47 protein-coding genes, 2 pseudogenes, 1 CRISPR repeat array and 1 riboswitch (1 of these 51 running past the window's edge) are annotated in these 57,671 nt (G+C 73.2%); of the genes and pseudogenes, 17 read left to right on the top strand and 32 right to left on the bottom strand.

The window, feature by feature from the left end:
- On the bottom strand, window positions 1-200 hold a 200-nt coding region (locus tag LX83_RS32345), incomplete at its 3' end, for a transposase domain-containing protein (protein ID WP_253777129.1).
- A gap of 198 nt (window positions 201-398) precedes the next feature.
- Window positions 399-1,079, bottom strand: a complete 681-nt coding sequence (locus LX83_RS32350; RefSeq protein ID WP_253778346.1) for a DUF2848 domain-containing protein — start codon at window positions 1,077-1,079, stop codon at window positions 399-401.
- Window positions 1,080-1,201: 122 nt separating this feature from the next.
- On the opposite strand from LX83_RS32350, the gene LX83_RS32355 reads away from it, so the two are divergent.
- Window positions 1,202-2,560 (top strand): MFS transporter, encoded by a 1,359-nt coding sequence (locus tag LX83_RS32355; protein ID WP_253778348.1) that lies wholly within the window; start codon window positions 1,202-1,204, stop codon window positions 2,558-2,560.
- Between the two features lie 25 nt (window positions 2,561-2,585).
- Here the strand turns inward: LX83_RS32355 and LX83_RS32360 are convergent, their stop codons facing one another.
- Window positions 2,586-3,215 carry a GntR family transcriptional regulator gene (locus LX83_RS32360; protein ID WP_253778350.1) on the bottom strand — a complete coding sequence of 210 codons (630 nt, stop codon included), beginning with the start codon at window positions 3,213-3,215 and terminating at the stop codon, window positions 2,586-2,588.
- A 91-nt stretch (window positions 3,216-3,306) separates the two neighbouring features.
- Here LX83_RS32360 and LX83_RS32365 point away from each other — a divergent pair, with 91 nt between their 5' ends.
- Together LX83_RS32365 and LX83_RS32370 are read left to right on the top strand one after the other, a co-directional pair.
- A complete protein-coding gene (locus LX83_RS32365; protein ID WP_253778352.1) occupies window positions 3,307-4,104 on the top strand; it encodes a carbon-nitrogen hydrolase family protein in 798 nt (265 codons plus the stop codon).
- A gap of 96 nt (window positions 4,105-4,200) precedes the next feature.
- Window positions 4,201-4,900: a CRISPR direct-repeat array (repeat unit 29 nt; unit sequence GGGAACACCCCCGCGTGTGCGGGGACGAC).
- Between the two features lie 126 nt (window positions 4,901-5,026).
- On the top strand, window positions 5,027-5,425 hold the full coding sequence (locus LX83_RS32370; protein WP_308204095.1) for an NUDIX domain-containing protein: 399 nt from the start codon (window positions 5,027-5,029) through the stop codon (window positions 5,423-5,425).
- A 110-nt stretch (window positions 5,426-5,535) separates the two neighbouring features.
- On the opposite strand, the gene nadC is transcribed toward LX83_RS32370, so the two are convergent.
- From nadC to nadA, 3 genes are read right to left on the bottom strand one after another with little or no spacing between them, the layout of a single operon-like run.
- Window positions 5,536-6,417 carry a carboxylating nicotinate-nucleotide diphosphorylase gene (gene nadC, locus LX83_RS32375; RefSeq protein WP_253778761.1) on the bottom strand — a complete coding sequence of 294 codons (882 nt, stop codon included), beginning with the start codon at window positions 6,415-6,417 and terminating at the stop codon, window positions 5,536-5,538.
- A 41-nt stretch (window positions 6,418-6,458) separates the two neighbouring features.
- A complete protein-coding gene (locus tag LX83_RS32380) occupies window positions 6,459-8,108 on the bottom strand; it encodes an L-aspartate oxidase (RefSeq protein ID WP_253778354.1) in 1,650 nt (549 codons plus the stop codon).
- Window positions 8,109-8,113: 5 nt separating this feature from the next.
- Window positions 8,114-9,136, bottom strand: a complete 1,023-nt coding sequence (nadA, locus tag LX83_RS32385; protein WP_253778356.1) for a quinolinate synthase NadA — start codon at window positions 9,134-9,136, stop codon at window positions 8,114-8,116.
- 86 nt (window positions 9,137-9,222) lie between these two features.
- Here nadA and LX83_RS32390 point away from each other — a divergent pair, with 86 nt between their 5' ends.
- The 3 genes from LX83_RS32390 (at window position 9,223) to LX83_RS32400 (ending at window position 11,785) form a co-directional block, all read left to right on the top strand.
- The gene (locus LX83_RS32390) at window positions 9,223-9,930 is read left to right on the top strand and encodes an NUDIX hydrolase (RefSeq protein WP_253778358.1); all 708 of its coding nucleotides are present in this window, start codon (window positions 9,223-9,225) and stop codon (window positions 9,928-9,930) included.
- A gap of 130 nt (window positions 9,931-10,060) precedes the next feature.
- Window positions 10,061-11,047 carry a class I SAM-dependent methyltransferase gene (locus LX83_RS32395; protein ID WP_253778360.1) on the top strand — a complete coding sequence of 329 codons (987 nt, stop codon included), beginning with the start codon at window positions 10,061-10,063 and terminating at the stop codon, window positions 11,045-11,047.
- A 57-nt stretch (window positions 11,048-11,104) separates the two neighbouring features.
- On the top strand, window positions 11,105-11,785 hold the full coding sequence (locus tag LX83_RS32400) for an LON peptidase substrate-binding domain-containing protein (RefSeq protein ID WP_253778362.1): 681 nt from the start codon (window positions 11,105-11,107) through the stop codon (window positions 11,783-11,785).
- 30 nt (window positions 11,786-11,815) lie between these two features.
- Here LX83_RS32400 and LX83_RS32405 read toward each other — a convergent pair whose 3' ends face one another.
- Together LX83_RS32405 and bioD are read right to left on the bottom strand one after the other, a co-directional pair.
- Window positions 11,816-12,430, bottom strand: coding sequence for a DUF2567 domain-containing protein (locus LX83_RS32405; protein WP_308204096.1), 615 nt, complete (start codon window positions 12,428-12,430; stop codon window positions 11,816-11,818).
- A 106-nt stretch (window positions 12,431-12,536) separates the two neighbouring features.
- Window positions 12,537-13,268 carry an ATP-dependent dethiobiotin synthetase BioD gene (bioD, locus tag LX83_RS32410; RefSeq protein ID WP_253778364.1) on the bottom strand — a complete coding sequence of 244 codons (732 nt, stop codon included), beginning with the start codon at window positions 13,266-13,268 and terminating at the stop codon, window positions 12,537-12,539.
- 163 nt (window positions 13,269-13,431) lie between these two features.
- Between bioD and LX83_RS32415 the strand changes: the two genes are divergently transcribed.
- Window positions 13,432-13,716, top strand: coding sequence for a glutaredoxin family protein (locus LX83_RS32415; RefSeq protein ID WP_253778366.1), 285 nt, complete (start codon window positions 13,432-13,434; stop codon window positions 13,714-13,716).
- Window positions 13,717-13,746: 30 nt separating this feature from the next.
- Here the strand turns inward: LX83_RS32415 and LX83_RS32420 are convergent, their stop codons facing one another.
- The 5 genes from LX83_RS32420 to LX83_RS32440 are packed head-to-tail and all read right to left on the bottom strand — an operon-like array spanning window position 13,747 to window position 19,917.
- Window positions 13,747-14,436, bottom strand: coding sequence for a hypothetical protein (locus tag LX83_RS32420; protein WP_253778369.1), 690 nt, complete (start codon window positions 14,434-14,436; stop codon window positions 13,747-13,749).
- Entirely contained in the window at window positions 14,433-16,250 is a 1,818-nt protein-coding gene (locus tag LX83_RS32425; RefSeq protein WP_253778370.1) for a carbamoyltransferase family protein, read from the bottom strand. Before LX83_RS32425 ends, LX83_RS32420 begins: the two co-directional genes overlap by 4 nt.
- A 15-nt stretch (window positions 16,251-16,265) precedes the next feature.
- Window positions 16,266-17,564: a hypothetical protein gene (locus LX83_RS32430; RefSeq protein ID WP_308204097.1), complete on the bottom strand. Its 1,299-nt coding sequence runs from the start codon at window positions 17,562-17,564 to the stop codon at window positions 16,266-16,268.
- A complete protein-coding gene (locus tag LX83_RS32435; RefSeq protein WP_253778372.1) occupies window positions 17,561-18,778 on the bottom strand; it encodes an ATP-grasp domain-containing protein in 1,218 nt (405 codons plus the stop codon). The genes LX83_RS32430 and LX83_RS32435 overlap by 4 nt, the downstream gene beginning before the upstream one ends.
- Complete coding sequence (locus LX83_RS32440; RefSeq protein ID WP_253778376.1) at window positions 18,775-19,917, bottom strand: glycosyltransferase family 2 protein; 1,143 nt, start codon at window positions 19,915-19,917, stop codon at window positions 18,775-18,777. The genes LX83_RS32435 and LX83_RS32440 overlap by 4 nt, the downstream gene beginning before the upstream one ends.
- A gap of 249 nt (window positions 19,918-20,166) precedes the next feature.
- On the opposite strand from LX83_RS32440, the gene LX83_RS32445 reads away from it, so the two are divergent.
- Genes LX83_RS32445 through LX83_RS32465 form a run of 5 tightly spaced genes read left to right on the top strand, consistent with a single transcriptional unit; the run spans window position 20,167 to window position 25,177 of the window.
- A complete protein-coding gene (locus LX83_RS32445; protein WP_253778378.1) occupies window positions 20,167-20,955 on the top strand; it encodes a hypothetical protein in 789 nt (262 codons plus the stop codon).
- 34 nt (window positions 20,956-20,989) lie between these two features.
- The gene (locus tag LX83_RS32450; protein ID WP_308204098.1) at window positions 20,990-22,036 is read left to right on the top strand and encodes a GNAT family N-acetyltransferase; all 1,047 of its coding nucleotides are present in this window, start codon (window positions 20,990-20,992) and stop codon (window positions 22,034-22,036) included.
- Window positions 22,033-23,109 carry a hypothetical protein gene (locus LX83_RS32455; protein ID WP_253778380.1) on the top strand — a complete coding sequence of 359 codons (1,077 nt, stop codon included), beginning with the start codon at window positions 22,033-22,035 and terminating at the stop codon, window positions 23,107-23,109. The genes LX83_RS32450 and LX83_RS32455 overlap by 4 nt, the downstream gene beginning before the upstream one ends.
- Window positions 23,106-24,152, top strand: a complete 1,047-nt coding sequence (locus LX83_RS32460; RefSeq protein ID WP_253778382.1) for a GNAT family N-acetyltransferase — start codon at window positions 23,106-23,108, stop codon at window positions 24,150-24,152. The genes LX83_RS32455 and LX83_RS32460 overlap by 4 nt, the downstream gene beginning before the upstream one ends.
- A gap of 2 nt (window positions 24,153-24,154) precedes the next feature.
- Complete coding sequence (locus LX83_RS32465) at window positions 24,155-25,177, top strand: GNAT family N-acetyltransferase (RefSeq protein ID WP_253778773.1); 1,023 nt, start codon at window positions 24,155-24,157, stop codon at window positions 25,175-25,177.
- Between the two features lie 54 nt (window positions 25,178-25,231).
- On the opposite strand, the gene LX83_RS32470 is transcribed toward LX83_RS32465, so the two are convergent.
- A complete protein-coding gene (locus LX83_RS32470; protein ID WP_253778384.1) occupies window positions 25,232-26,449 on the bottom strand; it encodes a cytochrome P450 family protein in 1,218 nt (405 codons plus the stop codon).
- Window positions 26,450-26,820: 371 nt separating this feature from the next.
- Here LX83_RS32470 and dnaE point away from each other — a divergent pair, with 371 nt between their 5' ends.
- Both dnaE and LX83_RS32480 read left to right on the top strand, forming a co-directional pair.
- On the top strand, window positions 26,821-30,369 hold the full coding sequence (gene dnaE, locus LX83_RS32475; protein WP_253778386.1) for a DNA polymerase III subunit alpha: 3,549 nt from the start codon (window positions 26,821-26,823) through the stop codon (window positions 30,367-30,369).
- Between the two features lie 311 nt (window positions 30,370-30,680).
- A complete protein-coding gene (locus tag LX83_RS32480; protein ID WP_253778388.1) occupies window positions 30,681-31,496 on the top strand; it encodes a class I SAM-dependent methyltransferase in 816 nt (271 codons plus the stop codon).
- A gap of 271 nt (window positions 31,497-31,767) precedes the next feature.
- Here LX83_RS32480 and LX83_RS32485 read toward each other — a convergent pair whose 3' ends face one another.
- Window positions 31,768-34,296, bottom strand: coding sequence for a chondroitinase-B domain-containing protein (locus tag LX83_RS32485; protein WP_253778390.1), 2,529 nt, complete (start codon window positions 34,294-34,296; stop codon window positions 31,768-31,770).
- 243 nt (window positions 34,297-34,539) lie between these two features.
- Here LX83_RS32485 and LX83_RS32490 point away from each other — a divergent pair, with 243 nt between their 5' ends.
- From LX83_RS32490 to LX83_RS32500, 3 genes are all read left to right on the top strand, one after another.
- Complete coding sequence (locus LX83_RS32490) at window positions 34,540-36,312, top strand: serine/threonine-protein kinase (RefSeq protein ID WP_253778392.1); 1,773 nt, start codon at window positions 34,540-34,542, stop codon at window positions 36,310-36,312.
- 108 nt (window positions 36,313-36,420) lie between these two features.
- Window positions 36,421-37,176: an FHA domain-containing protein gene (locus LX83_RS32495; protein ID WP_253778394.1), complete on the top strand. Its 756-nt coding sequence runs from the start codon at window positions 36,421-36,423 to the stop codon at window positions 37,174-37,176.
- Between the two features lie 238 nt (window positions 37,177-37,414).
- Window positions 37,415-38,473: an AsnC family protein gene (locus tag LX83_RS32500; protein ID WP_253778396.1), complete on the top strand. Its 1,059-nt coding sequence runs from the start codon at window positions 37,415-37,417 to the stop codon at window positions 38,471-38,473.
- 22 nt (window positions 38,474-38,495) lie between these two features.
- Here LX83_RS32500 and LX83_RS32505 read toward each other — a convergent pair whose 3' ends face one another.
- The 17 genes and pseudogenes from LX83_RS32505 to murG form a co-directional block, all read right to left on the bottom strand.
- A complete protein-coding gene (locus LX83_RS32505; protein WP_253778398.1) occupies window positions 38,496-38,897 on the bottom strand; it encodes a type II toxin-antitoxin system VapC family toxin in 402 nt (133 codons plus the stop codon).
- Window positions 38,894-39,130, bottom strand: a complete 237-nt coding sequence (locus tag LX83_RS32510) for a BrnA antitoxin family protein (protein WP_253778400.1) — start codon at window positions 39,128-39,130, stop codon at window positions 38,894-38,896. The genes LX83_RS32505 and LX83_RS32510 overlap by 4 nt, the downstream gene beginning before the upstream one ends.
- A 76-nt stretch (window positions 39,131-39,206) precedes the next feature.
- The gene (locus LX83_RS32515) at window positions 39,207-40,136 is read right to left on the bottom strand and encodes an RluA family pseudouridine synthase (RefSeq protein ID WP_253778402.1); all 930 of its coding nucleotides are present in this window, start codon (window positions 40,134-40,136) and stop codon (window positions 39,207-39,209) included.
- A 43-nt stretch (window positions 40,137-40,179) separates the two neighbouring features.
- Window positions 40,180-40,842 carry a signal peptidase II gene (gene lspA, locus LX83_RS32520; protein WP_253778412.1) on the bottom strand — a complete coding sequence of 221 codons (663 nt, stop codon included), beginning with the start codon at window positions 40,840-40,842 and terminating at the stop codon, window positions 40,180-40,182.
- Window positions 40,843-40,906: 64 nt separating this feature from the next.
- Window positions 40,907-42,268, bottom strand: a complete 1,362-nt coding sequence (locus LX83_RS32525; protein WP_253778414.1) for an aminotransferase class V-fold PLP-dependent enzyme — start codon at window positions 42,266-42,268, stop codon at window positions 40,907-40,909.
- 34 nt (window positions 42,269-42,302) lie between these two features.
- Window positions 42,303-42,416, bottom strand: a riboswitch (SAM riboswitch).
- Between the two features lie 105 nt (window positions 42,417-42,521).
- Window positions 42,522-44,000: a potassium/proton antiporter gene (locus LX83_RS32530; protein ID WP_253778416.1), complete on the bottom strand. Its 1,479-nt coding sequence runs from the start codon at window positions 43,998-44,000 to the stop codon at window positions 42,522-42,524.
- A 302-nt stretch (window positions 44,001-44,302) separates the two neighbouring features.
- The gene (gene ileS, locus LX83_RS32535) at window positions 44,303-47,476 is read right to left on the bottom strand and encodes an isoleucine--tRNA ligase (RefSeq protein WP_253778418.1); all 3,174 of its coding nucleotides are present in this window, start codon (window positions 47,474-47,476) and stop codon (window positions 44,303-44,305) included.
- Window positions 47,477-47,801: 325 nt separating this feature from the next.
- Window positions 47,802-48,530, bottom strand: a complete 729-nt coding sequence (locus LX83_RS32540; protein ID WP_253778420.1) for a hypothetical protein — start codon at window positions 48,528-48,530, stop codon at window positions 47,802-47,804.
- A gap of 14 nt (window positions 48,531-48,544) precedes the next feature.
- Complete coding sequence (gene wag31 / locus LX83_RS32545; RefSeq protein WP_253778421.1) at window positions 48,545-49,369, bottom strand: DivIVA-like cell division protein Wag31; 825 nt, start codon at window positions 49,367-49,369, stop codon at window positions 48,545-48,547.
- A gap of 45 nt (window positions 49,370-49,414) precedes the next feature.
- The gene (locus LX83_RS32550) at window positions 49,415-49,699 is read right to left on the bottom strand and encodes a YggT family protein (protein ID WP_253778423.1); all 285 of its coding nucleotides are present in this window, start codon (window positions 49,697-49,699) and stop codon (window positions 49,415-49,417) included.
- Window positions 49,700-49,718: 19 nt separating this feature from the next.
- On the bottom strand, window positions 49,719-50,354 hold the full coding sequence (locus LX83_RS32555) for a cell division protein SepF (RefSeq protein ID WP_253778425.1): 636 nt from the start codon (window positions 50,352-50,354) through the stop codon (window positions 49,719-49,721).
- Between the two features lie 70 nt (window positions 50,355-50,424).
- Complete coding sequence (locus LX83_RS32560) at window positions 50,425-51,198, bottom strand: YggS family pyridoxal phosphate-dependent enzyme (protein ID WP_253778427.1); 774 nt, start codon at window positions 51,196-51,198, stop codon at window positions 50,425-50,427.
- A 125-nt stretch (window positions 51,199-51,323) separates the two neighbouring features.
- Window positions 51,324-52,022 (bottom strand): annotated as a pseudogene (pgeF, locus tag LX83_RS32565) (peptidoglycan editing factor PgeF); the annotation flags it as partial.
- Window positions 52,023-52,270: 248 nt separating this feature from the next.
- Window positions 52,271-53,614 carry a cell division protein FtsZ gene (ftsZ, locus tag LX83_RS32570; protein ID WP_253778429.1) on the bottom strand — a complete coding sequence of 448 codons (1,344 nt, stop codon included), beginning with the start codon at window positions 53,612-53,614 and terminating at the stop codon, window positions 52,271-52,273.
- Window positions 53,615-54,448: 834 nt separating this feature from the next.
- A complete protein-coding gene (locus LX83_RS32575; protein WP_253778431.1) occupies window positions 54,449-55,267 on the bottom strand; it encodes a cell division protein FtsQ/DivIB in 819 nt (272 codons plus the stop codon).
- 92 nt (window positions 55,268-55,359) lie between these two features.
- Window positions 55,360-56,751, bottom strand: a pseudogene (gene murC / locus LX83_RS32580) (UDP-N-acetylmuramate--L-alanine ligase); the annotation flags it as partial.
- A 58-nt stretch (window positions 56,752-56,809) separates the two neighbouring features.
- On the bottom strand, window positions 56,810-57,671 hold the 3' portion of the coding sequence (gene murG, locus LX83_RS32585; RefSeq protein ID WP_253778433.1) for an undecaprenyldiphospho-muramoylpentapeptide beta-N-acetylglucosaminyltransferase. 242 nt of this gene lie beyond the right edge of the window; only the last 862 of its 1,104 coding nucleotides appear in the window; its start codon lies off the right edge, out of view — the gene reads right to left on this strand; it ends in the stop codon at window positions 56,810-56,812.

Raw genomic sequence — 57,671 nt, forward strand, 5'->3', positions numbered from 1 at the left:
CGGTAGCCCTGTCTGGGGAACAGGGCCATGGCCAGCACGAAGTACACCATGACCCGGGCGGGCAGCATGCGGACGCGCTGTTGGGTTCGGCGGGTCAGCGACAGTACCTGGTCGACCAGGGCGGGAGTGACGAGCTGGGTGAGTTCACCCAGGTGTCCCGGGGCGAACACCCCGGCGCTGTCCGGTGGGGTGTGGGGCATGACAGACTGGTATGGCAACGGAGTTCCCGAACAGAGTGATCTTGGTCGACACTCGTTCTACAGGAACTCCGTTGTCTGCTTTTCAACCCCCTCAGACGCACCTCGCCCACCACCTCTTGACGCCGGCCACCAACCCCTAACTTCCCGGCATTGGTTTGCAAAGTCGACTCGCGCGGCGGGGGTGGGTTGGCGGGGTGATCAGCCGATCGGGTCGGGCATGCGGGTGACCTGGTAGGCGCAGGTGATGGTGTCGCCGGTGGCCGGGTCGCCCAGCTCCACCCGCCAGGAGTCGGCGAACTGGTCCACGCCGGCGTGCATCGGGATGGTGCCGGACAGCAGCACCGTGCCCGGGGTGAGCAGGCCGCGCTCGCGCAGCAGGTCCAGCCAGAACGCCGGCGGGAGCAGTTCGGCCAGGGTGCCGCGCTGGATCTCGGTGTCACCGGCCCACGCGGTCAGGGTGATCTCGTCGATCCGGTCGGCCACGTCCACCAGGCGCCAGGCGCGCCGGCCGAGCACGTCCGGGCCGGCCTGCTTGCTCCAGGCGACGCCGTGCACCTCCAGCTCGCGGTCGGTGTGGTCGCAGGCCACCGTCAGCAGCACGTCCCGCTCGTCCGGGCCGGCGATCACCAGTGCCCACTCGGCCTCGCCCGAGGTGCGGCCGTGCTGCACGGGCACCTGGTCGGTCTGGGTGGCCAGGTAGGGCGCGACCGGGTACAGGCAGGGGGTGGTGGTCGGTGCCGGCACGCCCAGCTCGGCGAGTTCGGCCACGTGCGCGGCCACGTCGTCCTGGCTGCGCCCGGCGTAGCCGCCATTCAACAGGGTGGTCACGGTGAGTGACACCTGCTGGCCATCGGGCAGGTCAAAGCGGATTTCAGCCACGTAAAACTCCCTCGCGGACCAGGGCGCGCTATTGCGCATACGGGTTGTATACAGGCAGCATTACAGACATTGTCCCTGGCTGGCAACGTCATCGCCGGCCCAACAGAACCCAGGTACCAGGTATGTCCGACAACGCCGCGGTCCCCACGGCCGCCCCCGACCGGCGTGCGCTGGTGCGCGCGTTCCTGGCCAGCCTCTCCGGCACCTCGCTGGAGTGGTACGACTTCGCCGTCTACAACGCCGCCGCCGCACTGGTCTTCGGCCCGCTGTTCTTCCCGAGTGAGGACCCGCTGTCCGGCACGCTGCTGGCCTTCTCCACCTACGCCGTGGGCTACGTGTCCCGACCGCTGGGCGGGTTCGTGTTCGGCCGGCTCGGCGACGTGCTCGGCCGCAAGCGGGTGCTGGTGATCACGCTGCTGATCACCGGCATCGCCACCCTGCTGATCGGTCTGCTGCCCACCTACGGCTCGGTCGGCGCCACCGCCGGCGTGCTGCTGGTGCTGCTGCGCTTCGCCCAGGGCGTCGGCCTCGGCGGCGAGTGGGGCGGCGCGGTGCTGCTGTCCAGCGAGTTCGGCAACCCCAAGCAGCGGGGCTTCTGGGCGTCGGCCGCCCAGGTCGGCCCGCCGGCCGGCAACCTGCTGGCCAACGGGGTGCTGGCGCTGGTCAGCGGGGTGCTGACCAACGAGCAGTTCCTCTCCTGGGGCTGGCGGGTGGCGTTCCTGCTGTCCGCGCTGCTGGTCGTCTTCGGCCTGTGGATCCGGGTCCGCCTGGAGGAGACCCCGGTGTTCCGCGCCCTGTCCGAGCACCACGACCGGCCCACCGCGCCGATCCGCGAGGTGTGGACGACCCAGCGCCGCGAACTGGTCGCCTCGGTGCTGTCCCGGGTGGCGCCGGACGTGCTCTACGCGCTGTTCACCGTGTTCGTGCTGACCTACATCACCCAGGAACTGGGCCTGCCGCGCGGCTGGGGCGTGACCGCCGTGCTGATCGCCTCGGGGCTGCAGGTGGTGCTCATCCCGCTGGCCGGCGCGCTGTCCGACCGGTTCAACCGCCGGGGCGTGTACCTGGTCGGCGTGATCGGCACCGCGGTGTGGCCGTTCCTGGCCTTCCCGCTGATCAACACGAAGTCGCTGCCGCTGCTGGTGCTCGGCGTGGTCGTCGGCCTGGTCCTCCACTCGCTGATGTACGGCCCGCAGGCGGCGTTCATCAGCGAGCAGTTCACCCCCCGGCTGCGCTACACCGGCAGCTCGCTGGCCTACACCCTGGCCGGGGTGATCGGCGGTGCCGTGGCTCCGCTGCTGTTCACCCTGCTGCTGGCCGAGTTCGACAGCTGGGTCGGGCTGGCCTGCTACCTGCTGGTGGCCTCGGTGGTGACCGCCGTCGGGCTGGCGCTGGGCAAGGACCGCTCGCAGGCCGAGGACGAGGAGTTCCACGCGCTGCACGGCACGCCCGCGCTGGGCATCAGCGAGCCCGGCGCCTGACGGGCCGGCCGGACCGGTGGCGGGCTCAGGTGCCCAGCAGCACCGCCAGGGTGGCCTGGAGGTGCTCGGTGATGGCCGCGGTGGTCGCGGCCACGTCACCGGCGGCCAGGCCGTCCAGGATGGCCTGGTGCTCGCCGAGCACCTCCCGCTGCCGGTCCACCGCCCGGTCCAGGGCGATCACGCCGCAGCGCACCTGCCTGGCCCGCAGCCCCTCGTACATCCTGGTCATCATGCCGTTGCCGGCGGCGTGCACCAGGTGGGTGTGGAACACGCGGTCGACGTCGATGAACTCCCGCCTGGCCTCGGCCGCGCCGCCCAGTTCCCGCTGCCGGTCCAGGGCCTGGCGCATCTGCTCGACCGGCGCCTGCCCGGCCGCCAGCACCCGCTCGGCCGCGTACCGCTCGACCATGCCGCGCAGGTCCATCAGCTCGGCGATCTCGCGGCCGGTCATCGGTGCCACGTACGCGCCCTTCTTGGGCACCAGCTGCACCAGGTCCTCGGCGGCCAGCAGCAGCAGCGCCTCGCGGATCGGGGTGCGCGACACGCCGATCCGGTTGGCCACGTCCTGTTCGCTGATGAACCGGCCCCGCATGCTGGGATCGGCGAGCAGGGTGTCCTTGAGGTACTCGTAAGCCTTGTCCCGCCCCGAGATCACTGCTCGACCCCCTTGCATACCGCTGGTATACCGAAGCCTAACAGCGTGACCAAGGGGTGCCGAGTCCCGACAACTACCGGAGGATGAAGCCGTGCGCGTTGCTCTCTGCCAGATCACCTCGACCCCGGACCCGGACACCAACCTGGAGCTGGTGCGGGAGGCGGTGCGCGAGGCCGCCGCCGACGGCGCCCGCGTGGTGCTGCTGCCCGAGGCCACGATGGCCTGCTTCGGCGTGCCACTGGCGCCGATCGCCCAGCCGCTGGACGGGCCGTGGGCCAGCGCGGTGAGCGCCATCGCCGACGCGCACGGCGTGCTGGTGGTGGCCGGCATGTTCGAGCCGGCCCCGGACGGCCGGGTCTACAACACCCTGCTGGTCACCGGCGAGGGCGTGCACACCGGCTACCGCAAGATCCACCTCTACGACGCGTTCGGCTTCCAGGAGTCGCGCACGGTCGCGCCCGGCGAGCAGCCGCTCACCGTGACCGTGGACGGCCTCACCCTGGGCGTGGCCACCTGCTACGACGTGCGCTTCCCCGAGCTGTTCCGGGCGCTGGCCGACCAGGGCGCCATCGCGGTCCTGGTGGCCGCGTCCTGGGGCGCCGGGCCGGGCAAGCGCGAGCAGTGGGAGCTGCTGGTCCGCGCCAGGGCACTGGACAGCACCTCGTGGGTGCTGGCCTGCGGCCAGGCCGACCCGGCCGCGGCCGGGGTGACCCCGCCCAGCGACAGCGCGCCCACCGGCATCGGCTGCAGCATGGTGGCCGACCCGTTCGGCGACGTGCCCGCGCAGCTGGGCGAGGGCCCGGACATGCTGCTGGTGGACCTGGAGCCCGACCTGGTCGACCAGGCCCGCCAGACCATCCCGGTGCTGGCCAACCGCCGCCTGCGCTGACCCACCAGCTGGCCAGCCCGCCGGCCTGGTCACCCCCTGGAACCCCGGCACGCGCGGGGACGACGCATGATCCTGCCTGAAGTGCAACCGTAGCGTCGGAATACCCCCGCGTGTGCGGGGACGACGGATCTCTCCAAGGCCACGAATTTGGCTGCCCAGGAACACCCCCGCGTGTGCGGGGACGACCCCCTCGATGTCCTCGCTGACCTCGTACTCACGGGAACACCCCCGCGTGTGCGGGGACGACTCCCACAGTCGAATGCCTGTGTTCAGCGCCGAGGGAACACCCCCGCGCGTGCGGGGACGACGGTGGCACTACTCCGTCACCTGGAGAAGACCGCAGAACACCCCCGCGTGTGCGGGGACGACCGCCGGATCTCGCCCATCGTGTCCTGGTCGGCCGGAACACCCCCGCGTGTGCGGGGACGACATCAGGTCAACCGCCCGCCGGACGCGCGAGACCGGAACACCCCCGCGTGTGCGGGGACGACGGTGAGGGCGATGCAGAGTTGGACGGTGGTCTGGGAACACCCCCGCGTGTGCGGGGACGACTACAGGGACGCGCAGTTCTTGGAGTCCCGCCGGGGAACACCCCCGCGTGTGCGGGGACGACCGGCGGAGCGGCTACCCAAATCGCCACCGTCAGGGAACACCCCCGCGTGTGCGGGGACGACTTCGCGGTCAAGACCTGGCGATCCAACGACGGGGGAACACCCCCGCGTGTGCGGGGACGACGCGGTGGCCGACAGGAAGCCCCGGACGCCGACGGGAACACCCCCGCGTGTGCGGGGACGACACTTGTTGATCTGCGAGTTTACTGGCGGAGGCGGGCAAAGAGAACCACGTCGAAACGGCGCGCTGGTCCCCCGCCCGGCGCCGGGCGCGCCCCCGTCGGCGCTGCCGCGTCTTCTACGCTGACCGGGTGATCAGCGCCGCGTTCCTGGCCGACCTGGCCGCCACCGCCTCGGCCGAGGGCGTGCGCCAGGTGATCGTGCGCGCGGTGGTGCGGCGCGGCGGCCGCGTGCTGCTGCTGCGCCGCCCACCGGGCGCGTTCCGCGGCGGGGAGTTCGAGCTGCCCGGCGGCAAGGTGGATCCGGGCGAGACCCTGGACCAGGCTCTGGTGCGCGAGGTCCGGGAGGAGACCGGGCTGGCCGTCACCGGCATTGCCGACTACCTCGGCGCGGTCGACTACACCTCGGCGCTCAGCGGTGCGCACGTCCGCGAGTTCACCTTCGCCGTGACCACGACCACCACCGAGCCGATCACCCTCGACGAACACGACACCTACCGCTGGAGCCCCACCCCACCCCGCGCGAGTTGACTGTGCAAACCCCGCGAGTTGCACGTTCGCGCAGGGCCATTCGGGTGAACCGGGCGGCCGGACCGAGTCAGGGCGGGGCCGGCCCGGGGTGACGGGCCGGCCCACCTGCCTCAGTCCAGGTCCATGCCCAGGTCCAGCGCGGGCGAGGAGTGGGTGAGCCCGCCGACCGACAGGTAGTCCACGCCGGTGGCGGCGTACTCCCTGGCCACGGCCAGGGTCAGGCCGCCGGACGCCTCCAGCCGGGTGGCCGTGCCGGCCGCCCGCACCCGCCGGACCGCCTCGGCGCACTCGGCCGGGCTGAAGTTGTCCAGCAGCACCAGTTCCGCGCCGGCCGCGAGCACCTCGTCGAGCTGGTCGAGGGTGTCCACCTCCACCTCGCACGGCAGGTGCGGGGCGTGCGCCCGCACCGAGGCCAGCGCCGCGGTCACCGAGCCGGCGGCGCGCACGTGGTTGTCCTTGATCAGCACGGCGTCACCGAGGGCGAGCCGGTGGTTGACGCCGCCGCCGCAGCGCACCGCGTACTTCTGCAGGGCCCGCAGGCCGGGCAGGGTCTTGCGGGAGTCGCGCACGGCCGCGCCGGTGCCGGCGATCGCGTCCACCCAGGCGGCGGTGGCCGTGGCCACCCCGGACAGGTGGCAGACCAGGTTCAGCGCGGTGCGCTCCGCGGTCAGCAGCCCGCGGACCCGGCCGCGCACCACCACCGCCGGCTCGCCGGGGGCCAGCCGGTCGCCGTCGGCCCGGCGGGACAGCACCTCGTGGTCCGGGCCGAGCACGGCGTCGAACACGGCCAGCAGCACGGGCAGGCCGGCCAGCGTGCCCGGCTGGCGCGGGGTGATCCGCGCGGTGCCCACGGCGTCGGCCGGCACGGTGGCCTCGGTGGTGGCGTCCGGTCCGAAGCGCAGGTCCTCGCCCAGCGCGGTGCGCACCAGCCGGCCCACCTCGTCGGCGTCCAGTCCGGCCGAGGCGAGGTCGGCGCGCACGGCCGGGGACATCTCGAACAGCGCCGGCGACTCCGTCAGCGCGGGCAACTCGGTCATGCCGCCTCCCTGGTCAGGGCCGGGCCGGCCAGCACGGGCTGACCGGACGGGGTGAGCCGGACGGTCAGGCTGCGCCGCCAGGCGCGGTCGTCCACGTCCGGGTAGTCGGTGCGCACGTGGCAGCCGCGCGACTCGGTGCGCTCGGCGGCCGCGGCGATCAGCGCCCTGGCCGCCAGGGTCAGCGCCGCGTCCTCCACCAGCCGACGCGTCCGCAGTGGACTGTCCACTGCGGACAGGTCGAGCACCGAGCCGACCACGTCGAGCCCTTCGGCGTCCCGGCCGACCGCCGCGTAGCGGCTCATCACCCGCTGCAGGCTGTCCCGCTCGGCCACGGCCACCACCGGCGTCGGCGGCGCCACCGCGGCCGAACAGCTGACCAGCCGGCCGGCGGCCAGGTCGACCCGGGCCGCCTCGGCCGCCCTGGTGCCGACCACCAGCCCCTCCAGCAGGCTGTTGGAGGCGAGCCGGTTCGCGCCGTGCAGCCCGGTCCTGGCCACCTCGCCCGCCACGTACAGCCCGGTCACCCCGGTACGTCCGTCCACTGTGGACACGACACCGCCGCAGGAGAAGTGCGCGGCCGGCGCCACCGGGATGGGGTCGCGGCTCGGGTCGACGCCCTCGGCCAGGCAGGCCGCGTGCACCGTGGGGAAGCGCCGCCGGAAGGTGGCCGCGTCCAGGTGGGTGGCGTCCAGGAACACGTGGTCGTCCACGCCGCCGGGCGCCTCGGCCATCCGGCGGGTGATCGCGGCGGCCACCACGTCCCTGGGCGCCAGGTCGGCGAGCGGGTGCACACCGGCCATCACCCGCGCGCCGGTGGCGTCCACCAGCACCGCGCCCTCGCCCCGCACCGCCTCGGTGACCAGCGGGCACCGGCCGCGCGCGCCCCGCCCGGTGTAGAGCACGGTCGGGTGGAACTGGAAGAACTCCAGGTCGGCGGCGAGCGCGCCGGCCCGCAGCGCCACGGCCAGGCCGTCGCCGGTGGCCACCTCCGGGTTGGAGGTGGCCTGGTAGAGCTGGCCGAGCCCACCGGTGGCCAGCAGCACGGCCGGGGCGCGCAGCAGGCCGGGCACGCCGTCCGCGTCCAGCACCAGCAGCCCGCACACCGCGCCGGCCGGGGTGCGCAGCGCGTCCACGGCCACGTGCCGCTCCAGCACGGGCACCCGGCCGTCGCGGGCGCAGGCCAGCAGGGCCCGCTCCACCTCGGCGCCGGTGGCGTCGCCGCCGGCGTGCACCACGCGGAACGCGCTGTGCCCGCCCTCCCGGCCCCTGGCCAGCACGCCCTCGGCGGTCTGGTCGAACACCGCGCCCCAGCGGCGCAGCCGGGTCACCGCGGCCGGGCCGTCGGCGAGGATGGCGGCGACCGCGTCCTCCTCGCCCAGCCCGGCGCCGGCGACCAGGGTGTCGGTGACGTGCCTGGCCACCGAGTCGCCCGGCTCGTGCTCGCCGGGCAGCACCACGGCCACCCCGCCCTGGGCCCAGCGGGTGTTGCCGTCGTCGGCCTCGGCCTTGGTCACCACGAGCACCCGCAGGCCGCGGGACCGGGCGTGCAGCGCGGCGGTCAGGCCGGCCACCCCGCTGCCCACCACCACCAGATCGGCCCCGGCCTCCCAGCGCGGGTCGGTGGCCGCCCCCAGTTGGTCGTCCACCCGGATCACTCCCCGCCGCCGGGCTGGCCGATGGCGATCATCCGCTGCACGGCGTCGCGGGCGCGTGCGGCGGTGTCCGGGTCCACGTGCACCTCGTCGACGCCCTCGCGCAGGCTGCGCAGCAGCGCGGCCGGGGTGATCATCTTCATGTAGCGGCAGGACGCGCGGTCGTTGACGGCCTGGAAGTCCACCTCGGGGGCGGCCTTGCGCAGCTGGTGCAGCATGCCGACCTCGGTGGCCACCAGCACGGACCTGGCCCTGGTGGCCCTGGCCTCGTCCAGCATGCCGCCGGTGGACAGGATCTTCACCCGCTCGGCGGGCACCGCGCCCTCCCCGGCCAGGTACAGCGCGGAGGTGGCGCAGCCGCACTCCGGGTGGATGAACAGGTCGGCGTCCGGCCGCGCCGCGGCCCGCTCGGCCAGCTCGGGGCCGTTGATGCCGGCGTGCACGTGGCACTCGCCGGCCCAGACGTGGATGTTGTCCCGGCCGGTCACCCGGCGCACGTGCGCGCCGAGGAACTGGTCGGGGCAGAACAGCACCTCCCGGTCGGCCGGGATCGACTGGACCACCTCCACCGCGTTGGACGAGGTGCAGCAGATGTCGGTCTCGGCCTTCACCTCGGCGGTGGTGTTGACGTAGGACACCACGACCGCGCCGGGGTGCTCGGCCTTCCAGGCGCGCAGCTGCTCGGCGGTGATGGAGTCGGCCAGCGAGCAGCCGGCCCTGGCGTCCGGGATGAGCACGGTCTTGTCCGGGCTGAGGATCTTGGCCGTCTCGGCCATGAAGTGCACGCCGCAGAAGACGATGGTCGACGCGTCGCTGGCCGCGGCGATCCGGCTCAGAGCCAGGGAGTCACCGGTGTGGTCGGCGATGTCCTGGATCTCCGGCAGTTGGTAGTTGTGCGCGAGCAGCACGGCGTCGCGCTGCTTGGCCAGGCGCCGCACCTCCTCCCGCCACGCCGCGTCGGGCTCGACGCCACCGAACGCGACCGCACTGCTGGCCTGTCCCACAGAAGTTGTAGCGGCCATGGTTCCTCCTTGCGTCGTACCCCGCAGTCAGGGATGCCGTCCTGCGGATTTCCGCTCCCGAGGGTTTTCGCCTTAGGATCGAAAACATGGTCGATGCTATCACCCGATCGGGCCTACTCGGCCACGAGGTGCTGGCCGCGGTGCTCCAGGTGCGATGCGGATCACTCCAGGTGCTGCTGTGGCAGCGGGCCAGGGCACCGCAGGCCGGGCGGTGGGCGCTGCCCGGCGGGCGGCTCGGCGAGCACGAGGACGTGGAGGCCTCGATCCGCCGCCAGCTCGCCGTCAAGGTCGACGTCCGCCAGCTCGCCCACGTCGAACAGCTCGCCGTGTTCAGCGCCCCGGACCGGGTGCCCGGCCCCCGGGTCCTCGCCACCGCGTTCCTCGGCCTGGTGCCCAGCGACGTGGACCCGGAGGTGCCCGAGGACACCGCCTGGCACGCGGTGGACGCCCTGCCGCCGGCCGCCTTCGACCACGGGGCGATCGTGCTGCGCGCCCGCGACCGGCTGCGCGCCAAGCTCTCCTACACCAACGTGGGCTTCGCCCTGGCCCCGCCGGAGTTCACCGTGTCGGCGCTGCGCGAGCTGTACTCGGCCGCGCTCGGCTACCGGGTGTCCGCCACCAACCTGCAGCGCGTGCTGGCCCGGCGCGGCCTGCTGGAGCCCACCGGCGACACCGCCCCGCCCGGCCCCAGCGGCGGCCGGCCCGCCGCGCTGTTCCGGTTCACCCGGCGGGACATGCTGGTCACCGACCCGTTCGCGGTGCTGCGCCCGCCGGGCGGACGCGACCAGCGCTGAACGGGCCCGAGCCGGGCGCGAGTTTTTCGCGAAAACGGCAAACAAGTTTGCCTCACCGCCCAGCGGGGCCGCAGGCTTGCCCGCCGGGGCGGCCACCCGGCCGCGACCCACGCACGGGAGGACGGCAGCCATGAGCGACCAGCGCGAACACCAGCACCAGCACGAGCACGAGCACGAGCACGGTCACCACGACCACGGTCACCACGGGCACGGCGGCCACGGGCACGGCCACGGGCACGGCCACGGGCACGGCGACGACTTCGACTGGGCGGGGATGATCACGCACCTGGAGCGCGGCGCCACCCTGGACTCGGCGGCCATGACCGAGGCCGTGGACTGGCTGCGCGGGCTGCTCGCCGGGCCCGGCCGCGACCAGGCCGAGGTGCGCCGGGTGCTCGACGTGGGCAGCGGGCCAGGCGTGCTCACCTGCCTGCTCGCCCAGGCCTTCCCGCAGGCCGAGGTGGTGGCCGTGGACGGCGCCCCCGAGCTGCTGGAACGCGCCCGCGAGCGCGCCGCCGCCCAGGGCGTGGCCGACCGGGTCAGCACTCAGCGGGCCGAGTTCCCCGAGGGGTTCGCCGCGCTCGGCTCGGCCGATCTGATCTGGGTCAGCCGCGTCGTGCACCACCTCGGCGACCAGCAGGCCGCCCTGACCGCGCTGGCCGCCTCGGTACGGCCGGGCGGGCTGCTCGCCGTCGCCGAGGGCGGCCTGCCCGCGCGCTTCCTGCCCCGCGACATCGGCCTGGGCCGACCCGGCCTGCAGGCCAGGCTGGACGCGGCGAACGAGCACTGGTTCGCCGACATGCGCGCGGGCCTGCCCGGCTCCCGCGCCGTGGTGGAGGACTGGCCGGCCCTGCTCGCCGGCGCCGGGCTGGAGCCGGCCGGCACCCGCACCTTCCTCACCGACGTGCCCGCGCCGCTGCCCCGGCCGGCCCGCGAGTACCTGCGCGACCACCTCACCCGGCTGCTCACCGCGTCCGGCGACCAGCTCGCCGCCGACGACCGGGAGGTGCTGGAGCAACTGGTGGACGAGACCGCCGAGACCGGTGTGCTGCGCCGCCCCGACGCGTTCTACCTCAACGCCACCACCGTGCACACCGGCCGCGCGGTCACGTCCTGACCTGGGGCGGGGCTCGGTTGGAGGGAAGAATCGCCGCGCAGGCCGTACCGTGAACGGGTGGCCGAGACGCTTCCCCTGTTCCCACTGGGCACCGTGCTGCTGCCAGGGGCGTCGCTTCCGCTGCACATCTTCGAGCCCCGCTACCGGCAGCTGGTCGCGGACCTGGTGACGGGCACGGTGCCGGACCGCCGGTTCGGTGTGGTCGCCATCAGACAGGGCTGGGAGGTCGGGCCGGACAACGCCGAGTCCCTCTACGAGGTGGGCTGCTCCGCCCTGCTCCGCGAGGCCCGCCGGCTGCCCGACGCCCGGTTCGACGCCATCGCCGTGGGCGAGCGGCGCTTCCAGCTGCTGGACGTGGACCACGACGGCGCGCCGTACCTGATCGGCCGGGTGGAGTGGCTGCCCGACACCGACCCGCCCGAGGAGGAGGCCAGCACCATGCCCGGCTACGCCGAGGCCGTGCTGGCCGCCCACCGCCGCTACTGCGACCAGGCGTGGCACCGCGAGGACTGGACCGCGCCGCCCCCGGCCGCCGACCCCGACCTGCTGGCCTACCTGGTGGCCGCCGACTCGCTGCTGCCGGTGGAGGACCGCCAGCGCCTGCTGGCCGAGACCAGCCCGGCGCGGCGGCTGCGGATGATCCGCTCGCTGCTGTGCCGGGAGACCGAGTTTCTGCGGGTGCTGCACGCGGTGCCGCTGCCGCTGGCCGAGTACGCCACCGAGATCACCCCGAACTGACCAGCGGTTCCGCCGGGGCGGCCCGGGTTCTCACAGCCGGCGGCCCAGGTCGTCCATGCCGTTCCAGGCGGCCAGGCAGCCGTAGGCCAGCGCCGTGCCGAACGGCTGGGTCAGCACGGCCCAGCCGCTCTCCAGCCGGGGTGCCACCGCCAGCACCGAACCGACCTCGGGGCTGGCCGGCAGCGGGTAGTGGCCGGCGGCCAGCCACAGCCCGGTGCGCATGCCCAGCCAGGCGGCCAGCCCGGAGCCGAGCACCGCGGCGAGCACCACGACCGGGCCCCGGCGCCGGCGCAGCAGCCACACCGCCACCCCGGTGACCACCCCGACCGCCAGGCCCAGCAGCAGGTACAGCACCAGGTCGTCGAAGCGGTGGTAGCTCTCCAGGGTCAGCGGCAGCAGCTGCCCGTCCTGGTAGACCAGCACGTGCTCGGCGGGCGCCAGCCGCGACCACAGCCAGCCGAGCGGGACGCCCAGCAGCGCCACCACGGCCAGCACGCTCAGCCCGGGCAGCAGGTCGGCGCGGACCACCACCCGGGGCCGTCGCCTGGGCAGGGGCGCGAGAAAGACCGTCGACGCGACACCGGCCGGCGCGACGCGGACCGGGCCGACCCGGTCAACCGGTTGTCCCGTCGGTTGCTCCGCCACCCATGACCTCCCTGTGCTGCCTGCCTGGGGTTGCTGGCGCGACCATAACGCGTCGGCCGCGCCACCAGGCCGGCCCATGCCGCCGGCGGCGTGCCCGTGGCGGAGTTCACCGCCCGGGCTCGTGGTGCTTGGCGGCGAACACCTCCGGGTCGAACACGCCACCGAACCACGGCGACAGCGACTCGCGCGCCACCGCGCGGAACTCGGCCGGCGCCAGCCCGGCCATGCCCTCGGGCAGCACCCCGGCCAGCGGCGTTCCCGCGCACTCGGGCAGGTCCGCCAGGGCGCACCGGGCCGCCAGGTCGGGGTCGGCCGGCCACCGGCCGATCACCACCCCCAGCGGTTCCAGGCCGCGGTGGACCAGCACCTCGGTGGTCAGCGCGGTGGTGCTGAGCGCGTCCAGCCCGGTCCCGGTCACCACCAGCGCCGGCGCGCTCACCGCCCACGCCACGTCGGCCACGGTCATGCCGTCGGCGCGGAACCGCGACAGCAGCCCACCGGTTCCCTCGACCAGCACCAGGTCGTGCTCGGCGGCGAGCGCGCTGACCGCCGCGGCCACCTCGGCGTGGCCCGGCTCGGGCCACCCGGACCGGCGGGCCGCGGTCTGCGGCGCCAGCGGGTCGGGGTAGCGGTGCAGCTCCCGGACGGTGAGCGCGCCGGCCCCGACCAGCCGCCGCACCTCGTGCACGTCGCCCGGCGCGCCCTGGGGCAGGCCGGTCTGGGCGGGTTTGAGCACCGCGACCCGGCGGCCCTCGGCCACGGCCAGTGCCGCCACCCCGGCGACGACGACGGTCTTGCCAACGCCAGTACCGGTTCCGGTGACCACGAGCACACTCACGGCCTGCCAGACTACGACCTCGCCGCCCGTCCCGACCCGGTGACCGACCGATCACCTCGGGTCAACCCCATCACCACGCTCGAACACGGACACGGCGTCGTCGCGGCACGGCGGGCCGAGCAGCAGCGCCCTGAGGTCCCGTCCGGGCGTAGGCTCAGCGCTCATGGCGGGCGAACACACCGAACAGACCGAACAGACCGAGCGGATCGTGGTGTACGGGGCGGACTGGTGCGGCGACTGCCGGCGTGCCAAGGCCTGGCTGCGCCGCAACGAGGTGCCGTTCACCGACATCGACGTCGAACACGACGAGCAGGCGCGGCAGCGGGCCGTCGAGCTGGCCGGCGGCCGCACCAACATCCCGGTCGTGGTGCTGCCCGGCGGCGGTGTCCTGGTCGAGCCCACCGACCTCGACCTGGCCGCCGCCATCCCCCTGGACGCCCGCGGCTAGGCACGGGCGTTCCGGGGGACGGACCCGGCGCTAGGCGCCGGTGGCCAGGGCGCGGTCCACCCAGCGGGCCACCGGCAGGGCCAGGACCAGGCCGGCCAGGGCCAGGTGCACGACCATGAACACCACGGCGGCCGGCACGCTCGGCGGGCCGCCGAGGAACACGATGATGTGCGAGGCCCACCGCAGCTCGGTGGGCCGGCTGCCGGCCGACCACACCTCGTTGAGCGCCCAGAAGGTGAGGTCGTTGAGCCCGGAGACGACCACCAGCACCGCGGCCACCCCGGTCTTGAGCACGTTGGCCGTGCGCCCGCCGCCCAGCCGGTAGGCCAGCAGCGCGAGCAGCACGATGAACGTGGTGACGAACAGCTCGAACTGGTAGACCGGCTGGAACGCGTCGTCGTCGGTGGCGGCCGCCCGGCCGTAGTCCTGGATCCGGATCACCAGTTCGGTGTCCACATAGGACATGTAGCCGACCACGCCGAGCACGATCAGGGCCGGGCCGAACCGCCCCCGGGGGAACAGCGCGACCGCGGCCACCGCGAACAGGAACGGGCTCAGCTTGAACAGCCACTCGCCGACGTCGTCCAGGGTCTGGTCCGGCGGCAGCACGACCATGATCAGCAGCGCGGTGGCCGCCGCCGGCACGGCGGGCACCAGCCACAGCCACCGCCGCCACCGGTAGAGCGCGCCCACCCAGGTGCCCGCCGTTCGCGTGCTCACTCGGCGTCGCCCTCCTGGCGCGGCTTCTCCACCCAGAACGGGCCGAGCGCCAGCGCGTCCACATCGGTCTTGAGGTAGCAGGCGATCGCGTCCGCCGGGGTGGCCACGATGGGTTCGTCGTTGTCGTTGAACGACGTGTTCATCACCATCGGCACGCCGGTCAGCTCCGCGAACCTGCTGATCAGCTCCCAGTAGCGGGGGTTGTCCTTGCGGCTGACCGTCTGCACCCTGGCCGTGCCGTCCACGTGGGTGATCGCCGGCACCTTCTCCCGCTGGTGCTCCAGCACGTCGAAGACCAGCAGCATGACCGGCGAGGGGTAGTCGCTGGCGAAGTACTCCCCGGCGCGTTCGACCAAACAGGACGGTGCGAACGGGCGGAACGGCTCGCGGTGCTTGACCTTCTCGTTCATCCGCGCCTTGGACTCGGGATCGCGCGGGTCGGCCAGCAGCGACCGGTTGCCCAGCGCGCGGGGGCCGCACTCCATCCGCCCCTGGAACCAGCCGACGATCAGCCCGTCGGCGATCCTGGCCGCGGTGTGCGCGGCGATGTCGTCGACCCGCCGGTAGGCCACGCCGGCCTCGCGCAGCGCGGCCTCCAACTGCTCGTCGGTGAACTCCGGGCCGGTGTAGGTGAAGCCGTCCCTGGGCCGGGCGCGCCCGTACCGGCCGACGCTGACCTCCAGTGCCGCGCCCAGCGCCGAGCCGTCGTCGGCCGAGGCGGGCTGGGCGAAGAAGTCCTCGAACGGGGTCTCCAGCAGGATGCGGCCGTTCATCACGCTGTTCAGCGCCACGCCGCCGGCCACGCACAGCCGCGTCGACCCGGTGGTCCGCTGCAGCCAGCGGGCCAGGTGCAGGCCGGCCTCCTCCAGCGTCACCTGCAGCGCGTAGGCGATGTCCAGGTAGTGCTGGGGCACCGGGTTCTCGGCGGTCACCCGGGTGCGCGGGCGCGCCGGCCCGAAGGTGTCCAGGAACTTCCGCGACACCACGTGCTTGCCGGTGGTGTGGTGGCGGAACCAGCTCAGATCCAGCTCGAACCCGCCGTCCGGGTCGAGGTGGATGAGGTCCTTGAACGCCTCCACGTAGGTGTCCCTGCCGAACGGGGCCAGGCCCATCACCTTGCCCTCGTCGCGGGTCGGGTAGAAGCCGAGGTAGCCGGTGATGATCGCGTACATCGCGCCGAGCGAGTGCGGGAACTTGATCCGCCGCAGGTCGGTGATGCGGTTGCCGCGGCCGTGCGCCAGGTAGGTGCTGGTGCCGTCGCTGCCGATGCCGTCCATGGTGAGGATGGCCGCCTCGTCCCACGGGCTGATGTGGTAGGCGCTGGCCGCGTGCGCGCGGTGGTGGTCGACCAGGTGGACGGTGAACCTGGTGGGTCCGGTGTGGCCGACCGCCGCGCGCACGTCCCGCTCCAGCGTGTAGGAGCGCTTGACGTGGGCCAGCACCGCGCCGCCCACGTGGTAGTCGTCCACGCCCTTGCCGCCGCCGGTGCGCAGGGTGCGCAGCAGGCCCGCGGCCCGGCCGCCCTCGGCGCCGTTGTCGTTGCGGAACACCTCCAGGGTCCGCGGGAAGTAGCGGGCGAACACCGCGGCCGCGTGCAGCGGTTCCTTCCAGCGCTGCCAGTAGTAGGCCACGTGGTCGACCTCGCCCAGGGAGATGCCGGCCTGCTCCAGGCAGAACCGGATCGCCTTGGCCGGGAACCGGCCGTCGTGCTTGACCCGGGTGAACCGCTCCTCCTCGGCGAAGGCGACGATCTCGCCGTCCCGCACCAGTGCCGCGGCCGAGTCGTGCACCCGGCTGATGCCGAGAACGTACATCGTGTGCTCCAGTGATCAGTGGTGGATGGTGGCCGCTTGCCGGCCAGGGGTGGGCGCGGCGAGTTCGGGATGCTGGCGCAGCAGCATCCGCCGCAGCGCGTACGCCTCGACCGCCAGGGCGAGCAGCACGGTGGCGAACCCGCCGACCGCGCCGAGCGCGGGCACCAGGGCCACGGCGAGGACCAGGTTCGCCACGAACCGGATCACCGCGGCCGCGCTGGTGAGGGTGAGCACGCGGCTGTTGGTGTTCTCCAACAGGAAGCCCGCGTACATGAGCACGATGGCCATGGCCATCTCGGCCAGGGTGAGCGCGCCGAGCACGACCAGTCCGGCCGGCTGCCCGGCCGGGGCGAGCAGCACGGCCCTGGCGCCGGGCACGAGCAGCGCCCCGGCCAGGACCACCGCGAAACCCGTCCCGGCCCGCTCGGCCGCGCGCAGCCAGGCCAGTGCCCTGGCCCGGCCGCCGGCGGCGCCGGTGCCGCGCAGCCGCGCCGACACGGCCGGTTGGTGCAGTTTGAACTGGTACAGCAGGAACGAGCAGACAAAGCTGGACACCATCATCGCCAGGTAGAACGGGCCGCTGTCGGTCACCCGGCCGGCCCAGGCCAGCACCAGGTAGATCGCGGAGATGGTGGCCGCGTCCAGCAGTTCGGACAGGCCGAGCAGCCCGGTGCTGCGGCCGAACGCGGGCAGCAGCCGCCGCCCGGACCGGCCGGGCCGCACCCACCCGCGCGGCAGCGCGGCCACCGCGGTCGCGGTGACCAGCGCGATCCCGGCGAGCAGCAGCAGGACGTGGGTGCGCGGCGCCAGCCCGGCCAGCCAGGTGGCCGCGGTGCCGGCGACCACCACGGCCGCGGCCGCGGCGAACGCGACCGCGTCCAGCGCGGGCCGCCCGGCCAGCCGGTGCAGGCCGGAGACGGTCATCAGCAGCCCGGTGCAGGTCCACCAGCACGCGGTGGCCAGGTACAGCGACACCGCGCCGTCCGGCGCCACCAGCAGGGCCACCAGCAGGGCGCCGCCCAGGGCCAGCGCCGGCGCCGCGGCGATGCGCAGCGCCAGGCCGGCCACGCCGCCGGTGATCCGCCTGGTCCGCGGGATCACCTTCAGCGCGGCCTTCTCCGCGGCGGTCGGCACGAACACCAGCCAGCTGCACGCGCCCAGCGCGTTGGTGAACCGGCCGTAGCCGTCCGCGCCCCAGGTCGCGGCCAGCACCACGGCCATCACCTGCACGCCGAGCCGGAAACTGCCCCGGCCGGCGAGCAGCCGCACCATCAGCAGCGGTCGCGGTGTGCCGCTCACCCCGGTCCGCGTCACGGCAGCGGCACCGCCATGTCCTGGTCGCTCACCAGGAACCGCAGCGTGTCCCGCACCCGCTGGCGCGCCCGGTGCAGGCCGGCCGCGGTGTCGCTGGCCAGCACGGCGTAGCCCAGCTTGTAGCCGGCCTGCGCGTAGGGCCGCACGTAGCAGCCCGGTTCGGCGAACAGCCTGACCTCGACCACCTCGGGCAGCGCCCGCACCTCGGCCAGCCCGGTGATGCCGACCAGCTGCCCGCCCCGGTCGGCGGCGAACACGTGCACCATGGCCGGGCGCGGCCCGGTGGGTTCGAGGACCACGCCCTCGCCGACGGCCAACGCGATGCTGGCGGCCTCCAGGTCCACGCCGCAGCCGCTGTGCACCAGCTCGGCCAGGCCGTTGCCGCCCATCCGCGCGCCCATCTCGATCAGGTACAGCTCGCCGTCCCTGGCCAGCACGGCGTCCAGGGTGAGCGGACCGTCCCGGTAGCCGATGTCCGCGCAGATCGCCGCCAGCGCGGCGACCAGCCGGCGGTCCGCGCCGGCGGGCAGGGCGGCGGGCAGCAGGTGCGAGGTGGTCACGAAGAACGGCGGCGGGGTGATGGTGCGCTCGGTGACCGCGTGGAAGGCCACCGCGCCGTTGACCACCAGTGCCTCGATGGTCAGCGGGGTGCCGTCGAGGTGCTCCTCGACCACCACCCGACCGGTGGCCGAGAACGCCACCGACTCGGCCACGGCCGCGGCCAGCCGGCCGGGGCTGGCGCAGGACACCACCCCCCGGCTGCCGGACGCGTCCACCGGTTTGACCAGGGTGGGAAACCGCAGCCGGCTCGCGGCGGCCAGCAGGTCCGGTCCGGGCGTTCCGGCCGCGCTGCGGTAGCTGGGCAGTCCGAGCCGGGCGCAGACGGCCCGGAACGCGGCCTTGTCGATCGAGGCCGCCACCGCCGGCCCGGGCAGCCGGTTGGGCAGTTTCCAGTGCTGGCCGAGCCAGGCCAGGGCGGGCAGGCCCACGTCACTGGCCGGGCAGGTCACCCCGACGATGTCGGTGCGGCCCAGCAGTGCCGCCGCGACCCGCTCCGGCGCCCGCACGCTGGCCTGGAGGTACTCGTCGGCGACGGCCACACCGGGGGCGCCCGGCCGCACGTCCACGCAGATGGTCCGGTAGCCCAGTTCCCGGGCGCGCTGGTAGGTCCCGACGGAGCCGTCCGCCCCGCCGAGCACGACGAGCGTCTTCACCGCGCACGCTCCTCGACCAGCGCCCCGGCCGGACCGTGCTGGCCGGGACCGCGCGGCTGGGCGATCCGCGCGTCCCCCGCCCAGGACGCTCCCGCCCGAGCCCCACCTGGCCCGGACTCGTCTGCCCCTGCCCCTTCTGACCCGGACCCGCCTGGCCCGGACCCGCCTGGCCCGGGCTCAGCTGGCCGGGGATCACCGAACAGCAGCTCGGCCGGGTCCACCGGCAGGCTGGCCTCCCTGATGTAGTACAGCCGGGGCCTTGGCTGGCCCGCGCCGACCGCGACCAGGTAGCGCACGGTCATCGACAGCGCCACCAGCACCACGGCCAACAGCCCGAACACGGCCGCCGCCGCGGCGCGGCCGGTGAGCAGGCCCACCGCGGCGCCCAGCCCGGCCAGCGCGGCGCAGCCGGCCGCCAGCAGCGCGCCCACCGACGCCGCCGTGGTGAGCCGCCGGGTGTAGCCGACGAACAGCTCGATGGCGTGCCTGGCCAGGAACGCGTACCCGACCTTGGACCGGCCGCGCTGGCGCGCCCGGTGGCCGACCGCGACCGTGGTGTACCGGCTGGTCAGCCGGGGCACGGTGGCCAGGAAGTAGGGCGTGCCCAGGCGCAGGTCCACCACGGCGCGCGCCAGCGGCGCGCGCACCAGCCGGAACGCGGTGGCGCCCCGGGGCAGTTCGACGCGCAGCCACCGCGCGAGGACGTGGAACGCCGTCGTGCCCCAGCGGCGCGGCAACGGGTCCTTGCGGTTGGTGCGCACCCCGAACACCGCGTCGTAGCCCTGGTCGGCCGCGGCGATCAGCTTGCGCGCCTCGGCGGCGGGGAACTGCTGGTCGGCGTCGACGTGCAGCACCCAGGGCTGGCGGGCGTACCGGTAGCCCGCGGAGAACGCGGCCTCGAAGCCGAAGTTGCGGGTGAACGAGATGAACTGGACCCGCGAGTCGGTGCCGGCCAGTGCGCGCACCCTGGCCAGGGTCTCGTCGGTGCTGCCATCGTCCACATAGAGCAGTTCCAGGTCGTGGTCACCGAGTTCGGCGGTGATCTCCTGGTAGGACGGGATGATGTTGTCCGCCTCGTTGAAGCACGGGATCACCACGGTGAGCCCGGCGCGGGCGGGTGCGGCCGCGGTGTCGCTCATCGGCGGGCGCCGCGACGGGTGAGTCCGGCCACAGTCGATCTAGAGCATTCTGTTACCATTTCTGTCCCCCAGGCTGACAACGGTCAGTGAGTTATATGCGGGACAGGTCGCAAACGGGAGAAGTCCTCTCGGAATTGCTCCGCTCGGCCGCACACTTCCGACGAACACCCGCACCGCGCTGAACCGATCGGCCCATTGCCACAAGGAATCCTGGGTTGTCCGGCCGGGACTCATGCATACTCCGCTCCCATGTGGACATCCGGCGTCAACGCCCTGTGGCGCGCCGCCTACCGGCGGGCGGTGCGCTCGGCGTTCGCGACCGTGCCGCTCTACCGGGAGCGCTGGGCACTGGGCGGGCGGACCGATCCCGTTGTGGTGCCCGGCCGAACCGGCACGCACGGCGGTGCGATCACCGCCGAGGAGGCCGTGCGCAAGGTGGTCGACCTGGTCCCGCTCGCCGGCGGCGCGGCCAGTCCCGATCCCGCGCGCGGCCTGGGGCACGTGCTGCCGCTGGCCCGCCCGCCCCGGCCGGGAACCCTCGTGGTGGTGGTCGATCCGGCGATCCCCCGGCCGCCCACCGACCTGCCGAACACCCTGCGCGGCTGCGTGCTCGACCCGGCGTCGCTGACCGGCGGCACCCGGCCGGCCGCGCTCGACGAGGTGGTGACCGCGTTGCGGCGCAACGGCAACGTGACCGCGGTCGGGCCGGACGAGGCGATCGCCGCACTGGTCGCGGCGCTGCCCGAGGACCTCGCCCACCGCGTCGACCGGCTCCCGCACCGCGCCCTCGACCGGCTGGACGGCGGCCCGTTCGGGCTGATCCACGACCCCGTGCTCGGCTACCTCGGCGGGATCGGCCACTGTGGACGGTGGCATCTGGACTGGCCCCGGGTGTACGCCAGGCGCACCACCGGCGGCCTGGCCCTCACCCTGCTGCGGCAGTCCTCGCCGCGGCTGGTCGACATCCTGGTGGCCGGTGGGGTGCGCGGCGAGGTGGCGCCGTGTCCCCGGCACGGCACACCGGTGGTGCTGACGTGAGCCGGCCGGTCCCGCCGCGCGGTGGGCGGTCCCGGTGACGGCGGTGTGCGTGCTCGATCCCCGGGTGGACCCGCAGCCACCGGACTGGCCCGGTTTCCAGCGGGCGAGCCAACTGCACCCGGTGTGGGACTACGAGCTGATGGGTCTGGAGGCGTGGCTGGCGCGCAACCCGCCGCTGCTCGCCCTGGTGCGCCAGGCCGGCCGGATCGTGGCCGCGATGTCGGTCATGGTGTGCCGGTCGTGGCGGGCACCCCGGTACGCGCCGCCGCCCCGGCGGCGGCCCCACTGGCCCCGGCCGCTGTGGGCCGAGGTCTACCAGCCGTGGCTGAGCGGGTTCCCCGGCGTGGTGTTCGCGCCGGGGCTGGACCAGGACGGCCGGCGCGCGGCGGCCCGCGCGGTCGAGCGGGCGCTGCCGCGCCGGCTGGGCCCCGGCCTGCTCGGCCTGCTCTACCGGGCGATCGGCGCGGACCTGGTGCCGGTGCTGGCCGGGCGGGGCCGGCTGGTGCGCCGCACCGACCCGGCGGCGGTGCTGGACAACCGGTTCGCCACCGAGGAGGAGTGGCTGGCCTCGCTGTCCAAGAGCCGCCGAGGCGGCCTGCGCCGCCAGCAGCGGGCCCTGGCCGCGGACCCGACCCTGGTGATCCGGGGCGGCCCCGGCCGCGACGACCTGGACGCCGTGGCCATCGCGCACCTGATCAACCGGCACCGCGCCGGGTTCGGCCGGCTGCCGATGGACCCCCGCACCCCGGTCGCCGCCGCCTACCTGGACCGGTTCCTGCGCCGGCCGGACGTGCACACCCTGACCTACCACGACCAGGACGGCAGGTTGCTCGCCGTGCACACCATGCTCGACCACCCGCACACCCCGGTGTCCCAGCACTGGGCGGCACTGCGCGAGGCCGACGGCGGCCGCCCCAACCTGTACTTCGACAACTGCGTCCGGGCGGTGCGCTACACCGTGCGCCACGGCCGCGCCCGGCTGTCCTCCGGCCGTGGCCTGCTGGACGTGAAGCGCACCCTGGGGTTCGCCACCCGCGCCGTGTACTCGGTGGCCGTGCCAAGGCCGGTGATGGGCGGATGACCCTGTCCGTGTCCATTGTGGACCCACGAGTGGACGCCGAACCGTCCGGCTGGGCGGACTTCCGGCGCCGCGCCAACCTGCACCCGGTGTGGGACTACCCGCTGCTGCGCGCCGAGGCGTGGACCGCGCGCAACCCGCCGGTGCTTGCCGTGCTCCGGGACCGGACCCGGGTGGTGGCCGCGCTGTCGGTGATGGTGTGCCGGACCTGGCGGGAGCAGCGGTTCGCCCCGCCGCCGCGCGAGCGCACCCGGCGGCTGCGGCCCCGGTGGGCCGAGGTGTACCTGCCGCTGCTGAGCGGCTGCCCGGCCGCGGTGTTCCACGAGAGCCTCGACGTGGCCGCGCGCCGGGACGGGCTGCGCCTGTTCGAGCGGGAGCTGGCCCGACACCTGGGGCCCGGCCTGCTCGGGGTGGTGTACCGGGCGATGACCGACGACCTCGTGGCGGTGCTGGACGGTCCCGGCCGGATCAGCCGGCGCATCGACCCCACCGCGGTGCTGCGCAACCGGTGGACCCGGTTCGCCGACTGGCAGGACACGCTGTCCCCGGCGCTGCGGCGGCGCATGGCCGAGATCGCCGCCGACGACACCGTCGAGGTGAGCACCGCCACCGGCCGCACCGACCTGGACGCCCACGAACTGGCCGTGCTGCTCAACGCGCACCGGGCCCGCCAGGACCAGCGCGCCTGGCAGGAGGGGCAGCGATCCCGGCTCGCCGGCCTGCACCTGGACACCCGCAGCCCGGTCTCCGCCGCCTACCTGGACCTGCTCGTGCGTCGCCCGGACGTGACCACCCGCGTCTACCGGGACCGCGCCGGCCGGCTGCTCGCGCTGAACACGATGCTGGACAACCCGGTCAGCCCGGCCCTGGGCCACTGGGCCGACCTGCCGGTCGGCGCGGGCGGCCGGCCCGGCCTGTACCTGGACTGCTACGCGCACTGCGTGCGCCAGGTGATCGAGCGGGGCCGGCCGGAGCTGACCGCCGGCCGCACCCTGCTGGACAGCAAGGCCGCGCTCGGCTTCGGCCGGCGCGAGCTGTCCACCGTGGCCGTGCCGAGGCCGGTGATGGGCCGGTGAACCTCACCGTGACCGTGCACGACCCGCGCGTCGACCCGGAACCCGAGGGCTGGCCGGAGTTCCGCGCCGCCCAGCGGCTGCCCGTGCCCTGGGACTACGGCCTGATGGGGGTCGAGTCCGCGGCGGCGCGCAGCCCCAACCTGCTGGCCGTGGTCCGCCGGGGCGCGCGGGTGGTCACCGCGGTCGCCGCCACCATCGCCCGGCCCGGGCTGGGCCGGCCGGACGCGCCCGGCCCGGTCGGCGGGCCGGCCCGGTGGGGGCCGCGCTGGGTGGAGGTGCACCAGCCGTGGCTGTCCGGGTTCCCCGGCTGGGCCTGTGCCGAGGACCTGGCGCCGGCCGCGCGGCGGCAGGCGCTGCGCGCGGCCGAGCGGGCGGTGTGCCGGTTCGTCGGGGTGGGCTGCCTGGGGGTGCTGTACCGCTACGTCCCGCCGGCGGACGCGCCGCTGCTGGCCGGCGCCGGCCGGCTGGTCCGCCCGGCCGCCGGCACCGCCGTGCTGGACAACGCCTTCGGCAGCGTCGCCGAGTGGATCTCGTCGCTGTCCCGGGGCAGGCGGCACAGCATCCGCGGCCAGATCCGCAAGATCGCCGCCGATCCGGACCTGGTGGTGCGGTTCGCGCCGGAGCGCGACGACCTGTCCGGCGCCGAGCTGGCCGGGCTGCTGCGCCGGCACCGCGCCAAGTTCGGCAGGGTCCGCTTCGACTGGCGCAGCCCGGTCTGCCCCGACTACCTGCACGCGCTGGTCCGCCGGCCGGACGTGGTCACCGGCACCTACCACGACCGCGCCGGCCGGCTGCTGGCCTTCACCGTGATCCTCGACCACCCGGAGACCCCGCTGCACCAGCACTGGGCCGCGCTGGCCCCGCACGAGGGCGGGCGCCAGCACCTGTACTTCGACGCGTTCGCCCGGGTGGTCGGCCACATGGTCGAGCACGGCCGCCGGTCGGTCTCCTCCGGGCGGGGGCTGGGCGAGGTCAAGGCGTCCCTGGGGTTCACCCTGCGCCCGCTGTGCGTGGTCGCGGCACCGAGGCCGGTGTGCGGATGAGCGTGGACGTCGAGGTGCTCGACCCCCGGTTCGACCCGGAACCGGCGTACTGGTCGGCGCTGCGCGAGCGCGCCGGGCTGCGCGCGGACTGGGCCTGGGAGGTGCTGGTGACCCAGGCGTGGTGCGCGCGCACGCCGCAGCCGGTGGTGGTGCTGCGCGACGGCGGCGCGCCGGCCGCGGTGGTGGCCGCGGCCTGGATCAGCACGCACAGCCGCCGCCACCGGTTCGTGTCCTCGACGCGCGGCGGCCGGCTGGGTGGCCTGGACGTGCGCTCGCCGGGCAGCAGCGCGGTGCCCGGCTGGTGGTTCGCGGACGCCGACGGGGCCGACGCCGGGTGCGGGCGGCTGCTCACCCGGTACGTCCCGGTGATGCGCCGCGAGCTGGGCGCCGGCCTGCGCGGCCTGCTGGTCCGGCAGGTCCCCGAGGCCGGGGTGGCGCGGCTGGCCGGCCGGTTCCGGCTGGTCCGCCGGACCGAGGACGTGGGCGTGATCGACACGGCCGGCCTGGCCGGCACCGAGGACTGGCTGGCCGGGCTGGGCAAGAAGCGCCGGCACAACCTGCGCCGGATCGCCGAGGCGGTGCGCGCCGATCCGGCACTGGAGGTGGCGATGCTGCCCGGGGCCGAGGTGGACCCGGTGCGGCTGGCCGCGCTGCTGCGGCACAACGAGCGCAAGCACCACGACGTGCCGATCGTGCCGCTGCCCCAGTTCACCGGCTACCTGACCCGCCTGCTGCGCCAGCCCGACGTGCTCGTGCTGCGCTACCAGGAGCGCGCCACCGGCCGGCTGGTCGCCGCCGCCCTGGTCCTGGACCACCCGAACTGGCCGGTGGTGCGCGCCTGGTCGGCCCTGCCGGTCGACGACGGCGGCCGGGCCGACCTGTACTTCCACTTCTACGGCGAGACCGTGCGCTGGGCCGCCGAGTCCGGCCGGCACGGCGTGATCATGGGCAAGAAGCTGGCCCACCTGAAGAAGTCCCTGGGCGCGCGGCTGGTGCCGCAGTACGCCGCGGCCATCCCGCTGTAGCGGCCCGGGTGCGGCCGGCCGGTGGCGCCGACCGCACCCCTCGGCCGGACCGCCCTAGGCCAGGCCCACCGGCAGCGTGCGCAGGCCGTGCACGATCGTGCTGCCCCGCCAGCTCAGCTCGACCGGGTCGGCGGCCAGCCGGAGGTTGGGGAACCGCTCCAGCAGCCGCCTGATCGCGATCTCCCCCTCCAGCCTGGCCAGTGGCGCGCCCAGGCAGTAGTGGATGCCGTGGCCGAAGGCCACGTGCCCGCTGGTGGGGCGGGTGATGTCCAGTTTGTCCGGGTCGGCGAACCTGCCCGGGTCGCGGTTGGCCGAGGCCAGCGCCACCAGCACGATCTCCTCGGCCGGGATGACCACCTCGCCCAGCCGCAGCGGCTGGGTGGTGAACCGCAGGGTCGCGGTGTTCACCGGCCCCTCGTAGCGCAGGAACTCCTCGATGGCGTTGGGCAGCAGCCCGAAGTCGGCGCGCAGCGCGGCCAGCTGGTCGGGGTGGCGCAGCAGGGCGAGCACGCCGTTGCCGATCAGGTTCACCGTGGTCTCGTGCCCGGCGACCAGCAGCAGGAAGGCCATGGAGATCAGCTCGGCCTCGTTGAGCCGGTCGTCCTCGTCGCTGGCCTGGATCAGCGCGCTGAACATGTCGTCGCCCGGGTTGGCCCGCTTGTGCGCGATCAGCTGGGTGAGGTAGCCGGCCATGGCCATGGACGCGTCCCGCATCGCGTCGTCGCCCCTGCCGCTGATGATCGTGTTCGACCAGTCGCGGAACGCGTCGCGGTCGTCCATGGGCACGGCGAGCAGCTCGCAGATCACCGTGATGGGCAGCGGGAAGGCGAACGCGTCCAGCAGCTCGACCTCGTCCTTGCCGGCCATCTGGTCCAGCAGCTCCGCGGTGATCTCCTCGATCCTGGGCCGCAGCTGCTCGATCCGGCGCGCGGTGAACGCCTTGGTGACCAGCTTGCGCAGCCGGGTGTGGTCCGGCGGGTCGCTGTTGAGCATGTGCGCGCTGAGCACGTCGGCGAACTCGCCCCGCTCCGCCGGGTTGGTGACGTGCTTGTCGAACACCGCCTGGAACGCCCGGCCGTCCTTGCTCACACTGGGGTCGGCCAGCGCCGCCCTGGCCTCCTCGTAGCCGGTGATCAGCCAGACCTTGAGACCGCTGGGCAGCACCACCTGGTGGGCGGGCCCGGACTTCCTCAGCTCCGCGTAGAGCGCGTAGGGATCGTTCGTGAAGCTCTCATCGAGCCACCGGACCTCGGTGGTCGGCGTTCCCCGCATCAGGAATCTCCTCGTCGACAGTCGCACTGGGGTCCGGCCGGCGGGACAACCACCACCGGCCATCTTGGTTAACCCCGTTAACACCAACGTGCCGCCGCGCGGGTTGGTGCCCGCCGACACGAGCATTGCGCCAACCGGACCAGCCGGCGTCGGCCGGTGCGCCCGTTCGCCGCACACCCCGGTTCACCCGAGCGGCGGCCGGCCGGCGCCGAACCGGGACGAACCCGACCGGGCTGGCGCTCCCCCGGCGGGCCGGGCCGCTGCCGGCGTGGGGCCACGGGTGGCGGGCCGGCGGGGACTAGGCTCCTAGCCAGCACTCGTGGCCGGTGTCGCCACACCTGCTGTCCACAACGTCTGGGAGGTAGCTGCCGGTGTCTGACGGGTCCTTCGTCCACCTGCACGTGCACACCGAGTACTCGATGCTCGACGGGGCCGCCAAGATCGCCCCGTTGTTCGCCGAGGCGCAGCGGCTGGGGATGCCGGCGGTGGGCATGACCGACCACGGCAACATGTACGGCGCCGACGAGTTCTACCAGCAGGCCCGCAAGACCGGCATCAAGCCGATCATCGGCATCGAGGCCTACCTGGCCCCGACCAACCGGGCGCACAAGAAGCCGGTGTTCTGGGGCGACCCCAGCCAGCGCGGTGACGACATCTCCGGTAGCGGTGCGTACACGCACATGACCATGGTCGCCGCCAACGCCACCGGCCTGCGCAACCTGTTCAAGCTGTCCAGCCGGGCCAGCATCGAGGGCTACTACTACAAGCCGAGGATGGACCGGGAGCTGGTCGCCGAGCACGCCGAGGGCATCATCGCCACCACCGGCTGCCCGTCCGGCGAGGTGCAGACCAGGCTGCGGCTGGGCCAGGAGGCCGAGGCGATCCAGGCCGCCTCGGACTACCGGGACATCTTCGGCAAGGAGAACTTCTTCCTCGAACTGATGGACCACGGGCTGTCCATCGAGCGCCGGGTCCGCGAGGGGCTGCTGGAGATCGGCCGCAAGCTGGGCCTGCCGCCGCTGGCCACCAACGACAGCCACTACGTCACCAAGGACCAGGCCGACTCGCACGCGGCGCTGCTGTGCGTGCAGTCCGGCAAGACCCTGTCCGACCCGAACCGGTTCAAGTTCGACGGCGACGGCTACTACCTGAAGTCCGCGCAGGAGATGCGCGAGTACTGGGACGCCGAGGTGCCCGGCGCCACCGACAACACCCTGCTGATCGCCGAGCGCGTGGAGTCCTACGAGGACGTGTGGACGCTGCGCGACCGGATGCCGGTGTTCCCGGTGCCCGAGGGCGAGACCCCGGAGACCTGGCTGCACAAGGAGGTCATGGCCGGGCTGCACCGCCGCTTCCCGGACGGCATCCCGGACGGCTACGTCGAGCGGGCCGAGTACGAGCTGAACGTGATCGCCGGCAAGGGTTTCCCGTCCTACTTCCTGGTGGTCGGCGACCTGGTGCGGCACGCGCGCGAGGTGGGCATCCGGGTCGGCCCCGGCCGTGGCTCGGCCGCCGGCTCGCTGGTCGCCTACGCCCTGGGCATCACCAACCTGGACCCGATCCCGCACGGCCTGCTGTTCGAGCGGTTCCTCAACCCCGAGCGCGCGTCCATGCCGGACATCGACACCGACTTCGACGACCGCCGGCGCGGCGAGATGGTGCGCTACGCCACCGAGAAGTGGGGCCACGACAAGGTCGCCCAGGTGATCACCTTCGGCACCATCAAGACCAAGGCGGCGATCAAGGACTCCGCCCGGGTGCACTACGGCCAGCCCGGCTACTCCATCGCCGACCGGATCTCCAAGGCGCTGCCGCCGCCGATCATGGCCAAGGACATCCCGCTGTCCGGCATCGTCGACCCCACCCACGAGCGCTACGGCGAGGCCGCCGAGGTCCGCAACCTGATCGAGACCGACCAGGACGTGGCCCGGATCTTCGAGACCGCGCGCGGCCTGGAGGGCCTGATCCGCAACGCCGGCGTGCACGCCTGCGCGGTGATCATGTCCTCCGAGCCGCTGATGGACGCGATCCCGCTGTGGCAGCGCGACGACGGCTCGATCATCACCGGCTGGGACTACCCGTCGTGCGAGGCCATCGGTCTGTTGAAGATGGACTTCCTCGGCCTGCGCAACCTGACGATCATCGGCGACGCGATCGACAACATCAGGGCCAACCGGGGCGAGGACATCGACCTGGACACCCTGCAGACCAACGATCCGGCCACCTACCAGCTGCTCGGCCGCGGTGACACCCTGGGCGTGTTCCAGCTCGATGGTGGGGCCATGCGCGACCTGCTGCGCCGCATGCAGCCGACCAGCTTCGAGGACATCATCGCGGTCAACGCGCTGTACCGGCCCGGCCCGATGGGCATGAACGCGCACAACGACTACGCCGACCGCAAGAACGGCCGGCAGGAGGTCAAGCCGATCCACCCGGAGCTGGCCGAGCCGCTCAAGGACATCCTGGACGAGACCTACGGTCTGATCGTCTACCAAGAGCAGATCATGTTCATCGCGCAGAAGGTGGCCGGCTACTCCATGGGCCGCGCGGACGTGCTGCGCAAGGCGATGGGCAAGAAGAAGCAGGAGGTGCTGGAGAAGGAGTTCGAGGGCTTCCAGGCGGGCATGCGCGCCAACGGCTTCTCCGACGAGGCCATCAAGGCGCTGTGGGACACGATCCTGCCGTTCGCCGGCTACGCGTTCAACAAGTCGCACGCCGCCGCCTACGCCCTGATCTCCTACTGGACCGCCTACCTCAAGGCCAACTACCGCTCCGAGTACATGGCCGCGCTGCTCACCTCGGTGGGTGACAACAAGGACAAGTCCGCGGTCTACCTGTCGGAGTGCCGCCGGCTGGGCATCAAGGTGCTGCCGCCGGACGTCAACGAGTCGGCGCAGCGCTTCGCCGCGGTCGGCGAGGACATCCGCTTCGGGCTCGGCGCGATCCGCAACGTGGGCGCGAACGTCGTCGACTCGATCATCGCGACCAGGGAGAAGAAGGGCAAGTACACCTCCTTCGCCGACTTCCTGGACAAGTCCGAACTGGTCTGCTGCAACAAGCGGGTGCTGGAGTCGCTGGTCAAGGCCGGCGCGTTCGACTCGTTCGGGCACACCCGGTTGGCCCTGATGCAGGTGCACGAGGAGGCCGTGGACGCGGTGGTGCCGCTCAAGCGGCAGGAGGCCATGGGCCAGTTCGACCTGTTCGGCAGCGACGACTCGGCCGACGCCGCGGCCAACGCCTCTCCCCTGGCCCACCTCAAGCTCACCGACGAGGAGTGGCCGCGCAAGCAGATGCTCGGCTACGAGCGGGAGATGCTGGGCCTGTACGTGTCGGCCCACCCGCTCGACGGCGCCCAGCGCATCCTGCGCAAGCACGCCCCCCGGTCGATCGCCGAACTGCTGGCCGACCCGCCCAGCGAGGGCGAGGTGATCATCTCCGGGATGATCTCCTCGATGGAGCGCCGGGTGAACAAGAACGGCGAGCCGTGGGCCATCACCACCGTGGAGGACCTGGACGCCTCGGTCGAGGTGCTGTTCTTCCCCAAGGCCTACAGCGTGCTGGCCACCGACCTGGTCGAGGACGCGGCCGTGGCCATCAAGGGCCGGGTGAACTGGCGCGAGGACAAGATGTCCATCTTCGGCTCGGGCGTGGTGCCGCTGGACATCAGCGCCATCGAGGCCGGCGTGGACGCCGAGCCGCCCCTGGTGCTGCAGCTGGACGGCAGCAAGGTCAAGCGCCCGCTGCTCAACGACCTCAAGCGGGCCTTCCAGGCGCACCCCGGCAACACCCCGGTGCGGATCAAGCTCAAGATCGGCGCCAAGGACATCATGCTCGCCGTGGACGACTACTCGGTGGAGACCTCCGGCGGCTTCATCGGCGAACTCAAGGGCATCCTGGGCATCGGCTGCATCGTGGAGTGACCCGCACGGGCCGGGCGGGGCGGGGGCGCACCCCCCGCCCCGCGAGTCGACTTTGCAAACCCCCCGAGTTGACAGTTCACGCAGGCCCAAACGGGTGACAACGCCGGTGGGGTCCGCGGCGGCACTAGCGAGGATCCGGCCGACGGTGGGCGGTGCGGGTCGGGCAAGGGCACGGTCAGGAGATCGACGACCGAGCGCGCGCCACACGTTCAGGGGGTTTTCCGCCCGGGCTCGCCCCTCCCCGGTCTACTGGTGGTAGCAACACAGTGACGTGTTGTGCCTGTCAGCGAGACCAGCGGAGAGGGGACGACGTGGCGTTGCTGCCGGATGCCGCCGACTCGGTGCGCGTGCTGGACGTGACCGGGGCGGACTACCGCCGGGCCTTCGAGTTGTTCCTGGCCGGCACCGACGAGAAGGTGCGCACCCACGAGTACCTGAACCGGCTGGTCGAGCGGCTGCCCCGGCGGACGGTGTTCCTCGACGTCGGCGCCGGTGAGGGCGGGACCACCGGGCACCTCGCCCGGTACTTCGCCCGGACCGTCGCGGTCGAGCCGAGCGCGCCCATGCGGGAGGCGCTGCGCCGGGCCTGTCCCACCGCCGAGATCCACGCCGAACCGGTGCACCAGCTGGTCCTCGACGACGTCCAGGCCGACCTGGCGCTGTGCTCCCACGTGCTCTACTACCTGCCGGAATCCGACTGGGTTCCGCTGGTGCGCCGCGTCCTGACCTGGGTCAGCCCCGGCGGGACGCTCGTCCTCCTGCTGCAGGCCCCGGACAACGACTGCATGCGCATGGTGGCGCACTTCACCGGAGCCCGGTTCGACCTGCCCGGTCTGGCCGGGGCACTGGCCGAGCGGTGCGCTGACCTCGTCGCGGACACCACCCTGGACCGCATCACCAACCGCTACCGGACCACCAGCCTGGCCGACGCGGTCCAGGTGGCCGAGTTCATGCTCAACGTCCCCGCCCTCGCCGAGCAGCGCGACCTGCCCAGCCGCCAGGCCCTGCGCGACTACGTGACCAGCCACTTCACCGCACCGGACGGCACGGTCACGATCAACCACGCCCACGACATCCTGCTGGTCCACCGGTCCGGCGCGGCCACGACCCCCGGCTCCCCCGACTGACCGCCACCCGCAGCCCGGCCAGCACCGGGCGGCCAGCAGCACCACCAGCCCCAGGCCCGCCGCGGCGCGGCGTTCCCGTTGTCCGGCTTGTTCCGGCGCCGCCTCGACCAGCAGGTCGCGGTCGGGCGGGGTGACGACCGCGGCGGCCGCGCACAGCTGGCCGGTTCGTCCGCCGCCGGTCCGCCAAGCCGCAGTGAGGAACAGGGCCCGACACACGCCCGGGCGGTCAGGCGTCCCCGGGCCCCGTTCCGCTGCTCGGGTCGCCGCGTCGCTACGCGGCTGCCGGGCCGACGTCGGTCGCGCTCAGCGGACCCCGGGTGACCGCGGCCGAGGACAGCTCGTCCGCGCCGACGTCGGTGCCGCCGGCACGCGCCTGGCCGTCCATGTCGTCGGTCAGGAACGGGTGACCGCCGGTGCCGGCGTCGATCGCCGGGCTCCGCGGGCCGATCCGGTACACCGATCCCTCGCGGACCAGCAGCGGGTCCACGGTCCGGATCGCGCCGGTGGGCTTGCTGACGCCAACGGTCGCCGAGCCGGTCGGCCACGCGATGTTTCCAGCGTAGCCGAGGTTCACCGGTGCCTTGATCTCGTTGAACAGCTTGCCGCTCCCGCCGGTGACCACGTTGTCGGCGAGGACCGAGTCGACCGGCGCGAGCTTGTAGTTGGCCCCGATCTCGATGTTGGACACGTTGTTCACGAAGGTGTTGTTCACCACCGTCGCCCGGTAGACGCGCCAGTGCGCGCTGAGCGCGCCCGAGGTGTCCACGTCACCGCCGTCCAGTTGCAGTGCGGCGTCGTAGCCGGTGCCGGTCAGGCCCTCGAAGTAGTTGTTGTAGATCCTGTGGTCCTGGCCGTAGACCCGGATTCCCCCGGTGCCCGCCTTGCCGCCACCGAGGAAGAAGTTGCCGTGGAACGTGCCCCGGTTGCCGTGCCGGTGCGACAACGTGCCCTGTGAGGTGCGGAACGTGTTGTAGCGGACGGTGTTGTCGTTGCTCTTCACCGAGATGATCTCCGGGTCGCCGTCGCAGTTCTCGAACAGGTTGGACTCGATGACGGTGAACCCGCTGGACCGGGAGATCTCACTCCAGCCGACCCTGATGGCCTCCATCTCGTTCTCCGCGCGCGGACCGATGTCGCGGAAGTGGTTGTGGTCGATGAGGTCGTGCTGGGACTGCTGGGTGTCCGATCCGTCGATCGTGATGAAGTTCCCCAGCTGGTGCTTCTCCTCGAACAGGTTGTGGTCGATCCGGTTGTGGTGGCTGTTCGCCCCGCCGATGAGCACCCACTTCAGCGAGGAGTCCTCGGTGAGCCGGAAGTGGTTGCGGGTCAACCGGACGTTGTTCGAACTGGTGATCTTCACCGTGTCGCTGTTCGTCCACTTCAGACCTTCGAAGGTGACGTGCGAGGAGTTCGCCACCTCCAGCTGCCCGTCGGTGACCACGGCCCTGCCCCGGTTGGCCGCGACCACGGTGATGGGTTGGCTGGCGGTCCCGTTCTTGCCGGTCATCGTGCCGATCGTGTACTCGCCGTCGGCGAGCACGATCCGGTCCCCGGCCTGCGCGGCGCTGAACGCGCTCCGCAACTGGCTGGAGGTGGCGACGTTGACGACACGGCCAGGCCCAGGAGCGGGCCCCTGGTCACCGTCGTCGTGCGTCACGGTGAGGTCGTAGATCCGCACCTCGCCGTAGTTGCCCGCACTGCAGGGCGAGGAGTTCGAGCAGTTGGCCTGGGTGTAGACACCCGCCTTGAAATACCCACCCGAGAAGCTCTTCGAGATCGTGGTCTGCAACACCCCGTTGTAGTACGCCCGGATCTGCCCACCACTGACCTCGAACTTCGCCTGAAACCGCGTCCCCAACACGTAGTCATCGGTCACCAACCTGTACCGCGACGTGTCCCCGTTGGTCACGTAGAGCTTGCTGCCCTCCAACCGGAACACCGACACGTCATCACTGGCATCGTGGATCTGACCAGCCACCACCACCGACTGACCCGCCGGCAACGCCGTGATCGCCTGATCGATCACCATCGTGTGCACACCCGACGTCGACGACCAACTCGCCTTGCTGGCCCCCGAATCCGTCATCTCCCGCAACTCCGACCGCGGATACTTCGACCCACTGGTCGTCACCCCGTTCACCGCCGCCCGGAACTGCACCGCGGCACAATCCCCGGTCGCCCGAAACCACGGATCAACCGAAAACCGCGCCAACTCCGGCTGCTCCACATTGGTCGGACTCTCCTCCTCCCCGATCGGCAACCCCACATACCAGTTCGTCAGATCCACCACATCGCTGGGGTAGGTGCAGGTGCCGCCGTCCGCATCCCGGCCGTTGATCCTGGCCTCGGTGATGCTCGTCCAGTCGTTGGAGGTGTTGCCATAGCCCACGATCCGCACGTACCGCCCAGCGCGATCGGCGAAGTCGTAGTCCTGCAACCCCAAACTGCTCCCACTACTGGTCCGCCGCGACACCACCGTCACCCACGACGACCCGTCCTCGGACACCTGCACATCGAACGTGTCCCGCCGCGTGTCCCCCTTGTGCCACGCCACCGACACCGACCCCACCACCTGGGACGACCCCAGGTCATACCGAATCCACACCCCCTCCCCCTCCGCCGACCACCGAGTCCCGAAATCCCCATCCACGGTGTTGGCCGGGACGTTCCCGTCGTCCCCACTCGCCACCACACCCACCACCGGCAACGCAGCACCCACCGCCGACGCCACCGGGTGGTACGCACCTGAGACCGCGAACGCGAGCGCGGTCACCACAACGGCGCGATGAGACCGCCTCATCGAACCTCCTCCTCTGGTAGGGAGTGCCGGACCAATTCGGTGTGCCGACGCGGAACGGGGTCAGGCGGTCGCGGAACAACCCGGCAGAGCGCTCGTGACCAGGCGGCTCACCGGGAATGCCCGGCGGCGGACGTGGTCCCGATCCGCCACCACCCTCGGGTTCGGCTCCAGCACGCCGGCAGAATGGCAGGGGTCCGTTGGGACCGGTCCCAATACGCCACAGCGACGACTAGACTACGCAGAGTGCGCACGGGGGACGTGGTTGACGGGCGGTACCAGCTCGAAGACGCCCGAGGCTCGGGGTCCGGCGGTGTCGTCTGGACGGCGTTCGACAGGAAGCTGAAACGGACCGTGGCGCTCAAGCGCCCGCACGCGGTGGCCAGTCAGGCCGATCGGCTCCAGTTCCGCCGGGAGGCCCAGACCGCGGCGCAGGTGCACCACCCGAACGCGATCTCGGTCTTCGACGCGGTGGACGGCGACGAGTGCTGGCTCGTGATGGAGTACTCGCCGGCGGACAGCCTGGACAGGATTCTCGCCACCACCGGCCCGCTGCCACCGGAACGCGTGGCGCGGATCGGCATGCAGATCGCGGCGGCCCTGGACGCCATCCACGCCAAGAACATCGTGCACCGGGACGTGAAGCCGGGCAACATCCTGGTCAACGAGCACGACTTCGCGAAGCTGACCGACTTCGGCATCTCCATCTGGCGCGAGGTGACGCAGACCAGCGACGGGCAGTTCAGCGGCACCCCCGCCTACGCCGCGCCCGAGGTGGCCGCCGGGCGGCCGGCGACCGAGGCGTCCGACGTGTTCTCGCTCGGCGCGACGCTGTTCGCCGCGGTGGAGGGCGCCTCGCCGTTCGGCGCGGCCGAGCCGGAACAGGTGCTCGACCGGGCGCGCCGGGGTGAACTCCTCCCGACGCACCGGGCCGGCCCGCTGGCTCCGCTGCTGGCGGAGATGCTGGCGGCCCGGCCGAGCCGGCGGCCAACCGCCGCCCAGGTGCGGCAGCGGCTCGGGGAGATCGTCGGCGAGTGGGAGGCGCCCACCCCGGTGGTCCACTCCCGCGGCAGACGCACTCCGCTCTGGCGTCGTCCGCTGTACCAGGCGGTCGCGGTGGTGGTGCTGGCCGCCGCGGTGGGCGGCGTGGTCCTCATCTCGCTGGACCCGCCACCCGAACCCGGTGGGGCGGCCGCGCCCGGTTCCGCGCTCGTCGTGGACGAGCGCATGGCCAACCCCTGCGGGCTGCTCGACCGCAAGGCGTTGGAGCGGTTCGGCCCGGCGGAGGTGCACACCAGCTACGGCAACTTCAACCGCTGCGACGTGCTGGTCAACGTGGGCGCCCGCGAGCCGGTGGACGTCGAGGTGCAGCTGGTCACGCGCAAGTCGCACCCGGTTCGGGGCGAGCCGTTCGAGGTGGTGGAGGAGCCGTCGAACAGCGACGAGTGCGACCGCACCATGCCGGCGGACGACAAGTACGGCGTCCGGGTGAGCGCGAAGCTGCCCGCTCCTCCGGTGGACCTGTGCGCCATAGCGGACGTGGCACTGGACACCGTGGAGAGCACGCTGCGCCGGGGCCCCGTCCCGCGGCGCGCCGCGCCGTTCCCCGCCGAGTCACTGGCCAATGTGGACGCCTGCCAGCTGCTGGACGACAGCGCGCTGACCGTGCTGCCCGGCGTTGACAGCGGTTCCGCGGTGAACGCCTTCGGCAACTGGGCGTGCAAGTGGTACAGCCTGGTCAGCCGGACCGAGATCAACCTCCGCTACGACCAGCACGCGGCGCAGGAACCGATCAAGGGCGAGTCAACCCGACTGGGTGACCACGACGCGTTCGTCCGGCTGGACACCGACCTGAGCACCAGCTGCACCGTCAGCGTGCTGCACGAACCGGCGAACCTACCGCGGCGGACCACGGTCGAGCTGGTGGTGCTGACCGTGAAGGGCGACCGGCCCGGCACCGAGTACTGCGCCGCCGCGACCAGCCTGGCCGAGGCCGCCGCCGCCAAGCTGCCGCGCTGACCACCCGGCGACGGTGCCCGCGCCAGCGCCGGGGCAGCACCGGGAGGGGTCCCGGCGGGCTCCGGTGACACTGACCGCCATCAGCGAGTGGGAGTCGAGGAGGGTGCCATGACACGCGAAACCCTGGCCCGGGGCGTGCCCCACACCGCCCCTGGTGCGGTTGTCGCGCTCTCGCTCTCCGGGAAGCTCACCGTCGAGCCGGTGGAGGGGCGGACGATCCGGTTCGGCCGCAACCGCCCCGAGGTCGACGTCTGCGTGGGCGAGACCGACCTGCGGGTCAGCCGCACGCACGGTGTGCTGACCCACCGCGGCGGCCGCTGGTGGGTCAGCAACACCGGGCGGTTGCCCATCCGCCTGCCCAGGGCGCGGTGGCTGTTCCGGGACGAGGACCCCGTCCCGCTGCCGGAGGGCTACACCCCGCTGTTCATCCGAGGTTCCCGGGACCGGGAACACCTGCTGGAGATGTACGTGGTGGGCTGGGACGGCGGACGACCCGCGATCCAGCACGGCGCGCCGACCCAGCCGCCGAAGGCGTGGCGGCTGACCCCCGACGAACACCTGGTGCTGGTGGTGCTCGGGCAGCGCTACCTGCTGCACGAGGCGAACCCGCAGCCGCTGTCCCGCCAGCAGGCCGCGGAGATCCTGGCCGAGTTGCAGCCGGGCGCGAACTGGAGCGCCAAGCGGGTCGAGCACACGGTGGCCGCCGTGCGGGCACGGCTGTCCGCGCGCGGGGTGCACGGGCTGCGCCGGGAGGAGGTCGGTGAGCCGGTGGGCAACGCGCTCAACGACAACCTGCTGCGCGAACTGGTGCTGTCCGCCACCCTGGTTCCGCCCGACCTCACCCTGCTGGACGCCCTGTGCTGAGCGGGAGTCCCGACCTGGTTCGCGTCCGGGCGGCGGAGTAACGCGCGGCGGCCCAGGTCATGCCGGCGATCGACCGGCCGGCGTGACCTGGCGTGACCGGCGTCACCAGCGCGGTCGCGGTGGTGCTCACCCCCACGGCCGGGCCTGATGACCGGGCACCAGCGCGGTGATCTGGCCGGACCGGGTAGCGTGACCTGCTGTGGTCGCCCCCGATCCCACTGATGCCCGCCTGCTCGCCATGATCGCGGAAACAGGCCGCGCCGCCGTGCACGAGATCGCCGCGCGGCTGGGCCTGGACCCCCGCGAGGCGGCGGTGCGGCTGATCACGCTCTCCGCGAGTGGCCTGCCCCTGCTGGTGGGCGTGGAGTGCGACCCCAACGGCATCCGCACCGCGCTGGCCAACGCGGCGGCGTGGGGCAGCTACGGCGGCCCCAACCAGCCCGGGGCCGTGCCCATGCCGCCGATGAGCCCGCCCAGTGGCGCGCTGCCCGCGCAGGGCGGCCCGTCCGGCCCCCATCCGACGCACGGCACGCCCAGCGGCGCCTACACCGTGCACGGCACGCCCAGCGGCGCCTACCGGCAGCAGCCCGGCAGCCCGTCCGGCCCGTACAACGTGCACGGCACCCCGTCCGGCACCTACCCGGGCGCCCCCAACCAGGGCAGTCCGTCCGGCCCGTACGCCCCGCCAGCGGCCCCCCAGCCGGCACCGCAGTACCCGCCGGCGCAGCAGCACGTGGGCCCGGCCAGCACGCCGTTCCCGGCCGCCGACCCGATGGCCACCTGGGGACCGCCGCAGACCTCGGCGTGGGCCCGCGGCGACCAGCACGGCCGCCCGGCGGGCCCGCCGGCCGCGGCCGGTCCGCGCCCGGCCGGCCCGCGCACCGCGACGGTGGGCACCGCGCTGGAGACCGAGGGCCTGGAGGGCGAGCGGCTGTCCATCCTGCTGGTCGAGGTGGTGGACCCGGCCGACTTCCTGTTCACCGCCGCCGGCTACCGCCTGCAGGAGGGTGAGCGCGCGGTCGTGGTGCACACCGAGCTGACCAACCGGGGCAGCGTGCCGTTCTCGTCCCTGCCCGACCTGTACCTGGTGCTGCTCACCCCGGACGGGCGCACGGTGTCCAAGGCGCCGGTGTCGCTGTCCTCCCGGCCGCCGCACCGCATCGGCGTGCAGCCCGGCGAGACCGCTGGCGGCCACACCGTCTACGTGCTGCCCGAGGACCTCCAGATCAGCGCGGTCCGCTGGAGCCCCCGCCCGGACGCCGACCAGCACTCGCTGACCTGGACCATCGTCAACTGACCGACGGGTACCCCAGAGTGCCTCACCGAATGAGGTAGATCTGACAGGGTAGCGACGGCGCCTTGCTCAGTTTCACGTCTCCGGTCATCAGTGGGACATCCACGACAGTGGCCACAGCGACGTCCAGCCCATCGTGGCAACTGACCGTTCGCCGCAACTGCCATGCGAGGTCGGCCAGACGTCCGCCGTGTGGATAGCGTTCATCCACGATCTGTCGCAGTGCGGTGAGCCCGGTGGCCGCGACCTCTGCGGAAATCTGGCCCATGCGCTCCTTCCGGCGCAACACCTGGCCCACCTCGGCGTCGACGAGGTGGGGAGCGTGACAAACCGTGCTTGCCAACCGTTGCCTCAGGTCGTCCGTGTCCGGCTTGATGAGCACCGACGCCAGCGCTGACGCGTCAACGACGACTTCAGCGTCACTCACCACGCGACTCCCGGATGTCCGCGGCGATGTCCGTGATGGCCAAGGTCGGGGGAAGGGTACTTGGCAAGCGTGCTCTCGATGGCGGCCATGACTTCCGCCTTGTTTCGCCGCCGCGCCATCGCGATCACTTCGTCGCGCATGTAGGACTGGATCGACTTCCCGGCAGCCCGCGCCCGTTTGCGGATGATCTCGTAATCGTCTTCCGGGATGTCTCGAATCTGAATTGAGGCCATAGCGCCAGAGTGGCGCCGCAGCGCTATGGCACTCCAGTGCCGCCACCCGATGTGGTGATCTTCCCGCTCGGGCCGGTCAGCTCTCGGCGCGCAGCTTCTCCAGGGCGGCGGCCAGATCGGCCGGGTAGGCGCTGCTGAACTCCACCCACTGGCCGTCGGCCGGGTGGTGGAAGCCCAGGGTGTGCGCGTGCAGCCACTGCCGGGCCACACCCAGCCGCCGGGCCAGCTCCGGGTCGGCGCCGTAGGTCAGGTCGCCGACGCACGGGTGGCGCAGGGCGGCGAAGTGCACCCGGATCTGGTGGGTGCGCCCGGTCTCCAGCTTCACCTCGACCAGGGACGCGGCCCGGAACGCCTCGGTCACCTCGTAGTGGGTGACGCTGGGCTTGCCGCCGGCCACCACCGCGAACTTGTAGTCGTGCTTGGGGTGGCGGTCGATGGGCGCGTCGATGGTGCCCCTGGTCGGGTCGGGGTGGCCCTGCACCAGCGCGTGGTAGATCTTGTCCACGGTGCGTTCCTTGAACGCGCGCTTGAGCACCGAGTAGGCGTGCTCGCTCTTGGCGACCACCATCACCCCGGTGGTGCCCACGTCCAGCCGGTGCACCACGCCCTGCCGCTCGGCCGCGCCCGAGGTGGCCACGCGCACGCCCGCGGCGGCCAGCCCGCCCACCACGGTCGGCCCGGTCCAGCCCGGGCTGGGGTGCACGGCCACGCCGACCGGCTTGTCCACCACCACCACGTCGTCGTCCTCGTGCAGCACGGCCAGCCCCTCGACGGGCACGGCCTGCACCTGCACCGGCCGCTCCGGCTCGGGCAGGGTGACCTCCAGCACGCTGCCGGCGACCAGGCGGTCGGACTTGCCCACCGGCTGGCCGTCGACGAGCACGTCACCGGTCTCGGCCAGGGTCGCCACCACCGTGCGGGACAGGCCGAGCAGCTTGGCCAGGCCGGCGTCCACGCGCAGGCCGTCCAGCCCGTCCGGCACCGGCAGCGTTCGGTACCCGCTCATCGGGTGCGCATCCCCCTCGTGATCACCGGGGTCGGCGTGCGCCTCACGCCGTTGCCCCGCCCTCGCTCGCGTCGCCTGTCCTGCGGTCCCTGGCCGAGGTGCCGTCGTAGTCCCGCTGCAGCAGGGCCATCAGCACGATCAGCAGACAACCCACGGTCAGCCCGGAGTCCGCGACGTTGAACACCGGGAAGGTGTGGCCGTAGGGGCTGAACACGGAGATGAAGTCCACCACGTGGCCCTGCAGCGGGGCCGGCGCCCGGAACAGCCGGTCACTCAGGTTACCCATGGCGCCGCCCAGGATCAGACCCAGGCCCAGGGCCCAGCCGACCGAGCGCAGCCGGGGCGCCATCCAGATGATGAAGCCCACCACGGCCAGGCCGACCACCGCGAGCACCAGGGTCATGCCCGAGGCCAGGCCCCAGGCCGCCCCCGGGTTGCGCAGCACCGACAGGTAGACCAGGCCGCCCAGCAGCTTCGGCGGGGCCGCGCCGGCCTGCTGGTCGACCTCCAGGGTGGCGGCGACCAGGACCTTGGTGATCACGTCGAGCGCGAGCACGAGCAGCGCGGCCAGCGCCAGCAGCCAGACCCGGCGCGGCGGCAGCGGCCGGCTTCCCGGCGTGCTGGCCGACTCGACCGTGGCGCCGGCCGGCGGGTCGGGGTGGTCGGCCTGCTCGGCGTCGTGTTCGGCGCTGCGTTCGGTGCTCACCCGGCCATTGTCCCAACCAGCCGGCTCGCGGTCACCGTGCCCCCGGCTGACCAGCCCCAACCACTCAGCGGCCGAGCAGCGACGCGGGCAGCGGCCGGTCGTCGGCCACCGGCGCCCACCGGCCGTCGCGCAGCTGGTACTCGCCGGCCGGGCCGGTGCTGACCAGCGCGCGCAGCGCGGCCACCAGCCGGTCCACGTGCTCGGCGGTGGTGCCCAGGCCCAGGCTGGCCCGCAGCGCCCGCTTCTCCCCGGCGCCGGCCCTGCGCAGCAGCCGGGTGGTGGCCACGTGCGCGCAGAACGCGCCGTCGCGCACGCCGATGCCGTGCTCGGCGGACAGCGCGGCGGCCAGCAGCCCGGCGTCGTGGCCGGCCACGGTGAAGCTGACCACGCCGACCCGGTCGTGGTCGGGGCCGAACAGGCTCAGCTCGGTCAGCCCGGGCACGGTGGCCAGGCCGGCGCGCAGCCGGGCGGTCAGCGCCCGCTCGTGGTGCACCACCCCGGCCCAGTTGCGGCCCAGCTCGTCGACGGCGACGGCCAGCGCGTGCGCGCCGACCACGTTGGGCGAGCCGGCCTCGTGCCGCTCGGGCACCCTGGCCCAGGCCACGCCCAGCCGGTCGCCGAGGTCGGTGACCTGGCTGGTGGCGCCGCCGCCGGCCAGGTAGGGGTTGGCCGCCTGCAGCCAGTCGGCCCGGCCGACGAGGGCGCCGGCCCCGAACGGCGCGTACAGCTTGTGGCCGGACAGGGCCACGTAGTCCACGTCCAGCTCGCGCATGTCGATCGGCCGGTGCGGGGCCAGCTGGGCGGCGTCCAGCGCCACCCGGGCGCCGTGCCGGCGGGCCACCTCGGCCACCCGGGCCACCGGCCACACCTCGCCGGTGACGTTGGACGCGCCGGTGACCACGACCAGCCGGGGACCGACCGGGCAGGCCCGCAGCGCCCGGTCCAGCTCGGCGAGCGCGGCGTCCACCGCGGCCGGGGTGGCGATCCGGTGCACGTTCGGGCCGCGCCACGGCAGCAGCGCGGCGTGGTGCTCGGTGTCGAACAGCACCACGGACGTGCCCGAGGGCACCGCCCTGGCCAGCAGGTTCAGCGAGTCGGTGGTGTTGCGGGTGACCACGACGGCATCGCCGCGCCGGGCGCCGACAAAGGCGCGCAGCGCCTGCCTGGCCTGCTCGTACACGGCGGTGCACACCTGGGAGGCGTAGCCGGCGCCGCGGTGCACGCTGGCGTAGAACGGCAGCAGCTGGTCCACGGCCTGCCGCACCGCGGCCAGACACGGCGCGCTGGCCGCGTGGTCCAGGTTGGCGTACTCCCGGCTGCCGCCGCCGAGCACGGGCACGGTCAGGTCGGCCCCGACCACCGCGGGGATCGCGACCTCGGGTGCGGCCGCCCGCTCGACACGGGCCTGGGTGGGAACGAGCGACATGGACTGGTCTCCTCGGGTCCGGGGGACCCCGAGGGGCCCGCGCTTGCCCGTCGCGGTCGCGACGGACCAGGTCCTCACCCGGGGCACCCCACCGCGGTAGGAGGGTTGCCGGCCAGCGAGCCGGGGCTTGGCGCTGGCGCTCATGACCTTGCCGGTGACGCTAGCCGACCGGTCGACGCACCCGCCACCACCGCTCACATCCTGGGACGATCACGATCACGATCACGATCACGGCGGGGCGGGCGGGTGCCGCTCAGGCGCCGGACTCACCACGCCAGCGGGCGTAGCGGCCGGCCCGGTCGATCGCGCGGATGCGTTTCTCCGCGGCCTCCCGCGCCTGTTCGGTGGCGACCACGAGCAGCTGGTCGCCCTCTTCCAGCCGGGTGGTGGGCTGCGGGGTGAACCCCTGGTCGCCCCGCACCACCAGGCTCACGGTCGCGCCCGCGGGCAGGCGCAGCTCGGACAGGTACACGCCGTGCAGCCGGGAACCGCGGGGAACGCGGATCTGCAGCAGCTCGGCCCGCAGCTGGTCCAGCGGGGCCGCGTCCACCTGGACCTCGCGGGCCTGTGCCCGCTCGACCAGGCCGAGCCAGCGCGCCACGATCGGCAGGGTGCCGCCCTGGACCAGGGTGAGCAGCACCACCAGCACGAACACCGCGTCCACCAGTTCCTGGGCGCCGGGCAGGCCCTGGGTGAGCGGGATGAGCGCGAGCACGATGGGCACCGCCCCGCGCAGCCCGGACCAGGACAGGAACACCTGTTCCCGCCAGGGCATGCGCAGCGGGGTGGTGGACAGCAGCACCGACAGCGGCCGGGCCAGCACCAGCAGCACCAGGCCGGCCACCAGCGCGGGCGCCACCGTGTGCAGCAGCCGACTCGGCGTGGCGAACAGCCCGAGCAGCACGAACAGGCCGATCTGGGCCAGCCAGCCCAGCCCCTCGGCAAAGGACAGGGTGTCCGCGCGGTGCGGCAGCCGGGCGTTGCCCAGCACCAGGCCGGCCGTGTAGGTGGCGAGCAGGCCGGAGGCGTGCGCCAGGTCGGCCACGCCGTAGGCGAGCACGCACACCGCGACCGTGGCCAGCGGGTACAGGCCGGTGGCCGGCAGCGCGGCGTGCCGCAGCCCCACCGCGGCCAGCCAGCCGAGGGCCACGCCGATGAGCGCGCCGGCGAGCAGTTCGTAGCCGACCACCAGGGGCGCGGTCCAGCTGAGCGACTCGCCGGAGGCCAGCAGCACCACGGCGATGAACACCGGCGCGTCGTTGAGCCCCGACTCCAGTTCCAGCGCGCCGATCAGGCGGCGGCTCACGCCGACCCCGCGCAGCACGCTGAACACGGCGGCGGCGTCGGTGGAGGACAGCACCGCGCCCCACAGCAGGGCCAGCCGCCAGTCCAGGCCGAGCAGCACGTGCAGGGCCGCCCCGGTGACCACGATGCTGACGCCCACGGCCACTGTGGACAGCAGCAGGCCGAAGCCGAGCGCGGGCCGGACCTCCTGCCAGCGGGTGGTCAGCCCGCCCTCGGTGAGGATCAGCACGAGCGCGGCGATGCCGAGCGACTGGGTGAGCGCGGCGTTGTCGAAGCGGATGCCGAAGCCGCCCTCGCCGAGCAGCAGACCGATGGCGAGGTAGAGCAACAGCGAGGGCAATCCCAGCCGGGTGGAGAACCGCACCGCGAGAACCGACACCAGCAGCACCGCGGCTCCGACCCCGAGCACCACCCCGAGTTCGCCCACACCACCTCCAGTTGTCCCGTGCGCCCCATTCTTCCCGGCCACCACCCGACTGGGCCACTGAGGACGATCGGGAGTGCTCCCGCGACCGCCGGCGGCCCGGTCCGACCGAGTCCCGGAACAGACCACAGTGGACCGTTCCGCCCGCCTCGGCCGGCGGCGGCCCACGGTGTCCACAAAGGACGGACAACGACGACGGGCGGCGCCGCCGGTCCGGCAGCACCGCCCGCCCGCCGCTCCCCGGTCAGGAAGCGGCACCTGCTCCAGCGCCCAGCGCCCAGGGCTCAGGGCTCAGGGCTCAGCACTCAGCGCACGGCGTTCTCCTGCCGCGCCACGGCAACCGCCACCTTGGCGCCGTCGCCGACCGTGCCGGCGAACCCGGGCGCGCCGTCGCCCACGGCGACCGACGCGTAGCCGACCTCGTCGGCCAGGGTCTCGCCGGCGATGAACGTCTCGTGCGGACGCACCGCCTCGGCGACCTCCGCCGGCAGGTCCAGGGTCAGCGTGATCCGGTCGGACACGTCCAGGTCGGCGGCCCGCCGCGCCTGCTGCACCACCCGGACCAGGTCCCGGGCCAGGCCCTCGGCGGCCAGGTCCGGCGTCACCTCGGTGTCCAGCACGACCAGGCCGGTGTTGCCGGGCAGCGCCGCGGTGGCCGCCGGGTCGGTGGCCACCAGCCGCCGCTCGTACTCCTCGGGGAACAGCTCCACGCCGGCGGCGAGCACGGTGTTGTTGTCACCGGGTGTCCACTCCCCCGCCTTCACCGCCTTGATCACCTTCTGCACGGCCGGGCCGAGCCGGGGGCCGGCCGCCCGCGCGTTGACCGCGAGCTGGAAGTGGCCGTGCGCGGCCACGTCCGTGGTGAGCACGACCTCCTTGACGTTCACCTCGTCACCGATGATCTCGGTGAACGGCGCCAGCGAGTCGACCTCGTCGGCGGCGATGACCAGCTTCGCCAGCGGCAGGCGCACCCGCAGCTTGTTGGCCTTGCGCAGGGCCAGCGCGGTCGAGGCGACCTGCCGGACCCGGTCCATGGCGGTCACCAGGGCGGTGTCCGCCGGCAGCTGGTCGGCGTCGGGCCAGTCGGTCAGGTGCACCGAGCGGCCCCCGGTCAGGCCCCGCCACACCTGCTCGGTGGTCAGCGGCAGCAGCGGCGCGGCCACCCGACACACCACCTCCAGCACCGTGTGCAGGGTGTCCACGGCGTCCGCGTCGCCCGCCCAGAACCGGTCCCGGGAGCGGCGCACGTACCAGTTGGTCAGCGCCTCCAGGAAGTCCCGGACCAGACCGCACGCGCCGGACAGGTCGTAGCGCTCCAGCGCGTCGGTGACCGCCACCACCAGGTCGTGCGTCTTGGCCAGGGCGTAGCGGTCGAGCACGTGCGTGGAGTCGGTGCGCCACACCCCCTCGCGGCCGCCGGCGTTGGCGTAGAGGGCCAGGAAGTACCAGGAGTTCCACAGCGGCAGCACGGCCTGGCGCACCGCGTCCCGGATGCCCCGCTCGGTCACCACCAGGTCGCCGCCGCGCAGGATCGGGCTGGACATCAGGAACCAGCGCATGGCGTCCGAGCCGTCCCTGGCGAACACCTCGTTGACGTCCGGGTAGTTGCGCCGCGACTTGGACATCTTCTGCCCGTCGTCGCCGAGCACGATGCCGTGCGCCACGCAGTTGAGGAAGGCCGGCCGGTCGAACAGGGCGGTGGCCAACACGTGCAGGGTGTAGAACCAGCCGCGGGTCTGGCCGTTGTACTCGACGATGAAGTCGCCCGGGTAGTGGTTCTCGAACCAGGTGGCGTTCTCGAACGGGTAGTGCACCTGGGCGAAGGGCATCGAGCCGGAGTCGAACCAGCAGTCCAGCACCTCGGGGGTGCGCCGCATCATCGACTTGCCGGTCGGGTCGTCCGGGTTGGGCCGGACCAGCTCGTCCACGTGCGGCCGGTGCAGGTCGGTCGGGCGCACGCCGAAGTCGCGCTCCAGCTCGTCCAGCGACCCGTACACGTCCACCCTCGGGTAGTTCGGGTCGTCGGAGACCCACACCGGGATCGGCGAGCCCCAGTAGCGGTTGCGGGAGATCGCCCAGTCCCGCGCGCCCTCCAGCCACTTGCCGAACTGCCCGTCCCTGACGTGCTCGGGCACCCAGTTGATCTGCTGGTTCAGCTCGACCATGCGGTCGCGGAACTTGGACACGGCCACGAACCAGGACGACACCGCGCGCTGGATCAGCGGGCTGTCGCAGCGCCAGCAGTGCGGGTAGGCGTGGTCGTAGGTCTCGTGCCGCAGCAGCCGGCCCCGCTCCTTGAGATCGCGGATGATCTCCTTGTTGGCGTCGAAGATGTGCTGGCCGGCGTAGGTCGGCACCTCCGGGCCGTACTCGCCCCGGGAGTTGACCGGGGTGACCACCTCGATGCCGGCCGCGTCGGTGACGGCCTTGTCCTCCTCACCGTAGGCCGGCGCGATGTGCACGATGCCGGTGCCGTCCTCGGTGGTCACGTAGTCGGCGGCGAGGATCTGGTGGGCGTTGGGCCGGCCGACGAAGAAGTCGAACGGCGGGGTGTAGCGCCGGCCGAGCAGCTCGGAGCCCTTGTAGCGGGCCACCACGCGCTCGGCCACGTCCTCGCCCAGTTCCCTGGCGTAGGCGGCCAGCCTGGCCTCGGCCAGCACGAACCGCTCGCCGGGGCGGGTGCTGGGCTCGACCGTGACGTAGTCGACCTCGGGGTGCACGGCCATGGCCAGGTTGGCCGGCAGCGTCCACGGCGTGGTGGTCCAGATCAGCGCCTGCTCGCCGGTCTCCAGCGGCATGGCCACGGTCACCGCCGGGTCCTGGCGCTCCCGGTAGGCGTCGTCCTGCTTGGTCTCCGAGTTGGACAGCGGCGTCTCACAGCGCCAGCAGTACCAGAGCACCCGGAAGCTCTCGTAGATCAGACCCTTGTCCCACAGGGTCTTGAACGCCCACATGACGCTTTCCATGTAGTTCAGGTCGAGCGTCTTGTAGTCGTTGTCGAAGTCCACCCAGCGCGCCTGCCTGGTGACGTAGTCGCGCCACTGGTCGGTGTAGCGCAGCACCGAGGTGCGGCAGGCCTCGTTGAACTCCGCCACGCCCATGGCGTCGATGTCGGCCTTGCGGGTGATGCCGAGCTGGCGCTCGGCCTCGACCTCGGCGGGCAGGCCGTGGCAGTCCCAGCCGAACCGGCGCTCCACGTGCCTGCCGCGCATGGTGTGGAAGCGCGGCACCACGTCCTTGACGTAGCCGGTCAGCAGGTGGCCGTAGTGGGGCAGGCCGTTGGCGAAGGGCGGGCCGTCGTAGAACACGTACTCGTTGGCACCGTGCTCGCCGGCCGGGTTGCGCGCCACGCTGGCCTGGAAGGTCTGGTCGGACTTCCAGTAGTCGAGCACGTCCCCTTCCAGCGCGGGGAAGGACGGTTGCGCCGGTACCTGGGCCGCCTCGCCCTGCGGACCGCAGTGTGCCTTGGGATACGCCATCGGGGTACTCCTCGCGGGTTCTGCCGTCGTCGTCTCACTCGCACGGCTCCGAACCCAAGTGCTGTGTCCGGTGCCACGCGGGGACGACACACCCGGGCGCCACCGCCGTGAACACACGGCGGGACGCGGGTGTCCCGCGGTACCACCCCGCTTGCCGCCACCCCTGCGGGCAACGGCCTCTCGTTACCGGCTGTGACGGGCCGGTCCCGTCCGGTTCTACTGAGACGCCTCGGGCCTCACCCGATTCGTCCGTTCTTCCGGAGGCTCCCCGGTGATGGCCGGATCAGTGCCTTGTGCGTCCAGAGTAGCCGGTGGGGGCAAATCGTCAGTGTCCGACCGCACGGCGCTGCCTGGCCGCCAGGGTGGCGTCCGGCCGACACCGGGCGCACGGCGTGAACTCCAGCTCGCGGGCCTCGCGCAGCGGCAGCGGCAGGCTGACGCGTCCGTCCAGGTTCGGGCAGCTGGCCAGGTGGTAGCGCGGGTGCTCGTCCACCACACGCACCTCGTCGGTCAGCTCGGCGACCAACAGCAGGTCAGCGGCGTCGGTGTCCTCCTCGGGAGCGTCCTCTCCCCCGGGGGCGTCCCCGGCCGCGTCCACCAGCGCGGCGCCCGCTTCCCGCCCCGACCCGACAGGCCGCGCAGCCGCACCGGGCCCAGCCGGCTCGGCGGGCTCGACAGCCTCGGTCCCCGACCGGCCAGCGGTCTCGTCCCGGCCGGCGGCCTCGTCCTGGTGAGCGGTCCCGTCCTGGTCGGTCTGATCAGCCTGGCCCACCGCCAGTTCGGGCGAACCACCGTCGGGCCGGGCACGCTCCACCCCGGAGACATCCCCGGCCCGACGGCGACTCACCGCGTCAACGACCAGTCCCACCGCGACCACGGCACTGGCCCCGATCGAGGCCCATGCCCACGCGGTCCGTCCGGTGGTCAACGCGAGCACCACGAACGCCGCGGCGGCCAACACGAGCAGCAACGCGATCAGGTGCCGCGGCCAGGCCCGGCCGCTCGCCGTGATCGACGTGCCGCCCCTGGCCGACCGGTCCACCACGCCGGCCATGGTGACGTGCTGGATCAGCCGGCTTCGGCGCGGGCGCCGAACGAGTAACCGCCGGTCTGCTTGCCGGCCCGCCCGTCAGAGGGCTCGGCGGGACCGCGGTCCTCAAGGTCGCGCAGCTGCGACTCCAGCAGGGTGCGCAGCCGCACCCGGTACTCGCGTTCGAAGGTGCGCATCTGGTCGATGCGCTTCTCCAGAGCGTCCTTCTCCTGGGTGATGCTGTTCATCACCTCGGCGTGCTTGCGCTGAGCATCCCTGGTCAGCGCCGTAGCCTTCTCCTGCGCCTGGCGCTCAAGGGTGTCCGCCCTGGTCCTGGCGTCGCTGAGCATGGTGTCCGCGCGCGTCCTGGCCTCGTTGACCATGACGTCGGCCTTGGTCCTGGCCTCGGACAGCAGCTGCTCGGACTTGGTCCTGGCCTCGGCGAGCATGCTGTCGGCCTCGGCCTTGGCCTCGCCGGTCAGGCGGTCGGCCATTTCCTGGGCCAGTCCCAGCACCTTGGCGGCCTGGACGTGGTGGTCGCCACCGCCGCCGGGCGAGGTCTGCTCCATCACGGAGGGTGGCGGAACCGGAGACAGCCGGCGGGGCTCCTCGACCCGGGCGGACGCGACCGGGCTGGCGGCGGCCTTGCTCCTGGCGTCGTGCAGGTCGGCCCGCGTGCTCTGCAGCTGCTGGTCGAGTTGCTCGACCTGCTGCCGCAGATCGTTGTTCTCCTCGATCAAGTGGGCCAGCTCGGACTCAACCAGGTCGAGGAACGCGTCCACCTCATCCTCGTTGTAGCCCCGCTTGCCAATGGGAGGCTTGCTGAACGCCACGTTGTGCACGTCAGCGGGGGTCAACGCCATCAGATCACCTCACGCACTCACGGATGCAGGCACCCGGGTTCCCCGTCACCCGGGATACGCCAGTCGCATCAGTATGAACACGACCAGCAAGAGCACCATAATCGACAAGTCCAGCCCGACGCTGCCGATCCGGACCATCGGAATCACCCGACGAGCCAACCGGACCGGTGGATCGGTCACCGTGTAGATCGTTTCCAACGTGACCGCGACACCACCTGCGGGACGCCACTCCCTCGCAAACGCTCGAACGAGTTCTACCACGACACGCGCGGTGAGGAGTAGCCAGAAGAAGAACAACGCGTAGTACAGGACGAGCCGGACTGGTTCCACCCCACAACTGTGCCATCAGTCAGCCGTGGTTGAGGAACCCGCCCTCGGCAAGCCGGCGCCGGTCCTCGGCGGTCACGTCGATGTTGGGCGGTGAGATCAGGAACACCTTGTTGGTGATCTTGTCCATCGCCCCGCGGAGCGCGAACGCCAGACCAGCGGCGAAGTCGACCAGCCGGCGGGCGTCCGCGTCATCCATTCCGGTGAGGTTCATGATCACCGGAGTGCCGTCGCGGTAGTGCTCGCCGATGGTGCGCGCCTCGTGGTAGCTGCGCGGGTGCAGGTGGATGATCCTGCCGAGTGGGTAGTTGTTCGGTTCCTGCACCGGGCGCAGCCTAGTCACCGCGTCCCGGGCGGGGTCGACCGCGAGTGCGCCGCGCACCGGCGCATCCTCGTTCCAGGCGCGCCGGGCACGGCCCCGCGCCTCCGGGTCGTAGTCCTCGGCGTCCGCGGCGAGGTCCGCCCGGTAGTCGGAACGCCGGCGCCGTCCGGCCCCTCTTTCGGGGTAAGCGGAGTAGTCGGCGCCGTCCGCCGCGTAGTCACCCCGGTACTCTCCGCGGTAGTCGTCGGCGTACCGGCCGTTGTCGTCCTCGTAGCCGTCCAGGTCTTCGGCGGGGACCATCCCGAAGTAGGCTTTCAGCTTCTGCAACGCGCTCATGCCCAGCCCTCTCCTCGCGGCTCCCCCGCCGTCACCGACGTAGTGCCCGTCCATGACGCCCCTCAAACGGCTAGGGCGAGGCTAACCGCCGTCCCCCGAGCAAAGCTGTTCCGACACGCACGCACGTGGACCCGTGGGCGATCGCGTCCGCGAAATCGCCGCTCATCCCGGCCGAGAGTTCGGTCGCCTCGGGATGGTAGTGACGTAGCCGGTCAAATGCCTCCGCCAACTCAGCGAAGGCGTCCGAGGGCCTGGCCTCGCGGGGTGCGACCGCCATCACTCCCCGCAACGTCAACTGCTCCGAATGGCGTACCACCGCGCTGGCCAGCTCGGGCAGCTCCGGCAGCGGGCAGCCGCCCCTGCTCGGGTCGCCATCGATGCTGGCCTGCACGAACACCTCCAGCGGCGCGTGCCGCCGGCCGGCCTCCCTGGCCGCGGCCACCGCCCTGGCCAGTGCCTCGACCAACCGGACGGAGTCCACCGACTGCACCTGGTCGGCCCAGTGCAGCACCGAACGGGCCTTGTTGCGCTGCAGCCGGCCGACCATGTGCCAGCGCACCCGCGCCCCGGGCCGCAGCCGGGCGAGTTCGGCGGCCTTGGGACCGGCCTCCTGGTCGCGGTTCTCCGCGAAGTCGGTCAGCCCCAGGTCGGTGAGCAACGCCACGTCCGTGGCGGGGAAGGTCTTGGTCACCGCGAGCAGCCGGACCTCGGCCGGGTCGCGGCCGACCGCGGCGCAGGCCTCGGCGATGTCCTGGCGCACCCGGGCCAGTGCCCCGGCCAACTCGGCGCGCCGGTCCGCCGTGCGCTGGCCAGCCTCGGCGGCGTGGTCCGACGGGGTGCTCACGCGCTCGCCCCCGACCGGTCCGCCCCACCGCCGCCGGTCCCACCGCCGCCGGGCTGGTCGCTCCCGGGCTGGTCACCGCCGGACTGGTCGCTCCCGGGCTGGTCACCGCCGGGCTCGTCGTCGGGCTCGAACCAGGTCACCGCGGCGAGCCGGCCGGTGTTGCCGTCCCGGCGGAAGCTGAACAGGCTGTGGTCCTCCACCGTGCACCGGGGGTCGACGCCGATCCGGGCGACGCCGGCGGCGGCCAACTGGTTCCACAGACCGGCGCGCAGGTCGAGGCCGGGCCGACCGGCCCGGGTGCGGCTGGCGCTGCCGGGCAGGTGGGCCTCGACGTCGTCGCGCATGGCCGAGGGCACCTCGTAGCACTGGCCGCACACGGACGGGCCGAGCAGGGCCTCGATCCGGTCCACGCGGGCGCCCGCCGCGGTCATCGCCGCCAGCGCGGCCGGCAGCACACCGACGCGGGCTCCCACCCGGCCGGCGTGAACCGCGCCGACCACCCCGGCCACCGGATCGGCCAGCAGCACCGGCACGCAGTCGGCCACCAGCACGACCAGCGCGAGCCCAGGCGTGGCGGTCACCAGCCCGTCAGTCGCCTCGATCGGAGTCTGACTGGGTGTGTCCACCACGGTGACGGTGCGCCCGTGCACCTGTTCCATCCAGACCAGGCGCTCGACATCCAGTCCGACGCCCTCGGCCAGACGCCGCCGGTTGGCCGCCACATCACGCGGGTCGTCGCCCACATGGTCGCCGAGGTTGAACGAGTCATAGGGCGGCTTGGACTGACCACCCGCCCTGGTGGTGACGATCCGACGAACGCGCAACGTGCCCCTTCACCTCACCCCGACGCGGCCGACGGCAGACGGCGTCGCGCCAGGTCACACCAGTCGCGCCCGATCCGACCACACCCCCGCCGATCGAACGCCCCAGGCCAGCCCCCGCCCTCCCTGGGGGGCGACCCCAGGTCCAGCCTATCCGTCAGCCGGCCTGCACAACACGACGTGGGGCCAGCCTGTGGACAAAGTCTGGCCCCTGTGGATAACTCCGGTCCCGAGTACCGCCGAACGGGTGATTATCGGCGCATGAACGGCGGGACATCCACTTCGTCATCGGGGTCGTCAGGCCCGGCGGGCCGGCCGGTCAGGCCGGTGCCGGTCGGGGGTGGGGTCTGCGGCTGACGGTGACTACCGAAGCCGCCGCCGAGCCCGTTGGTCAGACCACCGCCGCCGAGTCCGCCGCTGCCCGGGGGAGGCGTGTGCGGGCCGGGCGGTGGCACGTACCTCGGGATGGTCCCGCCCGCCGGTGGCGCCGTCTGGTCCCCGCTCACGCCGGCGGGCGCAGGCTGGGCTGACTGACCAGTCGACTGCGCGGCGGTCTCGGCCGCACCGCCGCCGGCCGGGCCGGACTCGCCGGACGTGGCCGGCTCGCGCGAGGTCACCGCCTGGGGTTCGAGCTTCTTGTGCGTGGGACCGCCGCCGTCGAAGCCGGCCGCGATCACCGTCACCCGGACCTCGTCGCCCAGCGAGTCGTCGATCACCGTTCCGAAGATGATGTTCGCGTCCGGGTGGGCCGACTCCTGCACCAGCGAGGCCGACTCGTTGATCTCGAACAAACCGAGGTCGGAGCCACCCGCGATGGACAGCAGCACGCCGTGCGCGCCCTCCATGGACGCCTCCAGCAGCGGCGAGTTGATCGCCTTCTGCGCGGCCTGCACGGCTCTGCCCTCCCCGCGCGCCGAGCCGATGCCCATCAGCGCGCTGCCCGCGCCCGACATCACGCTCTTCACGTCGGCGAAGTCCAGGTTGATCAGACCGGGCGTGGTGATCAGGTCGGTGATGCCCTGAACACCGGACAGCAGCACCTCGTCCGCGGACCGGAAGGCGTCCATCAGGCTCACGCCGATGTCGCCGAGCTGGAGCAGCCGGTCGTTGGGGATGACGATGAGCGTGTCGCACTCGTTGCGCAGCTCCTGGATGCCGTCCTCGGCCTGCTTGGCCCGCCGCTTGCCCTCGAAGGAGAACGGCCTGGTGACCACGCCGATGGTCAGCGCGCCGAGCTTGCGGGCGATCGAGGCGACCACCGGGGCGCCACCGGTCCCGGTGCCACCACCCTCACCGGCGGTCACGAAAACCATGTCGGCGCCCTTGAGGACTTCTTCGATCTCCTCGCGGTGGTCCTCGGCGGCCTTGTGGCCGACTTCGGGGTTGGCCCCGGCGCCCAGCCCTCGGGTCAGTTCCCGGCCAATGTCAAGCTTGACGTCGGCGTCGGACATCAACAGCGCCTGGGCATCGGTGTTGACCGCGATGAACTCGACGCCCTTGAGCCCGACCTCGATCATGCGGTTGACGGCGTTGACGCCGCCACCGCCGATGCCGACGACCTTGATCACCGCGAGGTAGTTGTGCGGGGGCGTCATCGGATCCGCCTTCCTGATCGTGGGTCCTGCTCTGTGCTGCGGTGGCTACCGTGCCGGCCAGAGACATCACTGTCCGGTCCAGACATCACTGCCCGGCCCACCCGATGCACGGAACGTGAACCCTAAACCTCAACAAGAGGTTCAGGGTTGTGTCAACCCCGTTTGTCGCTGCTGGACGGTAGGCACCGCGGATGCGCCGGTCCAGCAGCCACGCCGAGTGTTGTCGCACGTCATTCGGCCACGCGACGCCGCACACCGCGACCACCGCAGACCGCGCCCCGCTTCAGCCTAGTGGTCGCGGCCGGTGCTGATCGTCGACCCGTCACAGGAAGTTCGATTCGCGCCTGCTCCCCCGCGGTTGCTCCTCCCCGCTCGCGCCGGCCCCCGGTCAGTTCCTGGCCCCGCAGTGCGGGCAGATCGGCCGCACCGGCGCCACCCCGCACCAGGGGCATACCTGGGGGTTGGCCCTGGTCATCGCACAGGGGATGACCAGGGCGATCGGCGGCACGGAGGCCACCGGACGGCACGGGCGGCACGCGGCGAGGGGGCGGGACTTGATGGTCACGAAGGGTCCTCAGAAGGTCAGGAAGGTCAGGGTGGACAAGTGGTCGGCCTGCCCGCCGCGCCACGGCGAAGTGGGCGGAACGGGCAGCCGTTCGGCACGTTAGTAACACTTGTCACAGCCACCACAGGCGCCCCTGGCGCCTCAACAGGGGTCTGGTGGGCGCGCCGTGTCCACTCCGGACGCACATCGGCTGACCAGGTGACCACCGGCCGGGGACCGGCCGGCCGGGGCGCGACACCGGGTGAGGGCGGCGCCGCGGCGCTGGTCGGTCAGGAGACGGTCGGCAGGTCCGGGGTGGACACGTCGTAGACCTTGCCCTTCTTGGTGAGCAGGACCTGCAGGATGGCGGCCTTGCGGGCCGAGTCGGTCGCGTCGCCCCACCGCACCTGCCGGCCCGCGGACAGGGTCAGCGTCACGTCCGCCCCGGTCTGCGCGGTCACCGCGAGCACCTCGGGCCGCAGCTTGTCGGTGAGCGCCGCGAGCACCTCGACCACCGCCCTGGTGCCCGGATCGTCGGGTGCCGCCCTGGTCAGGTGCAGTTCGGGCAGGCCGGCGGGCGCCTCGGGCACCCGGGCGTAGTCCTTGCCGGTGCCGTCCACCAGGTGCACCCCGTCCGCGGCCTTGACCACGCCCACCGGGGTGCGCTCGGTGATCAGCAGCCGGACCGTGCCCGGCAGCGACCGCTCCACCCGCACCGACGCGACCCTGGGCAGCTCACCGACGCGCGCGCTGATGCCGTCGGTGTCCAGCCGGGCCATGGGCGTGCCCATGGTGATGTCGGCGGCCCGGCGGACCTGGTCCTCGCCCAGGTCCCGGATTCCGACGACCTCGATCGAGCGAACTCCGAACAGGGGGGTGAACAGCACGGCGATGCCCGCGCCGACCAGGGCCACCGCCACGAGCAGCAGCACCCAGCGGCGGAGCAGGGTCCGGCGGCGGGCCAGCCGCCGGGCCCGGCTCGAACCCGCCTTCCCCGCCGTCCGGCCGGCCCGGGCACCGCCCCGGCGGGCGCCGGGGACGCGGCCCGCGCCACGGCCGGCCGGACGCCTGGCCCGGCCGGTGTCGCGACCGCGGACCGGGGCGCTCATGCCCGCCGCGCTCCGGTGCCCGCCACGCCGGTGCCCGGGATGGTGGCCTCCTCGGGGAGGCTGCCGGGCGCCACCGGCTCGCCCCAGCCGGCCCTGGCCAGCGCGCTGACCAGTTCCGGGCCGAGCAGCGTCACGTCGCCCGCCCCCATGGTCAGCACCAGGTCACCCGCCTCGGCCAGGTCGGCCACGAGCGCGGGCACCCGGTCGAACGAGGGCTCGTAGTGCACCCGCTCGGCGGGCAGCGGCACGGCGTCGGCCACCAGCGCGCCGGTCACCCCGGGCTCCGGGTCCTCCCTGGCGCCGTACACGTCGAGCACCACGACCTCGTCGGCCAGGCCGAGCGCGGTGCCGAACGCGGCGGCGAACTCGCGGGTGCGCGAGTACAGGTGCGGCTGGAACACCACCACGACCCGGCCGTCCTCGGCGACCGGGCGGACCGCGCGCAGCTGCGCGGCCACCTCGGTGGGGTGGTGGGCGTAGTCGTCGTAGACCCGGATGCTGCCGGCCCTGCCCTTGTACTCGAACCGCCGGCGCACCCCGCCGAACGCGGCCAGCCCGTCCAGCAGCTCGCCGCGCGGCGCGCCCAGCTCGACACCGGCCAGCAGCGCGGCCACGGCGTTGTCGGCCATGTGCTCACCGGGCACGGCCACCCGCACGTCCACCACCTCGCCGGCCAGCTCCACCCGGGCCAGCCCGCCGCCGCCCTCGGCGCGGTAGTCCAGCAGCCGGGCGTCGTCCGGCCCACCGGCTGTGCGGCCGTAGCGGCGGACCCGCACGCCCCGCCGCTCCACCCGGTCGGCCAGTGCGGCCGCACCCGGGTCGTCGGCGCAGGCGATGAGCACCCCGTCCGGCGCGATCCGCTCGGCGAACGAGTCGAACACCGCGGTGTAGGCCTCGACCGTGCCGTGGTGGTCGAGGTGGTCGGCCTCCACGTTGGTCACCACCGCCACCGACGGGGAGAACACCAGGAACGACCCGTCGCTCTCGTCGGCCTCGGCCACGAAGATGCCGCCGCTGCCCTGGTGGGCGTTGGCGCCGGACTCGTTGAGGTCGCCGCCGATGGCGAAGGACGGGTCCATCCGGCAGTGCTGCAGCGCCACGGTGAGCATGGACGTAGTCGAGGTCTTGCCGTGCGTGCCGGCCACGCAGGCCACCCGGTGGCCGGACATCAGCGCGGCCAGCGCCTCGGCCCGGCGCAGCACGGTGACGCCCCGCCGCCTGGCCTCGACCAGCTCCGGGTTGTCCTCGCGGATCGCCGTGGACACCACCACCGCGGTCGGGCCGCCGGGCAGCTGGTCCAGGTTGGCGCCCCGGTGTCCCACGGCGATGGTCGCGCCCTGCGCGCGCAGCGCCAGCACGGTCCGCGAGTCCTTGGCGTCGGAGCCGGCCACGGCGGCTCCCCTGGCCAGCAGGATGCGGGCGATGCCGCTCATCCCGGCCCCGCCGATGCCCACCAGGTGCACCCGGGACAACACGTCGGTCACCGGTCCCCCCTCCTGCCCGGCCGGCCGCTCGCCCGCGGCCGGCGCGTTCGCACGTGTCTCACTTCCGGATTACCTCAAGCACGGTACGGGCCAGCACCTCGCCGGCCGACCGGTGCCCGCCCTGCTGGGCCGCGGCGCTCATGGCGGCCAGCCGGGACCGGTCGGTCAGCATGGGCACCACCTCGTCGACGACCTTCTGCGAGGTCAGCTCGGCGTCCGGCACCAGCAGCGCGCCGCCGGCGTCCACCACCGGCTTGGCGTTGAACGCCTGCTCGCCGTTGCCGATCGGCAGCGGCACGTACACCGCGGGCAGGCCGACCGCGGACACCTCGGCCACGGTCATCGCGCCGGAACGGCACAGCACCGCGTCGGCCGCGGCGTAGGCCAGGTCCATCCGCTCCAGGTAGGGCACGGCCACGTACGGCGGGCTGCCCGGCACGCCCTGCACCACCAGGGTGTTCTTCGGGCCGTGCGCGTGCAGCACGCCCACGCCGGCGCGGGCGAACTCCACGGCCGCCCCGGACACCGCGTTGTTGATCGTGCGCGCGCCCTGCGAGCCGCCGAACACCAGCAGCGTGGGCGCGTCCGGGTGCAGGCCGAAGTGGGCGCGGGCCTGGGCGCGCAGCGCCGCCCGGTCCAGGCTGGTGATGGACTCGCGCAGCGGGATGCCGATCACCTCGGCGTTCGGCAGGCCGCTGTCCGGCACGGCCGCGGCCACCCGCTCGGCAAACCTGGCCCCCACCTTGTTGGCCAGGCCGGCGCGCGCGTTGGCCTCGTGCACCACGATCGGCACCCGGCCGCGGGCCGCCAGGTAGGCGGGCAGCGCCACGTAGCCGCCGAACCCGACCACCACGTCCGCGCCGACCCGCTCCAGCACCTCACGGGTGTGCCTGACCGCGCCCCGCACCCGCAGCGGGAGC

Origin of the sequence: Goodfellowiella coeruleoviolacea, from assembly GCF_024171785.1 — a bacterium.
Taxonomy (GTDB): Bacteria; Actinomycetota; Actinomycetes; order Mycobacteriales; family Pseudonocardiaceae; genus Goodfellowiella; species Goodfellowiella coeruleoviolacea.

Excerpts from the sequence above, each read along its gene's own strand:
- LX83_RS32355 (WP_253778348.1), top strand. The coding sequence starts at position 1,202 with ATGTCCGACAACGCCGCGGTCCCCACGGCCGCCCCCGACCGGCGTGCG.
- nadC (WP_253778761.1), bottom strand. The coding sequence starts at position 6,417 with ATGTCCCCGGCCGTGCGCGCCGACCTCGCCTCGGCCGGACTGGACGCC.
- nadA (WP_253778356.1), bottom strand. The coding sequence starts at position 9,136 with ATGGCCGCTACAACTTCTGTGGGACAGGCCAGCAGTGCGGTCGCGTTC.
- LX83_RS32390 (WP_253778358.1), top strand. The coding sequence starts at position 9,223 with ATGGTCGATGCTATCACCCGATCGGGCCTACTCGGCCACGAGGTGCTG.
- LX83_RS32395 (WP_253778360.1), top strand. The coding sequence starts at position 10,061 with ATGAGCGACCAGCGCGAACACCAGCACCAGCACGAGCACGAGCACGAG.
- LX83_RS32415 (WP_253778366.1), top strand. The coding sequence starts at position 13,432 with ATGGCGGGCGAACACACCGAACAGACCGAACAGACCGAGCGGATCGTG.
- LX83_RS32425 (WP_253778370.1), bottom strand. The coding sequence starts at position 16,250 with ATGTACGTTCTCGGCATCAGCCGGGTGCACGACTCGGCCGCGGCACTG.
- LX83_RS32440 (WP_253778376.1), bottom strand. The coding sequence starts at position 19,917 with ATGAGCGACACCGCGGCCGCACCCGCCCGCGCCGGGCTCACCGTGGTG.
- LX83_RS32445 (WP_253778378.1), top strand. The coding sequence starts at position 20,167 with ATGTGGACATCCGGCGTCAACGCCCTGTGGCGCGCCGCCTACCGGCGG.
- LX83_RS32455 (WP_253778380.1), top strand. The coding sequence starts at position 22,033 with ATGACCCTGTCCGTGTCCATTGTGGACCCACGAGTGGACGCCGAACCG.
- LX83_RS32470 (WP_253778384.1), bottom strand. The coding sequence starts at position 26,449 with ATGCGGGGAACGCCGACCACCGAGGTCCGGTGGCTCGATGAGAGCTTC.
- LX83_RS32485 (WP_253778390.1), bottom strand. The coding sequence starts at position 34,296 with ATGAGGCGGTCTCATCGCGCCGTTGTGGTGACCGCGCTCGCGTTCGCG.
- LX83_RS32495 (WP_253778394.1), top strand. The coding sequence starts at position 36,421 with ATGACACGCGAAACCCTGGCCCGGGGCGTGCCCCACACCGCCCCTGGT.
- LX83_RS32500 (WP_253778396.1), top strand. The coding sequence starts at position 37,415 with ATGATCGCGGAAACAGGCCGCGCCGCCGTGCACGAGATCGCCGCGCGG.
- LX83_RS32510 (WP_253778400.1), bottom strand. The coding sequence starts at position 39,130 with ATGGCCTCAATTCAGATTCGAGACATCCCGGAAGACGATTACGAGATC.
- LX83_RS32515 (WP_253778402.1), bottom strand. The coding sequence starts at position 40,136 with ATGAGCGGGTACCGAACGCTGCCGGTGCCGGACGGGCTGGACGGCCTG.
- LX83_RS32525 (WP_253778414.1), bottom strand. The coding sequence starts at position 42,268 with ATGTCGCTCGTTCCCACCCAGGCCCGTGTCGAGCGGGCGGCCGCACCC.
- ileS (WP_253778418.1), bottom strand. The coding sequence starts at position 47,476 with ATGGCGTATCCCAAGGCACACTGCGGTCCGCAGGGCGAGGCGGCCCAG.
- LX83_RS32540 (WP_253778420.1), bottom strand. The coding sequence starts at position 48,530 with ATGGCCGGCGTGGTGGACCGGTCGGCCAGGGGCGGCACGTCGATCACG.
- wag31 (WP_253778421.1), bottom strand. The coding sequence starts at position 49,369 with ATGGCGTTGACCCCCGCTGACGTGCACAACGTGGCGTTCAGCAAGCCT.
- LX83_RS32555 (WP_253778425.1), bottom strand. The coding sequence starts at position 50,354 with ATGAGCGCGTTGCAGAAGCTGAAAGCCTACTTCGGGATGGTCCCCGCC.
- ftsZ (WP_253778429.1), bottom strand. The coding sequence starts at position 53,614 with ATGACGCCCCCGCACAACTACCTCGCGGTGATCAAGGTCGTCGGCATC.
- LX83_RS32575 (WP_253778431.1), bottom strand. The coding sequence starts at position 55,267 with ATGAGCGCCCCGGTCCGCGGTCGCGACACCGGCCGGGCCAGGCGTCCG.